This window comes from Pseudomonas sp. C2B4 (assembly GCF_013359695.1).
Lineage (GTDB): Bacteria > Pseudomonadota > Gammaproteobacteria > Pseudomonadales > Pseudomonadaceae > Aquipseudomonas.
Genome location: NZ_JABFMU010000024.1, coordinates 1 through 56,657 on the forward strand (window position 1 = coordinate 1; position 56,657 = coordinate 56,657).

A 56,657-nucleotide genomic window follows, 5' to 3' on the forward strand; every position below is an offset into this window, starting at 1 on the left:
GAGAGACTGGCGGCGTGAACCTTGACGGGTGTCCAAGATTACTTGACCAGTTCAGCCTGCTCGCGAAGACGGCTTATCAGTCGACATCTATGATGCCTGACACACTGCATTCGCGAGCAGTCTCGCTCCCACATTGGGACTCGTGTCGTCGAAGCCATTCCTCCCGGGTGATTTCCCAGACCTCCTTGGCAAATCGCCCACCAACAAAATCGCCCTCATCGGTACAAATCAAGCGCATGCCGGTACGTACGGAGAGCTTGCGAGAGCCAATGTTCGGCACCGCTTTCGGCACCCGCAGCACTTCTCGTCCAAGGGTTTCGAACCAGTAGGCGGTGACGACCTCACTGGCTTCTGTCATCAAGCCCTGACCTTGCCATGGCGGGCCGAGCCAGAAGCCGCGGTTGTTGTCCTGCTCGTTCATCAGGCTGATGTTGCCAATCAACTGTTCTGGCGCCGACTTCCGGCGAATCGACCAATGCCATTCCTCGCCAAGGGTCATTGCCGGCAGAGCAATGTTGCGCAAATAGGTGAGCGCACCGTCGGCCGGATAAGGCCATGGGACGAGGGCGTTCAAATAACGCACTACTTCCCAGTGTGGGAATTGTTGCTGGATGGCTTCGGCATCGGCCAGTTCCAGCGGACGCAGGATCAAGCGTTCGGTATACAGCGTGGGTATGGCGTCCATGTTCTTCGCAGCTCCTTGAGGCGGACTTAGCGGCTGCCGGTCGTGGGCCCCGGCAGGCTGAGCTTGCCACTATCGACGAAGCGCATCGTACCGAACAACCCCCCGGCCAGTTTGCCGCGCAGGACGTAGGGCATGTTGTTCAGGGTCTGCACCTGGCTGAGGCCAAGGGTCTGTCGCAACATCGAGAACGTCGAGACGCTGACCGGTACGCTCAGCACCGTTTCGGAAAAACGCTCGATCGAGCCCGTCTGATCGCTGACACCGGAAGCGAAGGGCTGGCCGTTGATGTCAAGGTCCAGGGCCACGCCGTTGTAGGTGAGGGTGGTGTCGTTGGGGTTCTGCACGCGAATCTTCACGGCAAAGCGCATTTCCATGTCCTGGCTCTGCAACGGCTGGATGCCCACCACGTTGATGTTCAGCGGATCGCGATGGGGCAACAGGGCGCAGGCGCTCAGGCAGAGCAACAGCAGAGACAGGATGAACGTATGAACGTTGCGCATGGACGTGCTCTCTCAAAGGCTCTCTATCGGCAGAGAAGCGGCTGAACCGTCAGCGGCTCAGCCCTTGAGCGTTTCTAGCGGTTCAACTGTGCGGCACCGGGCGACATTGCCGGTTCACCCTTGGCCGGCACATCGGGATTCTCCATGACCTGCAGAATCGAGGCTTCCGGATCGAAATCGTCCTCTTCAAGCTCAATGAATTCCTCGGGCAGAAAGATATTCAAAACGATCGCGCACAACGCGCCAACGGTAATCGGCGATTCGAAGATGTTGTGCAGTGCCTTGGGCAACTCACGCAAGACTTCCGGTACCGCCGCCACACCCAGGCCCATGCCGATAGAAATCGCCACGATCAGCATGTTGCGTCGATGCAGGCCTGCTTCGGCGAGGATCTTGATCCCGGCCACGGCCACGGTGCCGAACATCACCAGCTCGGCGCCGCCGAGCACCGGTTTGGGCATCAGTTGCAGCACGGCGCCAATCATCGGGAACAGCCCCAATACCACCAGCAGCCCGGCAATGAAAAACGCCACGTAGCGGCTGGCCACGCCGGTCAGCTGTATCACGCCGTTGTTCTGCGCGAAGGTCACCATCGGCATGCTGTTGAACACGGCGGCCATGGCCGAATTGAGACCGTCGGCCAGCAACCCCGACTTGATCCGGCGGATGTAGACCGGGCCCTTGACCGGCTGCCGGGAAATCATCGAGTTGGCGGTCAGGTCACCGGCTGCTTCCAGCGGCGACACCAGGAAAATCACTGCCACCGGCACGAACGCGACCCAATCGAAAGAGAACCCGTACTTGAACGGCACCGGCACGCTCATCAGCGGTACGGCGGGCAGGCTGGCGAAGTCGACGTGCCCCAGGAGCCAGGCGACCCCATAACCCAGGGTCAGGCCGATGACAATCGCGCCCAGGCGCAGGAAGGGGACATCCACCCGGTTCAATACGACGATGGTCCCCAGTACCAGCGCCGCGAGGCCCAGATGGCTGGCCGCGCCGAGGTCGGTGGCACCGAAACCGCCGGCAATGTCGGTCATGGCGACCTTGATCAACGACAGGCCCATGAGCGTGATGATGGTGCCGGTCACCACCGGGGTGATCAGCATGCGCAATTTGCCGATGAACTGGCTCAACACCACTTCGATGAACGCGGCGAAGAAGCACACGCCGAAGATGGTCGAGAGGATTTCATCGGTACCGCCACCCCGGGCCTTGACCATGAACCCGGCGCTGAGGATCACGCTGATAAACGAAAAACTGGTGCCTTGCAGGCACAACAGGCCGGAACCGATGGGGCCGAAGCGCCGCGCCTGCACAAAGGTGCCCAGGCCCGAGACGAACAGCGCCATGCTGATCAGGTAGGGAATCTCGCTTTGCAGGCCCAGGGCGCTGCCCATGATCAGCGTCGGGGTGATGATCCCGACAAAACTGGCGAGCACGTGTTGCAGCGCGGCGAAGACGGTGGCGGTCAGGTGCGGGCGGTCGTCGAGGCCGTATATCAGGTCGTTGTGGCGGGGGGCAGGGGGTTTTTCAGAGGCGGTCATGGTTATGTGCGGGCCAGAAGGCGGGGCCGGGTCAGAAAATGGAGGCGCAGGATGCCAGAAAGACTATTTTGTGGCGAGCGATGGGGCCTGCATCCACCACATCTCCCCCTGTGGGAGCGAGCCTGCTCGCGAAGAGGCCGGTACATCCAACATCTATGTTGCCTGTTACGCCCCCTTCGCGAGCAGGCTCGCTCCCACAGGATTAGTGTTGGCCTTCAGGGCAGGCAAACGCCGCCAGCAAATCTTCTTCAAATGCCTTCTGCGCATCCCCCGGCACCTGCGCCCGATGACGGGCCAGGTGAAACGCCACCTCGAAACTCATGCCTTGGCGGCGCACGGCCCGCAGCAAGCCCTTGTCCTCCCAGTGACGGGCAAAGTGCTCAGGCAGATAGCCGATGTGCTTGCCGGACAGAATGAAGGCGAGGGTGCCTTCGACCTGCTCGGAGCGTGCCGAACACTGTTTTCCTTGAAAGGGCTCGTCGCTGCGAAGGAAGCGGTACGGATGATCGACCCGGTCGCAGGCCTGCAGCGCCTGGTCATCCGGCGCGTCATTGTCGAATAACGGATGGCCGGCCGCGCAGTACAGGTGTTGGGTTTCCGTGAACAGTTCGCGATAGTCGAAAGCGCCTTGTATCTGCGAGAAATAGCCGATGGCCAAATCCAGCCGCTGTTGCAACAGCAAGCGCTCCATGTCGCCGGGCATGGCACTCATCAATTCGATGCGCACCGATTCGTCGCGCTCGCGAAAGCGCCGGATCGCCTCGGCCACCCGTTGCAACACCGATTGATCCAGTGCTTCGGACAGGCCCAGGCGCACCTCACCGATCAGCCGCCCGGCGACGCCGTTGGATTGATGACGGAACGCTTCGATGGATTCGAACAGCCCGCGAGTGGCACTGAGCAGTTGTTCGCCCTTGGGCGTGATCCTGAATCCGCCCTTGCCACGGCTGCACAAGCGATAGCCGAGGCGGGTTTCCAGTTTGGCCATTTGCTGGCTGATGCTGGACTGGCTCAGGCCCAGTTCACCCTGGGCCGCGCTGAAGCCGCCACACTCCACCACGCTGACAAACAGGCGCAGCAGTTGCAGGTCCAGATCGTGGAGTTGACCGAGCATCAAACATTACTCCTTGGTAATGTCAGGTTAATACACTTGATATTTTATCAATGTATCCGACGTCGCATCCTGCAACCACTTCCTCCGGTCAGGTGTTCGTCATGGCTCCCGTGTTCAAGATGTGTGTCCCCGCGCTTTTCCTTGCCATGGCCGCAGCGGCCCAGGCCGAAGAAAAAGTCGTCAATCTTTACAGTTGGGCCGATTACGTCGCCCCTGAAACCCTGCAGCGTTTCGAACAGGAAACCGGCATTCACGTGCGCTACGACACTTTCGATGCGCCGGAAGTGCTGGAAACCAAGCTGCTCACGGGCGGCAGTGGCTATGACGTGGTGGTGCCGTCCTCCAGCGTCCTGGCGCGGGGCCTGGCGGCCGGCGCGTTGAAAGCCATTCCCCATGAAGGCCTGAAGGGGTATGCCAACCTTGACCCGGACATGTTGGAGAAACTCGCCGCTGTCGATCCCGGCAATCAATATGGCGTGCCCTATACCTGGGGCACCCTGGGGCTGGGGATGAATGTCGAGGCGGTGCAGAAACGCCTGCCGAACGTGCCGCTCAACAGCCTGGATCTGCTGTTCAAGCCCGAATACGCCAGCCAGCTCAAGGACTGCGGCATTGCGATCATTGACTCGCCCCAGGAAGTGATCGGCCTCGCGTTGCACTATCTGGGCAAGGATCCCTACAGCACGGACAAGCAGGATCTCGACGCGGCACAGGGCCTGTTGCACAAGCTGCAACCTTCGGTGCTGTACGTCGCCAGCGGGCGGCAGATCAACGATCTGGCCAATGGCAGTGTCTGCCTGGCATTGGCGTATAACGGCGATGCCAGCATGGCCGCCGATCAGGCGCGCAAGGCCAACAAGCCCTACGAAATCGCCTATCGGATTCCGAAGGAAGGCACCCTGGTCTGGCAGGACAACCTGGCGATCCCCAAGGACGCGCCGCACCCCGAAGCCGCACGCCAGTTCATCGAATTCATGTTGCGTCCCGAATCCGTCGCCGCGCTGACCAACACCCTGTTCTTCGCCACCGCCAACCAGGCCGCGACTCCGCTGGTGGACGAGGCGGTGCGCACCGATCCGGACATTTACCCGCCCGCCGACGTGCGTGGCCGGTTGTACGCCGACCGCAGCATGAGCCTCAAGGACATGCGTCAGCGCACCCGTCTGTGGACCGCTTTCCGTAGCCGCCAACAATAAACAAGGAGCCCGAGATGGACGTCCCGATGCAAAACGATCAGGCCATGACCCGCGACAGTCTGTATGGCACTGCCGCCGAAAGTACCTACGCCGGCATCACCAGTTTCATGCGCCGTCGCTACAGCCGTGACTTGCGCGGTGTCGACGTCGCGGTCAGCGGCGTGCCGTTCGACACGGCCACAAGCAACCGTCCCGGCGCGCGTTTCGGACCGAGAGGGATTCGTGCTGCGTCCACCGGGATCGCCTGGGAACGCCACTGGCCCTGGACGTTCGATCCGTTCGATCACCTGGCGGTCGTCGACTTCGGTGATTGCGACTTCGATTACGGTTCCCCGCAATCGACCCCGGAAACCATCGAGGCCCACGCCGAACACATCCTTAGCGCGGGCAGCGCGATGCTGACCTTTGGTGGCGATCACTTCATCACCTATCCGCTGCTCAAGGCCCACGCACGCAAACATGGTCCGTTGTCGCTGATCCACTTCGACGCCCACAGCGACACCTGGCCGGACGAAGAGGGCAAGCGCATCGACCACGGCACCATGTTCTGGCATGCGGCCAAAGAAGGGCTGGTTGATCCGTCGCGTTCGGTGCAGATCGGCTTGCGCACCACCAATGATGATCATCAGGGCTTTGAGGTCCTGGATGCGCGGCAGGTGCATCGGCGCGGGGTGGATGCGATTGTCGAGGCCATTCGGGCACGGGTCGGTGACCACCCGGTGTACCTGACCTTCGACATCGATTGCCTCGACCCGGCCTTTGCCCCGGGTACCGGAACGCCGGTGTGTGGTGGCTTGAGTACGGTGCAGGCCCTGGAAATCCTCGGCGGGTTGCGCGGGATCAACCTGGTGGGCATGGATGTGGTGGAGGTGGCGCCGGCGTATGACAATGCGGACATCACTTCGCTGGCGGCGGCGACGTTGGCGATGGAGATGCTGTGTTTGTATGCGGCCAGGCATAAGGTTGATCGGTAAACACAAACCATTGTGGGAGCGAGCCTGCTCGCGAAGGCGGTGTGTCAGTTAGCATTAATATTGACTGACACAGCGCATTCGCGAGCAGGCTCGCTCCCACAGGGGGAAATGAGTCAGGCCACCGGGATTTTCGGCAGATCCAGGGTGACGCCCCCGCTGAACCGTGCAAACGAACCGCTGATGGATTCATGGGGCACACCTTTGGCCACCTCGCTGACGCCATCGAGCCGCGTCAATTGCTCGGCATTCAGCTGCACGTTCAAGGCTCCCAGGGTTGCGTCCAGTTGTTCACGGGTGCGCGAGCCGAGAATCGGAATCAGCGTGGTGGTCGAGCGCTTCGCTTGTTCGCGTAGCCAGGCGATGGCTACATGGGTCGGGCTGGCGGCCAGTTCCTCGGCAACGGCCAGCAAGGCGTCGAGGAGGGCGGTTTCACGGGCGCTTTTCTCGGTATGTACCAACACGCCGAGTTTAGTGGCGCGGTTGTCGCCTTGGGTGTTGCGGTACTTGCCGGTGAGGAAGCCGCCACCCAGCGGTGACCACAAGGTCGCCGCCAGTCCCAGCGCTTCGGCCATGGGTAGTTGCTCGCGCTCGGCGGTGCGCTCGGCCAGGCTGTATTCGACCTGAATCGCCGCAATCGGCGCAAAACCGCGCACCTCGGCCAGCAGGTCGGCCCGGGCGATGCGCCACGCCGGGAAGTTCGACAGCCCGGCGTAATGGATCTTGCCGGCGCGTACCAGATCGTCGAAACCACGCAGGATTTCTTCCATTGGCGTCACGCCGTCGCTCATGTGCGCCCAGAACAGGTCGAGGTGATCGGTCTTCAGCCGTTTCAAACTCTCTTCCACGGCGCGAACCATGTTCTTGCGGTTGTTGCCAGTGTGGGAAATGCCCGCTGCTGGTGTAGTCCCCAAGGTGTATTTACTGGCGATGACCAGGTGATCCCGCTCCGCGGCGATGAACTCGCTGAGCATGGCTTCCGACTGACCGCCCTGATAGCCGTTGGCGGTGTCGATGAAGTTGCCGCCGGCTTTCAGGTAACCGTCGAAAATGGCCTTGGCTTCATCACGCTCGGCGCCATGCCCCCAACCGGTGCCGAAGTTGCCGGCACCCAACGCCAGTTCGGAAACCCGCAGGCCGGTTTTACGGCCAAATACTTTGTAATGCATGGGATGACTCCTGAAGGTACGTCGAGGTCGATATAAATTATGTGCGAAATCTATTAAATATGATCCTAGTCATATTCAGCGTCAAGCTCCTTTTTCCTCGGTTCAGTTGTAGGCGCAATGCTTGCGGTTGTACCCGTTTTTTTTGTGGGAGCGAGCCTGCTCGCGAAGGCGGCCTGACAGCCGACCTGGCTTTTGCGGATGCACCCCATTCCCTGTGGGAGCGGGCTTGCCCGCGATGGCGGCCTGATGGCCGACCTGTCTTTCGTTGACTAAGTACATATCCATTCCTGCGGTAACGGCCACTTAGGGTTTCGCCCTTACGGCGAGTCACTTGGAAGAGCCCCAAGTAACCAAGGGCTCTTGCCCCTGTCGTTCGGTGCCTCGCTGTGGCTCGGCATGCCCTCGTTCCGGTCCTGCTCCGTGGGCCCGCCGCGATCGGCCATCCTTGGCCGTGCGCGGCTAACCCGGCATCCATGCCGGGTTGCCCACTGCGCAGAACCTCCACTCGGCCTCTCGAGGGGGCGTGTACCGCGAAAAACCAAAGCGAGGCGGCCTGACAGCCGACCTGGCTTTGGCCGGGGAACTCGGTCCCCTTTGTGGGAGCTGGCTCGCCAGCGATGGCGGATTACAAGCCGACCTGAATTTCGCGCATTTCCCCGATCCCCTGTGGGAGCGAGCCTGCTCGCGAAGGCGGCAGTGCAGTCGACGATGCAGTGCCTGAGCCACCGACATCGCGAGCAAGCTTTGCTCCTACAGGTATGCGGTGTTTCCACTTTGCTGCTGACAGTTTCTGACAGGGGGCTCTGCTAAGCTCCCTCGACTCTCCGGACAGGACCTGCCCATCGTGTCGCGAACCACCCGTTTACTGACGTTGTTGCAAGTGCTGCGCGGCAAGAGCCGTCCGGTGACGGCTGCAACGCTTGCCGGCGAACTGGAAATCTCCGAACGCACGTTGTACCGCGACATCGCCGAACTGACCGCGCTCGGCGCGCCAATCTATGGCGAAGCGGGGATTGGCTACGTCCTGCGCAGCGGTTTGTTCCTGCCGCCGTTGATGCTCAATGCCGACGAAACCGAAGCCATCGTTTTGGGGCTGCGTTATGTGGACCAGCGCGGGGATGAGGTGTTGAGCAAAGCGGCCGCCGATGCGCTGGCCAAGATTGCCGCGGTACTCGCACCCGAAGCGCTGGACGCGTTACGCAATCCGACCGTGATGCCGGGGCCGCCGGGCTATGGTTTTGCACCCAATGCAGTGCCGTTGAATGTGTTTCGCCAGGCCATTCGCAATCAGTCCAAGTTGCACATCGATTACGCCGACGCCCAACAAGTGCCCAGCCAGCGGCTGATCTGGCCGTTGGCCTTGGGGTTTCTCAACGAGGTTCGGATCATCGTGGCCTGGTGTGAGTTGCGCAGCGCTTTTCGGACGTTTCGTACCGATCGCATATCGCAGGCGAGTGAGCAGGGCGAGCGATATCCGGGGCGGCGCAGCGACCTGTTGCGGACCTGGCGCAAGCAGATGCAACTGGATGAATCCGGGCGTTTCACTCCTGACAAGAATTGACACTGCCCTGTTTTAGCATGGCTCCAGAATCAACAGACAAGGAGCCTTAACATGTCCAATCCCGCCTCGGCACTGGCGCCTGCCATCGCCGCCTACATTGCCGCCGCCAATGCCCGCGACACTTCGCGGGTCGGCAGTTTCTTCGCAGAAGATGCCAATGTGTTCGATGAGGGGCAGCACCGGATCGGCACGCAAGACATCGCCCAATGGATGCAAGACACTGGCCGTCGCTACCAGCCTCGGGTCGAAGTGCTGGAGGTGCAACAGCGTACCGGCAAGGTGCTGGTCAATGGTCTGATCTCCGGCACGTTTCCCGGCAGTCCCTTGGCACTGCGCTACATGTTTCGCCTGAATGAGCAGGGCAAGATCGCCCGGCTCGACATTTCACTGTAGTCATCGCCAACGGATGGCATACTGCCGCGCATGAACGTCGACTCCCCCCTCAGTGCCTGGCAGCACGCCATCGAACAAAAGGGCTTTGTCCAGGATGAAGCCCAGGAACATGCCGTCTGGGCCTTGCAAAAGTGCCATGAAGCGCTGCATGAGGGGCGCGCGCCGATCATGGGCGTGTACCTCTGGGGCCCGGTCGGGCGGGGGAAGACTTGGTTGATGGACCAGTTCTACCAACACCTGCGGGTTCCGGCCCGGCGTCAGCACTTTCACCATTTCATGGGCTGGGTGCATCAGCGCTCGTTTCAACTCACCGGCACTGCCGACCCGTTGAAGGCCCTAGCTCGCGAATTGAGCGAGGAAGTGCGGGTGCTGTGCTTCGACGAGTTGTTCGTCAATGACATCGGCGACGCGATCATCCTCGGGCGGTTGTTTCAGGTGATGTTCGAACAGGGCGTGGTCGTGGTCTGCACCTCCAATCTGCCCCCGGAGCAGCTGTACGTCGACGGCTTCAACCGCGACCGCTTTCTACCCGCCATTGCGGCGATCAAGCAGCACATGCAGGTGATTGCGGTGGACGGCGGTGAGGATCATCGCCTGCACCCAGGGCAGGGCCTGCAACGTTACTGGGTGGCCGCGCCTGGGCAGCCCAGCGCGCTGGCGGATGTGTTCAAGGTGCTGACCCTTGGCCAGGCGCTCTCCAGCGATCCGATCAAGGTCGGCTACCGTTCGCTCGATGTGGTGCAAGCGAGCAAAACCGTGCTCTGGTGCCGTTACGCCGACCTCTGTGAACAGCCGTTCGCCGCGATGGATTTCATGGCCTTGTGCGACACCTTCAGCGCTATCCTGTTGAGTGACGTCCCCAACCTGAGCGCGCAAAAACGTGCCGGGCGCATCGCCCGGGGCACTGAAGACGGCGCCGTGCGAGTGGAGGCAGGGGATCGCGAACTGCCGCAGCTATCGGTGCATGACGACGGCGTGCGGCGTTTCATTGCCTTGGTGGACGAGTGTTACGACCGCAAAGTACCGCTGTACCTCGAAGCGCAGGTGCCGATGGATTCGCTGTACACCGAGGGCTACCTGGAATTCCCGTTCCGTCGCACCCTCAGCCGCTTGCAGGAGATGCAGCTGCAACGCTTTGCCCAGGCATGAGATCGAGGAGGGCATCCATTATGAATCAACCTCTGTCCCACCATTTGCTGACCATGGCCTACCAGAACGCCTGGGCCAATCACCGGTTGGCCAAGGCCTGGTGCCAATTGAGTCCGCAGGACTTGAGCGCGCCTCGGGTCAGCTTCTTTCCCAGCATTCGCGCGACCCTCAACCACATCCTGACCTGCGACTGGTTCTACGTGGATGCCCTTGAACGCGAGTTGCGTGGCGATGATCCGCACCCCGATTGCTACGTGTTCTTCAAAGACGACGAGCCGTTCAGCCAGGGTCCGGATCTGCGACGTGAACAGACTCAGGTAGACCGGCGACTGATCGCCTATTGCGAACAAATGCGCGATGCCGATCTGGGCAAGGTCGTGACCATCTCCCGGGACACGCCGCAACATGAGAGTCGATTGCGCATGCTGTCGCACCTGTTCGAGCACCAGATCCATCACCGTGGCCAGGTGCACGCGATGCTCAGTGGCACGTCGGTAAAGCCGCCGCAGCTGGACGAGTTTTTCTGTGTCGGCGAGTCGCACTTGCGGGCCGAGGACTTTGCCGAACTCGGCTGGACCGAGGCCTTGATCTGGGGGCATTGAAGGCGCATGTCCCTGTGGGAGCGAGCCTGCTCGAGAAAAACGGCTGGGCAACGCGGTCATTCGGACAGCGCAGATAATCGTTGACCGCCTTCGCGAGCAGGCTCGCTCCCACAGGAGTACGCGAACTCGGCAATGCCTGCGATCTTTTGATTTTCAAACAGACACGCTCGCGATATCGTCGCCGGGCCATCCAGGGCGAACTGCGCGCTGGGGCTATTTAACGTGATTGGGGATGGAAATGGATTCCGCGGAAATACTTGTGTTGCAAGCCAGCTACACCAACCCGGTGCATGCCGAGGCGATTGGCGTGGTGTTGAACGGTTACGCCCAGGACCCGATGGGTGGCGGTCATTCCTTGCCCACCACCGTACTGGAGCAATTGCCAGGCGAGTTGGCCAAGCGCCCCCACGCATTCAGCGTGCTGGCCTTTGTCGGGGGGGAGCCGGCTGGACTGGTCAATTGCTTTGAAGGCTTTTCGACCTTTGCCTGCCGACCATTGGTCAATGTGCACGATGTGGCTGTGATGCCAAAATTTCGCGGCCTGGGCTTGAGCCAGCGGATGCTGCAAAAGGTCGAGGACATCGCCCGCCAGCGCGGCTGCTGCAAAATCACGTTGGAAGTACTGGAAGGCAATGCGGTGGCGCAGGCGTCCTATGGCAAGTTCGGTTTTGCCCCGGGCGAGTTCGACCCGGCGCACGGGCGCATGATGTTCTGGATCAAGCCGCTTTGATCCGCGCATAAAAAAAGGGCGTCCATCCGGACGCCCAACGGTCTTCTCTGACTGAAGAGCAAACAGTCAGAGGTGTAACAATCATTTCGGCCTGTAGGACTCGGTCATTTGCGCCGTTTGATCGTCCGGAACCCGCAGTTCCTTGGCCTGGCTTTGCGTGATGTTGCCCAGCGCCACTTGCTGGTTGTAACGCAGGGTTTCGTAGTAGTACCTCATGCGTTCAGCCCCGCCCTCGGCAAAGGCGGCGGCGGAGCCGAACGTCATGAGGACGGCGAGGATCAGCGTAGTACGTTTCATGGTGTGCCTCCCACTTACAGATGTCGGATGCCTTTTCGTCCATGAGCCAGTGAGTCAATGGATCTAAGTCGAAGGCTCATTATCCGCCGATTCCGTTAAATGGGAATTAATAACCCCTAGAGTTTCCAGTCCAGGCTCAAGGTCACCGTGCGCGGGTCGCCCCAGTACACGCCGTTGTAGAAACCGACGTTGTCGTAGTACTTCTTGTCGAACAGGTTGTTGACGTTCAACGAGGCCGACAGGTGCCGGTCGAATGCGTAGCGCGACATCAGGTTGACCACGGTGTAGGCCGCTTGCCGGATATCCGCGCGCTCGGTGATCAGGCTGCCATCGGCACGGCGCCCGACCGGTCGATTGGCGCCGCGATAGACGTCGCTCTGCCAATTCACCGCAGCGCCCACCGTCAGCGCCTGCCACTCGCCGGGCAAGTGATAGGCCGTGGAGAAGCGCAACATGTTCAAGGGCTGGTTGGTGTTGATGCGCTGCTTTTGACCATCGACCGAGTGGGTGTAGGTGTAGCCAGCGGTCATGTTCCAGCCTGTCATGACCTCACCTGACAGCTCGGCTTCGAAGCCTTGCACCTTGTTGCCTTTACCGCTCGATTTGAAGAATTCCTCGCCGGTGACCGGGTCCGGCGGGACCGAGTCGTCGAGTTCGGCGACGTTGTCCTGCTTGCTCCAGAACAGCGCGGTGGCCAGGTTCAGGCGTTCTTCCAGCAAGCTGCCCTTGAGGCCCAGTTCATAGTTGCTGCCGACCACCGGTTCGAGGTACTGGCGACTGCTGTCGCGATTGGTCTGCGGTTTGAAAATGTCGGTGTAGGAGACGTACACGGTGTATTCCGGCGTCAGGTCGTAAAGCAGCCCGGCGTAGGGCGTCCACATGTCGTTCTGCTGCTGGCTGCTGTGATCGACGCCGCTCAACTGCAGGTTGTCGTCGTAGCTGTTGGTGGTGGTCGAGGTTTTCCAGCTGCCGTAGCGGCTGCCGAGCACGGCGTGCAAGTCTTCGGTGAGCGTCAGGCGGGTCGCCAGGTAACCGGCCTTCTGCCGCGTATAGTCTTTCGACCCGGTCAGGCTGGTAACGGTGTCGGGAAACTTGCCGATGTTGCCCATGTATTTCCAATCGGGGATGTTTTCATAATCCGCCGCTCGCGGGCCGTCCACTGTGTAAGGCGAATCCTCGCGGCGCTCGGCCTCGCCATAGCCCACCATCAATTCATGATCCCGGCCGAACAGCGTGTAGGGGCCGGAGACGTTGAAGTCATAGGCCTTCATCTTTTGCGTGCCGATCATGTGGCTGACGTTGGCGACCATGCCGCTGCGATCCGCATTCGGGAAGCCGCCACCGCCGTAGTAGATCTTGCCGTCGGTATCACTTTCACGATGGGTGTACGCCGCCTTGAACTGCCATCCGCCGCCCAGTTGATGGTCCAGATTGGCGAACGCGGTCTTGTCCTTGAGCGGCCAGGAACTCCAGGAGGTGGCCATGTTGGTCGAGCGCCCGAGGTTGGCCTTGCCACCATCGGAGTTCCAGTAAGGCACCGTGCCCCAGGAGGTGCCCTGGACGTGCTTGTTCTGATAGTCGTAACCCACCGCCAGCAGGGTGTCGTCGGTTAGGTCGGCTTCGAGAACACCGTAACCGACTTCCCGTTGCTGCTGGTATTTGTCGCGGTACGAATCGCTGTCGCGATAGGCCACCACGCCGCGCCCGCGCAGGCGCCCGTCGAAGGCCAGCGGCCCGCCGACGTCGAGGTAGCTGTAGTAATCGTCATAACTGCCACCGCTGACGCCGGTCCTGGCTTCCCATTGCGACGTGGGTCGTTTGCGCACCATGTTGATGGTGGCCGAAGGGTCACCGGCGCCTGTGGTCAGCCCCGTCGCGCCGCGCACCACTTCGATGCGGTCGTAGATGATGGTGTCGGAATCGGACTTCATGTAGCTGAACGTATTCAACATCCCATCGACCTGGAAATTGTTGATCGTGTAACCGCGTGAGGAATAGCTGACCCGGTCCGAGTCGTTGTGCTGGACCACAATGCCGGTGGTCTGGCTCATGGCCTCGGACAGCGTGCTCAGTTTGAAGTCGTCCATTTGCTGGCGGGTAACCACCGAGACCGACTGGGGGGTGTCCTTGATCGACAGGTTCAGGCGGGTGGCCGTGCTCATGGAACCGGTGGTGTAGGCGTCGGTGTTTTCGGTGGTGCTGCCCAGACTCTGGGCGGTCACGTTGGTGGCGCCGAGCATAAGCGTGGGCGTCAATGGCGCTGTTTCAGGCTCGGTTTCAGCCAGCAGATCCGGGCTCAGTGCGGCACCGCAAAGGCCAAGGGTAAAAGTCATGGAACGGGTGATAGGCGCGAACATCGCAGCCGACTCCTTGTCGTCGTTGAAAAATTTCCGTTTGTTCAAAGACGAAGGAGGGGGGAGGGATTTAGGATTAAACGAGAATAATTATTATCTTCCGGGTCTTGCTGACACCCGGAAAACACTGTGGGAGCGAGCCTGCTCGCGAAAGCGGTGGGTCAGTCGACAATGATGTCGATTGAAATTCCGCCTTCGCGAGCAGGCTCGCACCCACAGATTTTGATTGTATTGAAACAGTTACTTCAGCACGACTTCCGCCGTATCCGGCTTCGTTTTGGGCTTGATCAGACTGAAGTCAATCAGTGGCCGCTGCTGACGCTCGTACGGGTTGCCGATCATCAATGGCCGTGGCTTGAAGCTGTCGCTGACCAGGCTCTTGCTGTGATCGAGTTCATCGAAACTCAGGCCTGCCAGATCCGCCCAGGTGTGGATCAGGTGCGAACTGCTGTAAGGCCGGCTCAGGTCACCGGCAAAACTCCAGTCGTGGGTTTCGCGCCATTTCGGCGAAGCCCAGGCCATGAACGGAATGGTGTACATCGGCGCCGTCGGTTTGCTCTCGTTACGGCCAAGGGTGGCATGACCGGCGGAGTCAAACACGTCTTCGCCATGGTCGGAGAGGTACAACAGGAAGCCGTTCGGGTCCGACTTGGCGTAGTCCTTGATCAGGCTCGACACCACAAAATCGTTGTACAGCACCGCGTTGTCGTAGCTGTTGTACGTCGGCAGTTGATCATCGCGCACACCGGCCGGGACGCCATTGCGGTCCTTGAACTTATCGAAGGTCGAAGGGTAGCGGTACTGGTAGCTCATGTGCGTGCCGAGCAGATGCACCACGATCAACTTGCGGGGCGCCGCGTCGGCCAGGGCCTTGTTGAACGGCTCGATCACATCGCCATCGTACTGCGCGGCGTTCTGGTTGCGGTTGTTGTTCAGGTACACCTGTTCGTCGGCCTGCTGGGAGAAGGTCGTGAGCATGGTGTTGCGCTTGGTCATGGTCTGCTGGTTGGTGATCCAGAAGGTTTTGTAGCCCGCCTGTTTCATCATGCTGACCAGCGACGGCGTCGACAGGTACAGATCCGGGTTGTCCTCGTCGGCGAAGGTCAACACCTGCTGCAAGGCCTCGATGGTGTAGGGGCGCGGCGTGATGACGTTGTCGAAGACCGCCAGCTGATCCCTGAGCTTGTCCAGCTCCGGGGTCGTTTCCCGCGGGTAACCGTAGAGGCTCATGCGCTGGCGGTTGGTGGACTCGCCGATCACCAGCACAAGGGTCGCCGGCTGGTTGGCCATCGAGTCCTTGAGGTTGTGCAGCGGTGGGATCTTGCTGGCACTGGTCAGCATTTCCTGCATCCCTGCCAGGGTGTCCAGGTAGCGGTGATAGGCCACGGCCATCTGCCATGGCACGGCCGGTTCAATGCGGGTTTCGAACTTCTCGAAACCGCTGGCGAAGCTGCCGGTGCGTGCCGTTTGCTTGATCAACGGATAACCGATCACGGCCACCAGAATGGCGGTCGCAGCGACCAGGGCCCGACCGCGCGGCATGTACACGGGACGCAGGCGCGTCCAGAGGAACCAGGCAAAAGCGCTGTGAGCGAGGAACGCGACCACCATCCACCAGGCAAAGTACTGAGTCATGTACTCGCCGGCTTCAGATACGTTCGACTCGAACATGATGAAGATGACGCTTTGGGAAAACTCTTGCTGATAGATGAAGAAGTAACCCAGGCTGGCCATGGAGCACGCCCAAAGCACAACACCAATCAGCGCCGCCATCAGGCGCGTCTGCCTCGGGAACAGCAGCATCGGCGCCAGCCAGATGGCGCTCATCACGAACGCCTGGCGGAAACCGGCAAAGCCGGAGGTGCCCGTCAGTTGGATCAACAGTTGGGTGATGCCGGAAAAATACCAGAAGAACAGGAACAGCCAGATCAACCCTGCCCAATCGAAACCTTTCGCAGACGTATCGCTGCGTTTAAACCACGACATTCAATGCTCCAGCCAATCAACACTTCCACCGCCAGACCACTACAGTCGCCGATGAACGGGTGGCGCACGAAGACCGAGCGGCCACAATGAGCCGGAGTATCAACAAGCGGATGTGAAAAGTTCGTGAGTTGATGGAATGGGGCGAAGGGTGACGGCGTATCGGAAGCAGGGCGGTGCTGCTTCCGATTCAAGCGAGGGGATCAGGCGTTGGGAGCGCGTTGGGTCACGGCCAAAGGCTGCTGGCCCTGGATCAGCAAGCGCAGTTGCGCCAGCTCTTGTTTCAGTTGGTCGCGCTCATCTTTCAACTGGCGCAATTCGTCACGACGGATCGTGGCATAAAGGGTTTGTGCTGGCAGTGCGGTGTGTACTGTGCCCATTGCTCACCTCGCAAATGGCGTGTCTCAACTGTAGAACTGCCCCCCAATCAGCGGCTGAACTACTATCGGCGCCAATTTTGATTTCTTTTCCCCGTGAAGGGAACTTTTTTATTTTTCATTGTCGTTGTGTCTTCAGCTTGATTCCCGACGTTATCTGTCTGGATCGGGCACAATGCCCGGAAACTATGTGCCAACGCTCTGGACTAACCTCAATAGTCGCGTTGGGCTATAACCTTTGACACACATTTATTTGTAGTAGGGAGCATCAGCACATGCAACTCGGGATTATTGGACTGGGCCGCATGGGCGGCAATATTGCGCGGCGCCTGATGCTCAACGGCCATACCACCGTTGTGTACGACCGCAATACCGCCTTCGTCGACGCCTTGACCGAAGAGGGCGCTACCGGCGCTGCCGATTTGCCAGCCCTGGTCGCTGGCCTGGCCAAACCACGAGCGGTGTGGGTCATGCTGCCGGCAGGCGCACCGACCGAAGACACCATCGAAACCCTGAGCACCTTGCTCGAGGCCGGCGATACCATCATCGACGGCGGCAACACCCACTATAAGGATGACATTCGCCGGGCCAAGACGCTCTCGGAAAAGGGCCTGCACTACATCGACGTCGGTACCTCCGGTGGCGTCTGGGGCCTGGAGCGCGGTTACTGCATGATGATCGGCGGCGATGCCGAGACCGTTAAGCGCCTGGATCCGCTGTTCGACAGCCTGGCCCCGGGCATGGGCGACATCCCGCGCACCAAGGATCGCAAGTCCGAGGACGACCGTGCCGAGCGCGGTTACATCCACGCAGGTCCCGCCGGCGCGGGGCATTTTGTGAAGATGATCCACAACGGTATCGAGTACGGCATGATGCAGGCCTTCGCCGAGGGCTTCGATATCCTCAAGACCAAGTCCAGCACCCGCCTGCCGGAAGACCAGCGCTTCGACCTGAACGTCGCGGACATCGCCGAAGTCTGGCGCCGTGGCAGCGTGGTCTCGTCGTGGTTGCTCGACCTGACGGCCGACGCACTGGCCAGTGATTCGAATCTTGATGGTTTTTCCGGTTCGGTGGCAGACAGCGGTGAAGGTCAATGGACCGTCGAAGCGGCCATGGAGCAAGCAGTACCGGCAACGGTGCTGACGACCGCACTGTTTTCCCGCTATCGCTCCCGTGGACAGGGCACCTTTGGCGACAAGATCCTTTCGGCCCAGCGCTTCGGCTTCGGCGGCCATGTGGAGACGCCTAAAAAATGACCCATGCGATCCGCAGGAAATCCAAGGCTGAACCCGCACCACCCACCACGCTGTTTCTGTTCGGCGCCCACGGTGATCTGGTCAAGCGCCTGCTGATGCCGGCGCTGTATAACCTCAAGCGTGACGGTTTACTCGGAGATGGATTGCGGATCGTCGGCGTTGACCACAACGCCATCAGCGATGAAGGCTTCGCCAAAAAACTCGAAGACTTCATTCGCAGCGAGGTGGCCAGCAAAGTCGGCAAGGGCGACAAGTCCCTTGACCCGGAGTTGTGGGCCCAACTCGCCAAAGGCATCAGCTACGTCCAGGGCGATTTCCTGGACGACAGCACCTATCAAGCGCTGGCGGCGAAAATCGCCGACAGCGGCACCGGCAATGCGGTGTTCTACCTGGCTACCGCGCCACGTTTTTTCAGTGAAGTGGTGCGCCGTCTCGGCGCCTCGGGGCTGCTCGAAGAAAGCCCCGAGGCGTTCAGAAGGGTGGTGATCGAAAAGCCTTTCGGCTCCGATCTGCAAACGGCCGAAGCCTTGAACGCCTGCTTGCTCAAGGTCATGTCGGAAAAGCAGATCTACCGCATCGATCATTACCTGGGCAAGGAGACCGTGCAGAACATTCTGATCAGCCGCTTTTCCAACAGCCTGTTCGAAGCGTTCTGGAACAATCACTACATCGATCACGTGCAGATCACCGCCGCCGAAACCGTCGGCGTGGAAACACGCGGCAGTTTTTACGAAAACACCGGTGCCCTGCGGGACATGGTGCCCAATCACCTGTTCCAGTTGCTGGCGATGGTGGCCATGGAGCCACCGGCTGCTTTTGGTGCCGACGCGGTCCGGGGTGAGAAGGCCAAGGTGGTCGGCGCGATCCGCCCCTGGTCGGTGGAAGAGGCCCGGGCCAACTCGGTGCGCGGTCAATACACGGCGGGTGAAGTCGATGGCAAAGCCCTGCTGGGCTATCGCCAGGAAGACCGGGTCGCCCCCGACAGCAACACCGAAACCTATGTGGCGCTCAAGGTGATGATCGACAACTGGCGCTGGGTCGGGGTGCCGTTCTACCTGCGCACTGGCAAGCGCATGAGCGTGCGCGACACCGAGATTGTCATCTGCTTCAAACCGGCGCCCTATGCGCAGTTCCGCGATACCGAAGTCGATGAGCTGGCGCCCACTTATCTGCGCATCCAGATTCAACCCAATGAAGGCATGTGGTTCGATCTGCTGGCCAAGCGGCCGGGCCAGGCCCTGAAAATGGACAACATTGAACTGGGCTTTGCCTACAAGGATTTCTTCGAGATGCAGCCGTCCACCGGCTATGAAACCTTGATCTACGATTGCCTGACCGGTGATCAGACGCTGTTCCAGCGTGCCGACAACATCGAGAACGGTTGGCGCGCGGTTCAGCCATTCCTCGATGCCTGGCAGCAGGATGCAACGGTGCAGGGCTACGCCGCCGGTGAAAACGGGCCCCAGGCTGCCGAAGAACTGCTGACTCGCGACGGTCGCGTCTGGCATGGCCTGGGATGAGGGAAACCCCGTCGCATCCCATCCGGTTTTTGCTCAGCGACATGGACGGCACGTTGCTGCTGCCCGATCACAGCCTCAGCCAGTGCACTGTCGAAGCAGTTCGCGCGTTGCGCGAGGCGGGCGTGTTGTTCAGCCTGGCCACGGGGCGTCCACCCCGGGCCATGTTGCAGACAATCGAGGCCCTGGGCGTCGACCTGCCGACGGCTGCCTTCAATGGCGGCACCATCGTCCACCCGGACGGCAGTTTGCTGGTCGCCCATTACTTGCCAGTCACGGCGGCGCTGACTTCGCTGGCGTTGTTCGCCGATCAGCCGGACGTTGAGGTCTGGGTGTTCAGTGGGGGCGACTGGCTGGTCAAAGACCCGAGTGGCCCCATGGTGCCCCGCGAGCAGCACGGGCTGGGGTATCCACCGGTGGTGGTCGACAGCTTCGAGCCGTTTCTGGCATGCATCGACAAGATCGTCGCCACCAGCAATAACACGGCGCTGCTGGTTGAGCTGGAGGCACAGTTGCTGGCGAAGGTGGAAGGCCAGGCTCAGGTCTCGCGTTCACAGCCGGTGTATCTGGACGTGACCGCCATGCAGGCCAACAAGGGGGATGCGTTGGCTACGCTTGCCGCGTTTCTGGGGGTGCCGCTGGAACAGACGGCTGCAATGGGCGATGGAGGTAATGACCCGGCGATGTTTCAGCGCGCCGGGTTGTCGATTGCCATGGGGCAGGCGGAAGAGGCGGTCAAGCGGCAGGCGGATGCTGTGACTGCCAGTAACGTCGAAGACGGCGCGGCGCGGGCTATCGAGCAATACATCCTCCCGCGATAACGACACAAAACTAATTGTGGGAGCGGGCTTGCTCGCGAAGGGGCTGTGTCAGTCACGAACAATGTGAATGACACACCGCTTTCGCGAGCAAGCCCGCTCCCACATTTTTTTGTCGGTGTTTACAGCCAGTAGCTCACCGCATACCAACCAAGAATCCCCATCACCACCGTATACGGCAACGCCATCCACACCATGCGCCCATAAGACAACCGAATCAGCGGTGCAATCGCCGAGGTCAGCAGGAACAGGAATGCAGCCTGGCCGTTGGGCGTGGCCACGCTCGGCAGATTGGTACCAGTATTGATCGCGATGGCCAGCGTCTCGAAATGCTCGCGGCTCATGTGGCCGGCGATGAATGCCCGTTTCACTTCAGTGATGTAAATCGTTGCCACGAACACATTGTCGCTGATGGCCGAAAGCAAGCCATTGGCAATGAACAGCATGCCCGGTTGTTGATCGGCGGGGAGGGCCAGTACCCACTGGATCAAGGGCGTGAACAGTTGCTGATCGTGAATCACCGCCACCACGGCGAAAAACACCACCAGCAGGGCGGTGAACGGCATCGCGTCCTTGAACGCCGTGCCCAGGCGGTGCTCGTCGGTGATTCCGGTGAACGCGGTGATCAGCACAATGACCATCAAGCCGATCAGGCCCACTTCCGCCACATGAAACGCCAACCCGGCAATCAGGATCAATGCCGCCAGCCCTTGCACGATGAGCGCTGCACGCTGGCGCGAGGTACGTTCGGCATTATCCTGGGCGGCGTAATCGGCCAGCACGGCCCGAACATTGTCCGGTAGCAATGTGCCGTAACCGAACCAGCGAAGTTTCTCCAGCAGCACACAGGTCACCAGGCCTGCCACCAGTACCGGTAGCGACACCGGCGCGATCTTCAGAAAGAATTCGGCGAAATGCCAACCCATCTCATGCCCGATCAACAGGTTCTGTGGCTCGCCCACCAGGGTACAGACACCCCCCAGCGCCGTGCCAACGGCACCGTGCATCAGCAGGCTGCGCAGGAAGGCGCGAAACTGATCGAGATCTTCATGATGGAGCTTGGGCAGGTGCTGGTCATCGCTGAATTCGCTGTCTTGGCGCGGATCGGTGCCGGAGGCCACGCGGTGATACACCGAGTAAAAGCCGACGGCCGCACTGATGATCACGGCGGTCACGGTCAATGCATCGAGAAACGCGGAGAGAAACGCCGATAAAAAACAGAACATCAACGCCAGGCATGCCTTGGAGCGCACTCCGAGCAGCAATCGCGAGAATAGAAACAACAGCAGGTCTTTCATGAAGTAGATGCCTGCCACCATGAACATCAGTAGCAGGATCACGGGAAAGTTGTGCAGCAGTTCATCATAGAGGGCTTGAGGCGTGGTCATCTTCAGCAACAACGCTTCAACCAGCAATAAACCGCCGGGCATCAATGGATAGCATTTGAGTGCCATGGCCAGGGTAAAGATGAACTCCAGCACCAGCAGCCAGCCCGCCGCGACCGGACCTGCGGTCCACAGCACCAGAGCATTGAGTATCAGAAAACCGACGATACAAAGTTTGTACCAGCGGGGTGAGTTGCCGAGAAAGTTATGCGCGAACGCCTGGGCCATCGAACCGGACATCGGCCACTCCTTTTAATAAGAAGCGCGCAAGTTGCCGTAAGCGATAGAGAAGATCAAGTGCGGGAAAACCAGGTTGGATCAACCCAAATAGCGAGCCACCACCGCACGATAGTTGCCGTCCAGCGAATAACCGCCGACAACGATGTTTCCATCGGTTTGAACTGCCACTGAAGTGGCCGTATCGAGACTTCGGCCAAGTCGGGTGCGGACCCAGCCTGCGCCGTCGCCAAAGCCAGGATCGAGCTGCCCGGTCGCCAAGTAGCGACCCACGATAAAGTCGGCCTCGACACCACCAATGGTTGCGCCGACGGTGACCACGCGGCCGTCCGGTTGTGCCTGGGCAGCGGTCCACTGGCAGCCGCTGCGGCCGATCTCCAGCAATTGCGCCTGGCCGTCGTGACAATGCCTGTCCGGGCGGCCATTGATGTGGAGTTTCAGGGCGAGGCAACGCATGGGGTCACGGCTGCTGCCAAAACATTGCATATCGCCGGCTTCCAGTTGGACGACCTGGCTGACTTGCGCGTTTTGTCCCTGAGCCTTGAAGCTCATGAAGCCATCCACGGCAAAGCGTTCGTCGAGACTGCCATCGGGGTGATAACGGGCCAGCAAGCCTTCCTCGGGGAAATTGATCGAGCCGCCCACCAGAATTCGGCCGTCGCGTTGCACATTCACGCTGTTGAGCCAGGTGTTCATCAACAAGTGCCTGACGATCACAAACCCTCGGCCGTTGAATGTGTTGTCCAGCTCGCCGTTAGTGTCGATCCGTATGAGCATGCCGGCGTGGTCGGCCAGTTCGAAGTGATGGTTGGCCACCAGCACGATTCGGCCGTCCGCCTGGACGTCGGCATCACAGGCTTCGGCCCCGGGGACACCAGGCGGCAGCCAGGCATCGCGAATCCCGTGGGACAGATTGCCCGGCAGGCGCACGATGCTGCAACCGTTGTCGCCGAACCGCTGGACCAGGCAGCCTTGCGGGTCGAACAGCGCCAGGGCAGGGAGGGTACGGTGGGCATTTTCGTAGTGCAGGCCGGTGACCAGAATGTTCCCGTCGGACAATGCGTGAACCTTGCCGGCCATGGCTTCGAAGCCCGGCGCGAATTGCCCGATCACGCTGCCTTGATTGCCGAATGTCAAATCCGCCGAACCGTCCTCCAGCAATCGGGCCAGTCCAAAACGGCTGCCCGCCGGCGTACCGACCTTTGCCGCCACCAGCAAACGACCGTGGGAATCGATGGCGACACTGTTGGCCATGCTCGAAACGCTGCCGGCGAAGTACACCTGGGTTTTACCGTGACTGGCGAAAGCCGTATCAAGGCTGCCGGCATGACCGAATGAGGTCGGGGGGGCTAAAACAGACTGGATTGACATGCACGCATCTCCTTGCGAGTCGTCGTGGTCCAGGAGTTGGGAGTGGCGACTTGATAAGGAGAATATTCAATCCCTGAATGCGTTGATGCACAACTGGCAGAAATAACAGGCGGAGCGGCGTTGTGTGCCACAACAGTGTCTTTTCGAACCACTGCCAAGCCTGCAAAGGATTAAACGTGCGCTAGTTCAAATAACGGAGTGTCGCAAGTTCAGTTGACCCTGAAAAAAAACAGGCAACTAACGACAAAGGGATGGCGCGGATTACTCCTTGGAGTAATCCGCAAAACACTTAGTGCGGCATCGACCACGATTGCAGTGTGTAACCTTCCTGGCTCAACTCTTCACGGGCCTGTTTCAACAGGCGCTCAAGCTGCTCCGGGTCGGTGTATGCGCTGCTCGGGATCTGCTTGCGGCCTATACTGTTGTTGGTGCGGTCGATGACGGTCAGGCAGAGTTCGCCGTTGCCGTCCTGTGGCGCCCAGGCCACGCACTGGAAAGGTTTAAATGCGCGGTCGGCAATCAAAAGAGCTTCGTTGATACGGAGCGGGGCGTTCATAGGATCTTCTCTCTGTATGCCCAATCAAGTGATGTGCCGACGGTTGGGCTTACCGTTCGGCAGGTTACTTGTACTGATGCCCGTTACCGGGGTTCGGGTCACACACAAAGAAAAGAAATTTCAAACTTTCTTTCAAATGCCCCTCACAAACACTTGTTTTGAAAGCTGAATGAAAGGAAAGACTCGTTAGGTAACTAACAATACAGTTTCTTATAACGATTTACGCAACAACCCTATAGTCAAACGATACAAGGCCCTGTCAAATTCTTGCTAATGTTACAGCCAGGTCCGCCAAATGACTGTTTTTAATAAAATTTCCTCGAATTTGGCGCCAAGGAACCGTCATGAGCGAAGCGCCAGCTTTACGACGTCTATTAGTGGTTGATCCCTGTGACGACTGCCATCGTGTATTGCCGGGATTACGCTCCGTGGGTTGGGACGTTGACAGCTGTTCGCTGGAAAACGCCTCCGACCGAGCCTGCGATGTGGGCCTGTTGCGCCTGCAGCCGTTCCACCTCGAGCATCCGGACGCCGTCAAGGAATTGATCAGTCGTAGTGGTACCGAATGGATTGCCGTCCTCAATCAGGAAGTCCTGCGCCTGCAAAATGTCGGGGACTTTGTCTGTGAATGGTTTTTTGACTTCCATACCTTGCCGTTCGACGTATCCCGGGTCCAGGTCACGCTGGGGCGAGCCTTTGGCATGGCACGCCTGCGCGGGCAGGGCACGGTTCATATCGATCAGCCCGAGCATGAGCTGCTGGGCGACAGCAAGCCGATACGTGAATTGCGCAAACTATTGAGCAAGCTGGCGCCCACCGAGTCGCCCGTGTTGATTCGCGGCGAAAGCGGGACAGGTAAAGAACTGGTCGCCCGCACGCTGCACCGGCAATCCCTTCGCCACAGCAAACCCTTTGTCGCGATCAATTGCGGCGCGATTCCCGAGCACCTGATCCAGTCCGAACTGTTCGGGCACGAGAAGGGGGCCTTCACGGGCGCCCATCAGCGCAAGATCGGGCGCCTGGAAGCGGCTAACGGCGGCACGCTGTTTCTCGATGAAATCGGTGATCTGCCCCTGGAGCTGCAGGCAAACCTGTTGCGTTTCCTTCAGGAAAAGCACATCGAGCGGGTGGGCGGCAGTCAGCCGATTCCGGTGGATGTGCGGGTCTTGGCCGCGACCCATGTCGATCTCGAGGCCGCGATCGAGAAGAAACGCTTTCGCGAAGATCTGTACTATCGCCTGAACGTTTTGCAGGTCGCGACTTCGCCCCTGCGTGAGCGCAATGGCGATTTGTCGATGCTGGCCAATCACTTTTCACATTTCTACAGCCATGAAACCGGTCGCCGTCCGCGCAGTTTCAGTGATGACGCCTTGATTGCCATGGGCAAGCATGACTGGCCGGGCAATGTTCGCGAGCTGGCCAACCGGGTTCGTCGCGGATTGGTATTGGCCGAAGGCCGGCAAATCGAAGCGCGAGACCTGGGGCTGATCAGCCATCATGGCGTTGCCCCTCCAATGGGCACGCTGGAAGAGTACAAGCACCGGGCCGAGCGCCAGGCCTTGTGCGATGTGCTTAACCGCCACAGTGATAATTTGAGCATCGCCGCCAGGGTACTGGGAATCTCCAGGCCCACTTTCTACCGTTTGTTGCACAAGCATCAGATTCGTTGAAGCCCTTTTAGTCGCAGCCTGCTCGCGAAGAGGTCATCGCATTCAACATCGATGCTGACTGAGCCACCGCTTTCGCGAGCAGGCTCGCTCCCACAATGGCCGGTGGTGGCACACATATTTCAAGAGGATCGCAAACCCCCTGTGGGAGCGAGCCTGCTCGCGAAGAGGTCATTGCATCCAACATCGATGCCGGCTGAGCCCCCGCCTTCGCGAGCAGGCTCGCTCCCACAATGGCCGGTGGTGGCACACATATTTCAAGAGCATCGCAAACCCCCTGTGGGAGCGAGCCTGCTCGCGAAGAGGCCATTGCATCCAACATCGATGCTGACTGAGCCACCGCCTTCGCGAGCAGGCTCGCTCCTACAGTAAAAACCCCGCTGCGAAATGAATCGCAGCGGGGTTTTTTGTGGGGCTGGATCAGAAGTAGTACGGGAATTTCAGGCTGAAGGAAAAGTCCGGCGAGTCCTCGGTCAGGCCGATGGCCAGTTGAGGGACGATTGTCAGGTTGTCGGTGGCTGCCAGTGTCATGCCGATGTTGAAGTTGGCCGAGTTGTAATCGCTGTTGGTGATCGATTGCCAATCGCCACCGTCCGGCTTGATCTTGCTCTTGCGGGCGAACTGATCGGTGAACGAGAACGACATACTCATCTTCTCGTTCAAGGCGAATGCAATACCGGCGCCGATCTGCCAGGAATCGCCCAGTTTTACGTCACCCTTCACTTTGGAGCCGACCTGAGGGCTGATGTCGCTGAAAGAATCCTCCATGTTGTAGGTGTAAGACAGGCTGCCGAACAGTACGGCCGGGTCGAACGTCTTGACCAGCGAGATCCCCGGGGTAATTGCCCAGACACCGTTGCCGGTAGGCAAGTCCTCGGGCACCGCAAGGTTATCGTTGCCAGGGTCCTCAACCAGCTTGATACCGTAAGGGTCCTTGCCGGTCGGTGCCTTGACGCGCAAGGTAGCGACCGCGTCGGGCAGGTTTTCCGATTCATCCAGGAACTTGTAGGCAACGCCAACGTTGACATCGCCGATGGTCGGGTCGCGGGTGACGCTGGCATCCGATGTCACCGGTCCTGCGCCACCAGCGCCTCCGGAGGAGTACGTCGATTCGCGATACACCACGGGGACGTTGATATCGAACTGCCATCGTTGCGCCACGTTGTAGCGCGCGGTCAGGTCCAGGGTCCAGTTGTCGGCCTTGATGCGGTCGAGGTTGATGTTGCCGAGAAAAATCGAGTCCAGTGCCAGGAAGCCGTTGAGCGTCAATGCACGGGTATCGTAGTGGGTATAGGTCAGGCCGGTTTCGACACTGAACTTGCCGCCGCCGAAGAACCCGCTGGCTTCGTCGTACAGGTTCGAAACGCTTTGAGCCGGTTCCGAGTCGTCCTTGAGTGACTGCCCGTAGGAACTGCCCGTGGTTCCGGGCGCACCCGCGGCCACCGCCTGGCCGCCCTTGGTCGTTTCGGCGGGGGATCGGGTCAGGCGCTTGGGAGGCGGTGTTGCAGGTGTTTCTTCGACTTGGCGAACGCGCTGTTCGAGGACCATCAGCGCGTTCTGTTGTGCTTCGTAACGTTGTTTCAACTCCATGAGTTCTTGTTTTAGTGCTTCAACCTGGGGGTCCGGTGCTGCCTGTAGCAATGCTCCCGGAGCCAGGCTACTCAAACAAACGATAGCTCTGAGCGTAAACGATCGGTGCATGGGTAAGCCGTCCCTTCTGAATGCATCTGATGAGACTGAGCGTAGATCAGAATCCGGAAGTGCGAAGACCTTTGAGCTGGTCCAGATTGCCGTTGTAGGACCCGGCCGCCTGCGCGCTGTCACGCAGTACGACATTGAAGGACGTGAGGTTGCGGACCTGATTGGTACTGCCGAGCAATGTCGTGTTCTGCATCAGTCCACCTTGGCCAAGGCGTTGCATGGCACTGCCCTGGTTGTTGTTGGCGACGATGTTGAGTTGTACGCCGGTGCCGGTGGAGGAAATACTCAGCGAGCCCGCGCCATTGGAGCCGGTCAACGTCGAGCCTGGGTCCAAAGCCTGGCCCGGTGGTTGCGTGGCTGGCGTCTGGTTCGCTTTTGCAACGTTGATATCAACATTGTTGTAGGCCGTATTGTTGTCGCCGGCAGCACGTACGACTTGAGTGACACCTTGGGTGCTGTTGAGGCCGTTGCCGCCCGTGACGGTACCGGTGCCAGGGCTGGTGTTAGTGCTTGTGTCTTGCGAGCGCGTTGAGGTTGAGCTCGTAGGTTTTTCGTCGATCATCGACACGTAGAACTGGGGTTTGATGGTCGATTGTTGAATTTGCATCGAGGACCTTGCCCCGATCACTTCACCTTTGGCATTTTCCCAGGTGCTGGTCATGACGACGCCGAAACTGATAATCCGGCCCGGCATGACATAGCGGCCTCGCAGGGTCGCCAATTCCTGATCCTTCAGTTCGATGGGTTTAAATATTTCTGCCTGGGTGGGCAGGCTGGCGGTCAGGCAAACCATGGCCAGCCAGATTGGAGTCTTCATTGGATACTCCCGGAGCTTCATGCTCCCTTGTTATTAGAAGAAGTCGCTTTGGATGAATCCAAAATCCATCAACTCTGCGTCTTGCACCGGGTTGAAGGCGTTGATGCGGTTCCTGGCGGTCAGGGGCAGGGGTGGGTCGAGCAGCGCATTGGTTTTGTCATAGCCTTGGCCGATGATGGCAAAGATGATGCCGTTCCAGCCTTTGACAAAGTCCTCGACTTTGTAGCGTTTATGACCGAGTACCGGATCGCCGATGTAAACCCAGCCGTCATGGACTCTTTGCATGACCACAAAGTGTTTGTAGCCACGGACATCCATGAGCACGACAACCGGAATCTTGATGTCGTTCAAGGTTTCCGTCGCTACGCGGTAGCCACGGGCCCGCATGCCAATACTTTCCACGTAGCGCTTCATATCAAGCATGGAGAAGCCCTGAACGCGGACAAGATCCTGATCGGAATGTGCCAGCATGCCTTCAATGATCTGTTCTTCATTGACGTCCAGCCAATAGGCCTGGCGCAATATGGTTGCCAGCGCCGCGGCGCCACAACTGAAGTCGGTTTTCTGTTGCACCAGGTCGGCGAATTTACGTTCGCGTATGCTCTGGATCGGCTTGTACACCACCGCGCCACCCGGAAGGATGGAAAGCGGCATCTGCGCCGCCTCGATCACACTGGCCACGCAAAGCAAAAATGCCAAGGCGATAATGCGCATGATGGGATGCCCCCTGGTTGTGTTGAAAAGGCCCCCGTGAGGGGGCCTCCAGAGACAGCATTAGAACGAAGTGTTGGAGATAGCCAGCGAGTTGCTTTGTTGGTTGCCCACACCAGCAGCTACGTTGACACCCAGGTTGCCACTGCCGCCATTCACCGAACCACTCAGGGTTGCAGTGTTGGTTACAGGGTTTGCCCAGCCGGTTGGAGTCAGCACTTGGAAGGAAACAGTGTTGCTCAGATCATATGCGCTGCTCTCACTGTAGCTCTTCGCTTTGTCGTACGCCGATTCGGACGATTGGCTGCCCGATTTTTCGAACGAGGACGCGTTCGCTTTCTCGAACGATGCATCGAACGATTTTTCGAACGAGGATTCGCGCGATTTATCGTACGAGGATTCGTGTGAACGGTCGTACGAAGAGTCGCGCGAACGGTCAAACGAGGACTCGTGCGATCTGTCGAACGATTTGTCGACCGAAGCATCGAGGGTTGCGTTAAGCGATGCGTTAAGCGAAGCGTCGGAACTGCGGCTGCGAGTGTGGTTGCCGAAAGTAACGGAACTGGAAGCCTCTGCCGCAGCGTCCAAAGTCGCGTTCAAGGAAGCACTCACAGTGGTATTCGAAGAACCGCTAGCTGCGCTGCTGTTGGAACCACTTGCAGTGCTGCTGTTGGAGCCGCTTGAAGCACTGCTGTTGGAACCGCTTGCCGCGCTGCTCTTCGAACCGCTTACATCAATGCTAAGCGAACCGCTGGACTCAGAGCTTTTCGATCCGGCCTTAGCCCAACTCGAAGAATTGCTTTGGCTGCCGCTCGCTTCGAAAGATTTATCGAAGGAAGAACTGCCGCTCTTCGTGGTGGTGAGGGTGATCGTATCCAGGCGGAAGGTCCGATCGGCGGCGTTGTTCACAACGAGGCCTGGACCGTTTTGATCGGCGGACGCAGTAGCGGTTGCGTTGCCGAGCGGAGCATTGGAGTTGGCAATTGCCATGGTGTTTTTCTGCTGGTTCAGGTCGCCGCCAGCGATGTTGATCCCCATGTTGCCGCTGCCGTTATTACCCGAAGCGCTCATCGTGGCAGTGTTTGTGGTGCCGTAGTTGTACACTTTGTTGTTGTTGCTGTACTGCGTGACGCGAGCGGTGGCAGAAGCACTGCCGAACACGAAGCTGTTGTCGAGGCTGGAGTCAGCGCCGGCATTGGCAATGGCAGCCGCGTTGTCTTGCTGGTTGCCTGCACCTGCCGCCACGTTGACGCCGACGTTGCCGCTGGTGCCTGTGGCGGAGCTGCTCATTTCAGCTTCGTTCTGGGTCCCCTCGTTGGTGATGCGATTGTTGGTACTGCTTTGCTTATCGTGAGCATTGGCAGTCGCATACACAGGGATCTTGGTTGGAGGAGGAGTGTGGTGGCCGTTATTATGGTGGCCGTGACCCCGATCGTTTCCAGCTTGTACAGCAACAGCCATGACCGCAGCAATTGCGAAAACCAGAGGCTTCAGTGCCATCGAAGGTTTCATGGTGATTCTCCGTACTTATTTTAGGTTAAGTGTTGTTATTACCTTTTGGGTCAATCCACGACCCGTACGCTGAGGGTGTTGGCCATTCGGTTTCCCACCCCGGCGCTCTGATTCAACTGAATTACCCCACGGCTACCGGTGAATGCCTGGTCACTGGTAGTGACCTGGCGATAGCCGGGTGTAGAGTCAGTTGGATCGGAGTTGTTGAGCAGCGCCACGTTCTGTTGCATGAGGACGCTGTCGTCGAGACTTTGCGGCTGGGCACTGATGCTGATGCGCAGTGCATTGGCCTGCTGGTTGCTGGCACCCGAGCTCTGGTTGACACCCAGTGCGCCGTTGCCGTTGCTGAAGGAGTTGCCTTGAATGCTGGAGCTGGCATCCATGTTGGGATCGACTATCGTGCGCAGACGTTGGCGAATCTGCGTGGAAGCACTGGCGTTGGTGCCAGTGGCGATGGCCCGGGCATTGGCCTGTTGTTGCAGGTCGCCCGCGGCCTGGTTGACTGTCAGGTTGCCGTTGTACTGCATGCCGGAATTGTCGATTTCGGCATTATTGATGACGGGAGGCTGGGCGAAGGTCGATGCACTGCAAAACATGGCGATCATCAGCAGCGTACGATTCATCTTAACGGTCTCCCGCGATGATATTCAGCGCGCCCATGCCTCGTTGAACGCTTGAATTGACCATGTTGGCAATGCCACTGCCCCCATTTCCCGACCGTCCGCCGGGGAGGTTGGTCAGTTGGGTCTGATTGGTGATGTTGCCGCCCAGGTTGTTCGTGGCGCCTTGATTGACCAGGCCTGAGATACCCGTACCACTGGTGACGCCAGCAAAGTCGCCGTCACTCAGTTCGTTCGTTTGTCTTAGGATTTGTTGGGAGGGGTTGGTATTGACGGTCGTGGGGTTGGGGTCGGGGATCATCGGCGGGCGCGTTGCCATGCGCGGTTGGACATCACGAGTGATGACAACGATGCCGTTTTCAGCCTGTACAGGCAGGCTGACACTTGAACCTAGCGCACATCCGATCAGCAGGAGGCTGTAAAAGCCTTTATCAAGTTTCCCCACGGCGGCAATTCCTTCTGTTAGTCGTACGCTGGCCCTTATCAGCGATACGAGGAACAGAGCAGAAGGTGTGCCGGTTTTTGATTTTCTATTGATAACAGGGGCTTGGCTTCGATTGACGAAATGGTCAAAAGGATTTGTAAAGCCACTGAGACAGAGCCGCCCAGAAGTACCGTCTTTGCCGGCGGCATTGCTCATTACGGGCGTTTGGGCCAGGTTGTATCAGCCGCTTTACATTATTGCGCCGAAACGCTCGGAGCGCTCTAACTCGCGGTTTTACGCGGGGCGGGTGTTTCAGAAATGGACATTTTCGGCCGGGAGGGGGCCAATCTGTCAGGCGTCGAGCAAGCGCGTTACCGCCTCGAATGCCGCCTCCTTTCGCTGCTTCCAATCACCTTGCAGCACCTGATAAGGCTGGCGGTGCTGGTCAAGCCATTCTCGGCTGGCCTGGAAAAACGCCTGGCGTTCTGCCAGTTGTGGTTGGCAACGCTGTCCGTCGTCATGCCACGCCACGTGTTCGGGGTTCAGCAGCAAATGCAAGTCGTAATGCCGAGCCAGCAATGCTTGCTCGATCCACTCCGGACACGCGCCAAACAACGTGCGACTCCAAAGGATGTTGCTCAAGAGGTGCGTATCAAGAATCAACAGTGAAGGCTGTTTGGCGCGTGCTTCATCCTCCCACGTCAGCTGGCCATGTGCTATGGATGAGATGTCATCATAGCGGGTTTCGCGCGCTTCGCTTTCGATAAAGTGCCGAACGTACTCGTTGACCAATATGCCGCCATAATTGGCGAAAATCTCACTCGAAAGCCAACTTTTACCGCTGGATTCGGGGCCTGTCAGCACAAGGACTTTCATGTGCGCAACGCCGGGGCCGCGCGCCATTCACGCCAGCCCTGCACGGCCAGCAGCAGGAACAATCCATACAAAACGGCAGTCAGGTACAGCTCTTTGTAGACGAACAACCCGACGAAGATAACATCCACGACGATCCACAGCGGCCAGCACTGCACACGCTTTTGGGCCATCCACCATTGCGCTACCAGGCTGAAGCCCGTGAGTGCCGCATCGAGCCAGGGTTGTGCGGCATCGGTCCAGTGCGCCATGGCGGCGCCCAGCAACAGGCTGCCAAACGCGCCGATGATCAGGCCGAACATCACGGATCGACCATCAAGCCAGCTGACCTCGCGCCCACGCCGCGCATCGCCAGCATGCGTCCACTGCCACCAGCCGTAAATCTGCAGGCCGGCATAGATCACTTGCAGCAGCATGTCCGAATACAGCTTCACTTCGAAAAAGATCCAGCTATAGATAAGCACCATGACCAGGCCGATCGGCCAGCACCAGGGGTTCTGCTTGACCGTCAGCCAGACGGCAATGACACCGAGGGTGGCGGCAAACAGTTCAAGCCCGGACATGCAGGTTCCTTGGGGGAAAGTCGAAGAGGGGGCGGATTGTAACCTCAGGCGGCCTTTACGCCATACCTTGCGGGAACGAGCCTGCTCGCGAAAAACCTCCGGGCGACGCGACCATTCAGACAGGGCGCGTTAACGTTGAAGTCCATCGCGAGCAGGCTCGCTCCCACAAGAAGTCATGCGGGCGATGTTTTGGCTTACACGCGGAACTGCCTGAGCAACCCGTTCAACTGCTCACTCAACCCCTTGAGCCGTACGCTTGCAGCGCTCGACTGTTCAGCCGCCAGCGCGGTGCTGTGGGAAAGCCCGGCAGCTTGCGTGACATTCTGGTTGATGTCCTCGACCACGTGCGCCTGTTGCAGTGTCGCGCTTGCAATCGAGGCGTTCAGTCCGTTGAGGCTGCGCAATGCCTGGCCGATGGCATTGAGGCTGGCACCCGCCAATCCGGCCTGTTCAATGGTCAGTTGCGAGGCCCGGCTGCTGTCGCTGATGACTTTGACCGCCGCCTCGGAGTGATTTTGCAGGCGTTCGATCATCGACTGGATTTCTGCCGTGGACTTCTGCGTACGCTGGGCCAGCAGGCGTACCTCATCGGCCACTACCGCAAACCCGCGCCCTTGCTCGCCGGCCCGGGCGGCCTCGATGGCGGCGTTGAGGGCGAGCAGGTTGGTTTGCTCGGCAATGGAACGAATCACTTCCAGAACGCTGCCGATCTGGGTGCTTTCGGCGGCGAGCGTGCGGATCACCTCCACCGCCTGATCGATGGTGTCAGACAGGGTATTGATCTGTTGCAGGCTGCTATCGATATTGACCTGGCCTTGTTGAGCCTGAGCTTGGGCGTCGCGCATTTCGCTGGCGGCATGCTCGGCGTTTTTCGCGACATCCTGCACGCCATAGGTCACTTCATTGATAGCGGTAGCCACCAGTTCCATCTGTTGCGACTGTTGCTGACTGCGCTGCTGGGCCTGAATGGCGTCGTTGCCCAGATCGCTGGACGACTGGCCCAGGGCGCCGGCGGACACCTGCAACTCACCGATCACCAAACGCAGCTTGGTGGTGAAGGCATTGAAGTGCCGCGCCAGTTGAGTGACTTCGTCCTGGCCGTGGGTGTCGAGGCTGCGGGTCAAGTCGCTTTCACCGCTGGCGATGTTGGCCATCGCGTTCACGGTTTCCTGAAGTGGACGGACAATGCTGCGGGCGATCACGATCACCAGCCCCGCCATGATCAGCGCGATGGCCAGGCCGATCGCCGATGCATCCCGGACCTGGCCATGGAACTCGGCCTGCATGTCATCAATGTATACGCCCGAGCCGATCACCCAGCCCCAGGGCTCGAACAGTTTGACGTAGGAGGTTTTTCCCACCGGGGCGTTGGCGCCCGGTTTGGGCCAGCGATAATTGACGATGCCGGCGCCCTTGGCCTTGGCGATGGCAACCATTTCGTTGAACACCGCGAAGCCGTCCGGGTCGCGGATGGCCGACAGGTTCTGGCCATCGAGTTTCGGGTTGGCCGGGTGCATGACCATCACCGGCGTCAGGTCATTGATCCAGAAATAATCGTTCTGGTCATAACGCAAGCCACGCACGGCTGTGAGGGCCTGTTTCTGTGCCGCCTCGCGGGTCAGGGTGCCGGCGGTTTCCAGGTCGTGGTAGTAGGTGAGAATGCCGCTGGCGGTTTGCACCACATGCTGGGTTTTCTGTGCCTTGGCCTCGTAGAGATCATCGTGAATCTGCTTGAGCATCATGACGCCCAGGGCCAAAAGCATCATCACGGCCACGATCAAGATGAGCCACAAACGCCGGCTGATCGACATATTGCGCAAGCTGTTCATAACGCGGTACTCCGGTTTTTATTCTTGTATTTAATGCTTGTCGGCAGATGTCCGACCCGATATCGCGGCGACGCAAATCAGGCTTGCCTGATAGCCTTTCGGCTTTGCGCGGAAAAACCTGAATACAAAATGATATTTCACGGAATTTTCCGCAGCCTGCAGGTATCTTGTGCGCGCGAGTTTTCAACTACGCTGAACGCTTTGAAAAAATACAGACGGGGCCTGCGTTGACGCATAGCCTTTGGGGGATTGATGGATCTTTGGACTGCCTTTCAGGCGTTGATTCTTGGGGTTGTTGAGGGACTGACAGAGTTTTTGCCGATTTCAAGCACCGGGCACCAGATCATTGTGGCCGACCTGCTCGATTTCGGTGGCGAGCGCGCCATGGCATTCAACATCATCATCCAGCTCGGGGCGATCCTGGCGGTGGTGTGGGAGTTTCGCCGCAAGATTTTCGACGTCGTCATCGGGTTGCCAACACAACCCAGTGCCCGACGCTTTACCGCCAATCTGCTGATCGCCTTCCTGCCGGCGGTGGTCCTGGGGGTTATTTTCGCCGACCTGATTCACCACTATCTGTTCAACCCGATCACCGTGGCCACCGCGTTGGTCGTGGGCGGTATCGTCATGTTGTGGGCTGAGCAGCGCCAGCATGAGGTGCATGCCGAAACCGTGGATGACATCACCTGGAAAGATGCCCTGAAAGTCGGCTTCGCCCAGTGCCTGGCGATGATTCCGGGGACCTCGCGCTCTGGCTCGACGATCATTGGCGGCTTGCTGTTCGGCCTGTCGCGCAAGACCGCTACCGAGTTCTCGTTCTTCCTCGCCATGCCGACCATGGTGGGCGCGGCGGTGTACTCGGGTTACAAGTACCACAAGCTGTTTGTGCCGGCCGATTTCCCGGTATTCGCCATCGGCTTCGTCACCGCGTTTATCTTCGCCATGATCGCCGTCAGGGGCTTGCTCAAGTTCATTGCCAGCCACAGCTATGCGGCCTTTGCCTGGTATCGCATCGCCTTTGGCCTGGTCATCCTGGCCACCTGGCAATTCGGCTGGGTTGACTGGACCGCCGCCAAGCCATGAGTGATTCCAGCACGCGCCACAACCCCGGGCGCCCATCCGGAGGCGAGATCCGCCATCTTCGGCTCAAACTGCTGATGTTCGCGGTACTCTGCGCGCTGCCGCTGTTCGGGTCGATGTCGATGTGGCTGCGAGGGGTTTCGCCGATCCCCCTGGCGGCCTATGGCGTCGTCAGCGTGCTGGCCTTTTTGCTGTACTGGAGCGACAAACGCAAGGCGCGGGCCGACCACTGGCGTACCCCGGAAAATGTGCTGCATGCACTGGAGTTCGCCGGCGGCTGGCCGGGCGCCTTGCTCGCGCAGCAGGTGTTTCGGCACAAGACGCGCAAGGTTTCGTTTCAACTGGTGTTCTGGCTCATCGTGCTGCTGCACCAGGTGTTCTGGATCGACATGTTGTTTCTTGGTGCGCATCTGTTCGCATTGTTCTGAAAGCGTGTGTTGCACCTCTGTGGCGAGGGGATTTATCCCCGCTGGACTGCGCAGCAGGCCCCTTTTTTAGGGAAATGAGGGGGCCGCTTCGCGGCCCAACGGGGATAAATCCCCTCGCCACAGAAATATTTGTCTTACTTAGTGAGCAGGTTTTAAAGCAGCAACCCGACCTGCGTGCGCTTGGGCAGCTTGCTGACCACCAGTTGATGGGAGCGTCGCAGCAAGCCTTGCAACTCTTCGGCGCCAAGCGGGTAGGGCGTTGTCATGATGATCCACTGGGCCCGCGCCAGATAGGGCGCCGGGTGAATCCCCGGGCGGTCGCAGTGACCCAGAAACAGATCCTTGTCGACCTTGAACGCCAGGGAGTCGCCGCGCAGGTTCTGCAAGGCAAACATCTTGTTTCCGGCCACTGAAAACACCCGCACGCCACCCCATTTGTAATCTTCCCGCGCGCCGGGCAACGCCAGGCAAAAGGCAGCGACGTCGGCCTCACTCATGCGTCCGCTCTTCATATCAATCGATCCCCGCAGGCGTTGAATGTTTCGATCAAATGGTCGAGCCACGCGCGTACCGCGGGCATCACGCCGCGTCGGTGCGGGTAGACCGCTTGCAGCCAGCCACCCGGCATCGACCATTCAGGGAGCAATTGCACCAGCGAGCCGTTGGCCAGCTCCTGTTCGCAATACATCATGGGCAGCGTGGTGAAACCCTGGCCGGCGAGGGCACAGGTCTTGCGCACGATAAAATCGTCAATGCCCAGCCGTGCTTCACGGGCCAGGTCGTAGGGTTTGCCCTGGCGATCCACCAGGCGAATGTGCACCATGCGATCCGGTTCAAGGGCGCCCAGTACCGGCAGGTTTTTCAAGTCGTCCGGATGATTGATGTCCTGTCCGCGGATAAACCCCGGGCTCGCCACCACGAGCATCTGCGCCTGTCGCAGGCGACGGGTCACCAGCAAAGGGTCTTCATCGCCCGGTTCGCGCACGCGCAAAGCGACGTCGACGCCTTCGGTCACCAGATCAACGCGGCGATTGACCAGCATCACCTCAAGCTGTACCTGCGGGTATTTCTCCAGAAAGCTGCTGATCACGCCGGGGAGCATCTCGTGCGCCAATCCGACGGGGGAGGACACCCGCAGTCGCCCCCGGGGCTCGCTCGACATGCTGGCCACGGCCTCGTCGGCCATTTCGGCTTCCAGCAGCATGGCCTGACAGTGGCGCAGGTAACGTTCGCCCACGGCCGTCAGCTTGAGCTGTCGAGTGGTGCGTTGCAGCAATCGCGCACCCAGCCGCTCCTCGAGTTCAGCAATGCGACGAGACAGCCGCGACTTGGGGATCCCCAGTAATCGCCCGGCAGCCGCGAAGCCTCCGGCCTCCACGACTTTGGCGAAGTAATAGAGGTCGTTAAGGTCTTGCATGAGCGTGCTCTCAATCGTTCTATCAGTGGGACAAACTATCGCATTGTTGCAGTCTAATCAGTCATTGGTTTCGTCGGTAGGATTGTTTCCATCAGATCGCCCTGGCGGCGATCCTCACCTGGAGATCCCACATGAAACTGCTGCATATCGATTCGAGCATTCTTGGTGACAACTCGGCTTCCCGTCAGCTGAGCAGTGAAGTCGTGAAAGCCTGGCAAATCGCCGAGCCAACGGCCGTGGTGACCTACCGCGACCTGGCTGCCGACGCCATCAGCCACTTCTCTTCGACCACGCTGGTTGCAGCGGGTACCACGGCTGAACTGCGCGACGCTGCGCAAAAACACGAAGCCGAGCTGAGCGCGTCGACCCTGGCCGAATTCCTCGCCGCCGATGCCGTGGTGATTGCAGCACCGATGTACAACTTCACCATCCCGACCCAACTGAAGGCCTGGATCGACCGCATTGCTGTAGCTGGTCAAACCTTCCGTTACACCGAAGCCGGTCCGGAAGGCCTGTGCGGCGGCAAGAAAGTGGTGATCGTTTCGACTTCCGGCGGTCTGCATGCCGGCCAGGCAACCGGCGTTGCCCATGAGGACTACTTGAAAGTGCTGTTCGGCTTCATCGGGATCACCGACATCGAATTCGTCCGTGCCCACGGCCTGGCCTACGGTGACGAAGTGCGTACCAAAGCCATGGGCGACGCCCAGGCGCAAATCAGCGAGCAACTGTTCGCCGCCGCGTAAGGCTTGAATAAAGACGTCGAACGACGCAGGCAATACTCAAAAAACTCTGTATTCTGATCACGCAAGGGTCAGGTACGGAGTTTTTTGTTTCTGGCTATTACATACTTTGCTCAATAGTGGCCCGGGTTATGCAGTCGAGGGGAAACGTCTCGGATCCGGTAACAAGGTGGGGCATCCCATGATGCGTCTTTGTGCAACCTTACTGATTTGCCTGTTCAGCAGCCTGAATTCAGTGCACGCCGCCCCTGCGCCGCACCCTCACTGGAGTGTCGGCTACCACGAGATGAGTTTTCTCGATCCCCTCGACCTGCAACCGATGCGCGCCATCGCGTTTTATCCCTCCAGCGAAAAAGAGCACGCCAGCAAGCTTGAGGGCTACACGGTCGAGGCTGGTGAAGACATTAAAGTCGCCATGGGTCGTTTTCCCATGCTGATGCTGTCCCACGGCAACACGGGAACCCCGCTGGCCCTGCATGACCTGGCCACGTCGCTGGCGCGCAAGGGGTTCGTGGTGGTGGCGGTGATTCACCCGGGCGACAACTCCAAAGACCATAGTCGTCTCGGCACCTTGAGCAATCTGTACGGCCGGCCGATCCAGATTTCCGAAGCCATTACCGCGACCCTGGGCGACCGTATGCTGGCGCCCTTCGTCAATGCCGATCAGGTCGGGGTCATTGGTTACTCGGCAGGCGGGGAGACGGCGTTGATACTGTCCGGCGCCACGCCGGACCTGGACCGCCTGCGCCGTTACTGTCAGGAACGCCCCGACGACCGCGATGCCTGCAATACACAGGGTGAGCTGATCGTCGATCGTGATGATTTGCAGCCGGTGGCCGACCCGCGAGTCCATGCGTTGATGCTGATGGCCCCGTTAAGCCTGAAGTTCGGCCGGCATACCCTGGCTGATGTGCATGTGCCGGTACTGCTCTACAGCGGCGACGGCGACAAACTGGTGCCCTTCGACAAGAACGCCGCCGCACTGGCGCGCAAGTTGCCGGTGGCGCCGGACTTCAAGCTGCTGGCCGGGGCAGGGCACTTCGTGTTCATGGCGCCGTGCAACGACGAACAGATCGTCATCATGCCGGCACTGTGCACCGATGCCGATGGCGTCGACCGTGAGGACATTCACCGCAACCTGATTTCCGAGGCCGGGCGTTTCTTTGCTCATACCTTGGGCAAGGCGAGCCGGGCGGGGATGCAGACCGCGGATCAATAGATACCCGGGAACCCCTGTGGGAGCGAGCCTGCTCGCGAAGGGGCCGGCAAATCCGACATCATGGTTACCTGACACACCGTCTTCGCGAGCAGGCTCGCTCCCACAGGGAATCATCAGTGGGCACGTGAGCTGCGCACGACACTGTTCAAATTTGGGAGCGAGCCTGCTCGCGAAGGCGGCATTCGAGGCGCAGAAAATTTGGCGGATGCACTGGCCTCTTCGCGAGCAGGCTCGCTCCCACAGGGAGCGTAATGGGTCTAATCCATCGCCCGACGCTTGAGCAGCAAGGTCAGCGCCAGTGCGCTCACCGACAATAACGCCGCCACAAAGAAAATCCACGAATACCCCAGGTTCAGCGCCACCGCGCCCATCAATGGCCCGGCAATCGCCAGCGCCAGATCGAAAAACACCGCATAAGCACTCAACCCCGCGCCACGGCTGGAGTTTGGTACCTGCTTGATCGCTTCGACGCCGAGGGCCGGATACACCAGCGACAGGCCGAAGCCGGTCAGGCCGGCACCGATCAAGGCGTAGCCCGTCGAAGGGGCGAACCACAGCATGGCCAGGCCGATGGTCTCGATGGTCATGCAGGCAATGGCCGAGGTAAAACCGCCGAAGCGGCTGATACTGGAGATGAACAGCAGTCGCGCCAGAATGAAACACACCCCGAACATCGTCAGGCAATACGCCGCGCCGCTCCAGCCACGGTTGACGTAGTACAGGGTGATAAAGGTGGTCAGGGTGCCGTAGCCGATGGACGCCAGGCTCAAGCTCGCACCGAATGGCGCAATCCGCCCGAACACGGCCCAAAACGGCAAGCGCTCACCGCGCACCACGGGTACCGAGGGTTTGTTGCGAATCAGCAGCAGTGCCAACGCGGCCAGCACCGACAGGGCGATCCCCAGGCTGGTGAACCCCAACTGATCGACCATCACCACCCCAAGTGGGGCACCGATGGCAATGGCGCCGTAGGACGCGATGCCGTTCCACGAAATCGAGCGCGCCGTGTGTTCCGCGCCAACCTGGCCCATGCACCAACTGATGGTCCCCACCCCGATCAACCCTTGGGCGATCCCGAGCAACAGGCGGCCGGCGATCAGGATCACCAGGCTCAGTAATGGCAGGCTCTGCAGCAGGGTCGACAACAACGTGAGCACGCCGCTCAACACAATGCCCGACAAGCCGTAAACGATCGCGCGCTTGGTGCCGACGCTGTCGGACATGCGCCCGGCCATGGGGCGGCTGAGCAGGGTGGCGAGGTATTGCGAACCAATGGTCAGTCCGGCGATGACTGCACTGAACCCGAGCTGTTCGTGAACGTAACCCGGCAGCACCGCAATCGGCAGGCCGATGCAGAGGAAGGCAATAAAGGTATAGAAGACGATGGAGACGATCTGCAGGGTGATCGCCATGGAGCTTTGCGGTGGCTGTTGCTGCGCAGACATGAGGGCTCGTTCGCGGGCGGCGGTGGGAGAACTGCATGATGGCGCGGCGGTGGGATAAAAGGAAGCAGGCTAACTACTTTGCCCCTAAATCATCGGTGTTAATAAGGGCCTCTTCGCGAGCAGGCTCGCTCCCACAGGTAAATGCGTTCCAACTGTGGGAGCGAGCCTGCTCGCGAATGGTTTCGGCACCCAGGACAATCCAGGCCATGAAATGCAAAAAGCCCCGTCACCAGGACAGGGCTTTTCACTTGAAGCTTTACGCTAACGGCGTGTAGTTGCCCTTAGAACACCACACCCTGGCTACGCAGGTAGTCATCGTAGGTGCCGCTGAAGTCGGTCACGCCGTTCGGGCTCAGCTCGATGATGCGGGTGGCCAGGGACGAAACGAACTCACGGTCGTGGCTGACGAAGATCAGCGTGCCCGGGTAGTTCTCGAGCGCCAGGTTCAATGCTTCGATGGATTCCATGTCCAAGTGGTTGGTCGGTTCGTCCATCACCAGTACGTTCGGCTTTTGCAGGATCAGCTTGCCGAACAGCATGCGGCCTTGCTCACCACCGGAGATGACCTTGACCGACTTGAGGATCTCGTCGTTGGAGAACAGCATGCGGCCCAGGGTGCCACGAATGATCTGCTCGCCCTGAGTCCACTGGCCCATCCAGTCGAACAGGCTGACGTCGTCTTCGAAGTCATGGGCGTGGTCCTGGGCGTAGTAGCCCAGTTCCGCGCTTTCGGTCCATTTCACGGAACCGGCGTCCGGGGTCAGTTCGCCCATCAGGGTGCGCAGCAAGGTGGTCTTGCCGATACCGTTCGGACCGATGATCGCCACGCGCTCGCCGGCTTCGACGGTGAAGCTGAAGTTCTTGAACAGGGTCTTGCCGTCAAAGCCCTTGGACATCTGCTCGATGGTCACGGCCTGGCGGTGCAGTTTCTTGGTTTGCTCGAAGCGGATGAACGGGCTCACGCGGCTCGATGGCTTGACTTCGGCCAGCTGGATCTTGTCGATCTGCTTGGCGCGGGAAGTGGCCTGCTTGGCTTTCGAGGCGTTGGCCGAGAAGCGGCTGACGAAGGTCTGCAGCTCGGCGATCTGGGCTTTTTTCTTGGCGTTGTCAGACAGCAGTTGCTCGCGGGACTGGGTCGCCGCCGTCATGTATTCGTCGTAGTTGCCCGGGAACAGGCGCAGCTCACCGTAGTCCAGGTCGGCCATGTGGGTGCAGACGCTGTTGAGGAAGTGACGGTCGTGGGAAATGATGATCATGGTGCTGTTACGCGCCGTCAAAATCGTTTCCAGCCAGCGGATGGTGTTGATGTCCAGGTGGTTGGTCGGTTCGTCGAGCAAAAGGACTTCCGGGTCGGAGAACAGTGCCTGAGCCAACAGGACACGGAGTTTCCAGCCTGGCGCGACTTCGGTCATCGGACCGAAATGCTGTTCCAGGGGAATGCCCAGGCCCAACAACAGCTCACCGGCACGGGATTCGGCGGTGTAGCCGTCCATTTCGGCGAACTCGGTTTCCAGCTCGGCCACGGCCATGCCGTCTGCTTCACTCATTTCCGGCAGCGAGTAGATACGGTCGCGTTCGGCCTTGACCTTCCACAGCTCTTCGTGACCCATGATCACGGTGTCGATCACGGTGAATTCTTCGTAGGCGAACTGGTCCTGGCGCAATTTACCCAGGCGCACGTTCGGCTCGAGCATGACCTGGCCGCCGGATGGCTCGAGGTCACCACCGAGAATCTTCATGAATGTCGACTTGCCGCAACCGTTGGCGCCAATCAAGCCATAACGGTTGCCACCGTTGAACTTGACCGAAACGTTTTCGAAAAGCGGCTTGGCGCCGAACTGCATCGTGATGTTAGCTGTAGAAATCAAAGGTTTTTCCTGCGAAGCATTCAGAGTAGCTAGGGTGCGGCAGTACCGAATCAGTACCCGTTTCCGCCATTCGGATCACGGGAAATGCATCCCGGTCAGAAGCGGAAGATCCATCTGGCAATAAGTGGACAGCAGCATGTGGAGCGCTTGGCCCGAGTCGAAGTGCGCTGAGGCCGGGGTCATTTCCCGTCATCAACCAAGGGGGCGCGTAAAGTTTGGCGGCGATTGTACTGGTCTGGCCCTTCAAGCGATAGGGCAATAAGGCCGCCGTGACGCTTTGGCTGTATGGGAGGACAGATTTTCACACTTGAAGGCTAACAATTGGTTACAGGTGGTGGCTAAAATGCCATCTTTCTACCAGATGCCGATATCAGGCATGGCTCAAGGACCGGGCACCGGGACCGCTGTTTCGTAATCAGACGCTGCACAAGACCCGTAAGCCGCTGGCTGGCAGGGGGCGCAGTTTGTTCACCTCTGACGTGTGACGATTTCCGTGAAACTCATCATTGCCACTATCTACGTTGTATCCATCGCGTACGTCCACCTGCGGGGGCGCGTGCGTCACAAACTGGGTCGCCAGCTGAGCGATCACTCGACGTTTCTTGCGCCGATCAATTGCTTCCTTTATCTGTTCTCGAAAATCCCCAACAAGCCTTACCTCGATCCGGCGGACTTTCCCGACTTGAGTCCATTGCAGACCCACTGGGAAGAAATTCGCGCCGAAGGCCAGAACCTGCTGCGGGCCGGCGAAATCAAGCGCTCGAATCAGTACGACGATGTCGGCTTCAATTCGTTCTTCAAGACCGGCTGGAAGCGTTTTTATCTCAAGTGGTACGGCGACAGCCACCCGTCGGCAATGAAGCTTTGCCCGCGTACCACCGAGCTGGTACAGAGCATCGGCTCGATCAAGGCGGCCATGTTCGCCGAGTTGCCACCGGGCTCCAAACTGGTGCGTCACCGCGACCCGTATGCCGGTTCCTACCGCTATCACCTGGGCCTGGAAACACCCAACGATGCAGGCTGCTACATCAACGTCGATGGCGAGAACTACCACTGGCGCGATGGTGAGGCGGTGATGTTTGACGAAACCTTCATTCATTACGCCGAAAACACCACCGAGCAAAACCGCATCATTCTGTTCTGCGATGTCGAGCGTCCGATGAAGTACCGCTGGGCTGCTGCTTTCAATGGCTGGTTCAGCCGGCATGTGATGTCGGCGGCGGGCGCGCCAAACGAGGCGGGCGACAAGACGGGGGGCATCAATCGCCTGTTCGGCAAGATCTACAAGATTCGCCTGCGCGGCAAGGAACTGAAAAAGCGCAATCGCAAGCTCTACTACCTGGAGAAGTGGGCGATTTTTGGTGGTTTGCTGGCGATTTTCGTACTGATTTGAATAGGTAGGAAGGCTGACATCGCCTTTCGCGAGCAAGCCCGCTCCCACAGGAACTGCGCAAACCCTGTGGGAGCGAGCCTGCTCGCGAAGGGGCCGGTATGTTCAGCACATCACTTGCTGGCTTTCTTCGCAGCCGTCGGTTTGCCGGTCGATTTAGGCTTGGCAGCCGCCTTGCTTGCCCCCTTGCCACCCAGACTGCGCTTGAGCAACTCGGTCAAATCAATGACATCCGCGGTCTTGCGCGTCTCTTCTCCCGTATCCGTTTCAACGTCCTCGATCTTGCCTTCATGGGCCTTCTTGTCCACCAGCGCCATGATCTTGTCTTCGAACTCATCCCGATAGTCGTCCGGCGACCAGTCAGCGCTCATGTCCTGCACCAGGCGCTTGGCCATGTCCAGTTCGCCCTTGGCCAGTTCGGCCTTGGTCACGTCGGGGCCCAGCGCCAGTTCATCCAGGCTGCGCACTTCCGCCGGCCAGCGCAGTTTCACCAGTACCAGGGCCTTCTCCATGGGCATCAAGGCGGCGAGGTACTGACGGGTGTGCAACACCACGCGGGCCAGTGCGACTTTGTTGGTTCGGGTGAGGGTTTCACGTAGCAAGGCATACACCTTGCCGCCGCGTTTATCGGGCGCCAGGTAGTAGGGCGTGTCGATGTTCTGCAAGGGAATCTGCTGGCTGTCGACAAAGGAGAAAATATCGATGGTCTGGGTCGACAACGGGTGCGCCGAGCGTATTTCCTCTTCGCTGAGTACGACGTAGCGTCCCTTTTGGTAAGCGACGCCTTTGACGATGTGCTCCTTGGTCACTTCCTTGCCAGTGACCTTGTTGACGCGCTTGTAACCCACCGGCTCCATGCTGCGGCTGTCGAGCCAGTCGAAGTCCACCCCATGTGAGGACGTCGCCGATACCAGCGCCACAGGAATATGCACCAGCCCGAAACTGATTGCGCCTTTCCAGATTGCCCGTGCCATGGTCGTCTACTCGCCATTGATGATCAGGTGACCCTGAGCCTCGAACAAAAGTTTCAGCGGCTTGCAGCCCGCGGCCGGCATTGGATCAACTTCGTGTTACATCTCGCCGTGGAGGTTTTGGTTAACAAATCCGAACCCTGGGCGTAGCGTGCTATCGAAGACTCTATTCACGCATTCGTCGAGAGGCTCCCCCATGAACCGATGCGTACCCGCCCTGATGCTGCTGGCGTTGAGCGGCGCTATGGGCCAACAGGTGCACGCGCAGGATCTTTCACGAACTGCACTGTTGCAGGTCGCCCAGAACTTGCCGAACAGTGGCAACAACAATCCCTACAACAGTCCGATCCGCCGGGCCAACCCCAATAGCATGCAGGGCACGCAACCCAGTGCCCCGGCCATTCGCGGTCCGAACACCGTGCCTGTGCCGCGACCGCCAACCCTCGATAACGGTGGCATCGGCAATCGCTATCCGCAGGAGCGATCCGTTCCCGCCAGCCCACCGAAGTTCATTCCCAATCCACCTGTACGAGACCCGGGCACCAGCAACCGTTGAACGGCAGGAAAGTGTTCCTGCCAGCCATTCTCATGACAAAAGGATTCGTGCATGTTGCGTCTACTCCTCCTGGCCACCGCTTGCGCCAGCGTATTGATGTCTGCCGCGTTGCCTGTATCTGCGGCACCCACCCGGGACATGGAAAGCGAACAAGGCACCCTTGAGGTCACGCCCATTGTCCAGGGCCTGGAACATCCCTGGGCACTGGCATTTCTGCCGGATCGCAAGGGCATGCTGGTGACCGAGCGCCCCGGCAATCTGCGGGTGGTGACCGTCGAGGGCAAGCTGTCCGCACCGATCAATGGCGTGCCAAAAGTCTGGGCCAAAGGGCAGGGCGGTTTGCTGGATGTGGCGTTGTCACCGGATTTCAGGCAAGACCGTACGATCTATCTGTCCTACGCCGAAGGTGGCGGCCAGGATGGCAAGGCCGGCACGGCCGTCGGGCGCGGGCAGTTGTCCGAAGATCTGACGAACCTGAAGAATTTCACGGTGATTTTCCGCCAGGAACCCAAACTTTCGGTTGGCAATCATTTCGGCTCGCGACTGGTGTTCGACCGCGATGGCTATCTGTTCATTACCCTGGGAGAGAACAACGATCGCCCGACCGCCCAGGACCTCGACAAGCTGCAGGGCAAGATCGTACGCATCTATCCTGATGGCAAGGTGCCGAACGACAACCCCTTTGTCGGCCAGTCCGGCGTACGCCCGGAAATCTGGGCCTACGGCGTTCGCAATCCGCAAGGCGCGGTGCTCAATCCGTGGACCGGTACCCTTTGGGAAAACGAGCACGGACCCCGGGGCGGTGACGAGGTCAACATCATCGAACGTGGCAAGAATTACGGTTGGCCGCTGGCCACGCACGGCATCAACTATTCAGGCCAACCGATCCCGGAAGCCAACGGCAAAACCGCCGAAGGCACTCGTGGGCCACATCATGTCTGGGAAAAGTCTCCGGGCTTGAGCGGCATGACCTTCTATGACGGTGATCGTTTCAAGGCCTGGCAGCACAACGCGTTCATTGGCGCACTGGTGACGCAGGAACTGATTCGTCTGCAACTGGACGGCGACAAAGTGGTTCACGAAGAGCGCTTGCTGGGTGAACTCGGCAAGCGCATTCGTGATGTGCGGCAGGGGCCGGATGGGTATTTGTATGTGTTGACGGACGAAGAGGATGGGGGGCTGTACAGGATTGGCCTGAAGTAACACACAACCCTGTGGCGAGGGGATTTATCCCCGTTGGGCTGCGGAGCGGCCCCCAGCATTCTTTCAGACAACCTGTGCAAACAGGTCTTGCGACGGCTTCGCCGCTGAACGGGGATAAATCCCCTCGCCACAGGTTTACATCGGCAATAGAGAATCACCATCGCCCTTAATTTGTCCCCTCCTAAGGCGCTTGAATTTCGCGTGCCTCGCAGTGCTGGAGAATGCGTTTCTCCAGGCGCAGCGCGTCGGCATGGTCCTGGTAATAGTCGTGAATCAGCGCAAAGCGTCTGTAGCCGTTGCGCTCGTACAGGGCAATCGCTGCCGGATTATCAGTACGCACTTCCAGCCGCACATAGGCGCAGTCCCGTTCCAGGGCAATGCCTTCTACGCGATCGAGCAACTGCTTGCCCAACCCATTGCCCCGCGCCCGGGCCGCGATGGCAATCGAATACAGACGCGCCATCGGTCTGCCCCGGTGGAAAAGCACAACCGCATAACCCAACAACTGCCCGTCGCACTGGGCCACGAGCAGTTGCCCGTGGGCGCGACTGATTATCCATTGAAAGCTGCGACTACTGAGTCGATCGGTGGTGAAGCATTGCTCCTCAAGTTTCAGCAGCGCGGGTAGGTCTTCCATTACCGCTAAACGAAAAAGCGTATTCATATGACCGCCGTAAAAGTTGCGTAACGAAACGGGACTTTCGAAAAAGTTCGTGCTTAATAGGAAAGGTCTTGTTCTCCAACGGATCAATCACTATGTCAGCGGTACAAGGTCATTGGCGCGAAGTATCCGAGCAAACTTTGCCGACGGCAACTTTTTTAAATGACGCGAACAGAACTTCCAGTCAGTTGATTATTATCGTCGAGCGCAAGGAAGACTGGGCGTCCTATTTCCCCAGCGAAGACATCGTCACAGCCCAGGAATACCTGGAGCAAACCCGTGATAACGAGCAGGGCAAGCGTGTTCAGGTGATCAACCTGTGCCGTAGTTACAAGTACCTAGGGCATGGTTACTACTGCTCGTTGTTGGCAGAAGCCCGTGGGCACAAAGTCATTCCGTCGGTGCGGACCATCAGTGAACTGACCCGTAAATCACTTTACGGGCTGGCACTGGATGATCTGGACAAAACCCTAGAAAAAGCCCTTAGCCATCATGTTTACCGCGATACCGAAGGTTTTACCCTGACACTTTATTTTGGCAAGACTCATATCGAACCCTTGCAGGATTTGGCGCGACAGTTATTCGAAGTGTTTGCTTGCCCGATTTTGTTAGTTGAGTTTCGCCGAACTAACGCTTGGCACATCGAGGGTATCAAGTCCGGCGCGCTGCATAAGTTGCGCGAAGACCAGGAAGATCAGTTTGCCCACTCACTCGACAGTTTCAGTCGCAAGATCTGGCGCCAGCCGCGTTCACGACGGCTGGCCCGTTACGACCTGGCCATCCTGCACGATCCACAGGAAGCGTTGCCGCCGTCCAATGCCAAGGCGCTGGACAACTTTGTCAGGGTCGGCAGGACGCTGGGCATTGATGTCGAACTGATTGAGCGCAAGGATTATGCGCGAATTGCCGAATACGACGGTCTGCTGATCCGCGAGACGACCAGCGTCGACAACCACACCTTCCGCTTCGCCAAGAAAGCCGAGAGTGAAGGACTGGTGGTGATGGACGACCCGACGTCGATTCTGCGCTGCACCAACAAGGTCTACCTGACCGACCTGCTCAAGAGCCATCGATTGGGCATGCCGGCCACCGAAATCCTCTACAAGGAGCGACCGGAAGACTTCGAGCGGGTTGGCGAACGCCTGGGGTTTCCACTGGTGCTGAAAATCCCCGACGGTTGCTTCTCTCGGGGCGTGATCAAGGTCGAAAGCCAACAGGCCCTGCTTGAAGCCACCGCCGAGCTGTTCGAGCATTCGGTGCTGTTGTTGGCACAGGAGTTCTTCTACACCGAGTACGACTGGCGCATCGGTGTCCTGAACCGCAAACCGATCTTTGCCTGCCAATACTTCATGTCCAAGGGCCACTGGCAAATCTACAACCACAAGGCCAAGGGCCAGGACATCAACGGCGAATGCCGCACGCTTGCGGTTCACGAGGCGCCGCGGGCGGTGGTGGAACTGGCGGTGAAAACGGCCAACCTGATCGGCGACGGCCTCTATGGGGTCGACCTCAAACAGTCGGGTGACAAAGTGGTGGTGATCGAGGTCAACGACAACCCGAACATGGACGCTGGCATCGAGGATGCCTACCTGCAAGACGATCTGTATTCACTGGTGCTGGAAGAGTTCGTCCGGCGCCTGGAGCTCAAACGTCGCGGTCAGGCCTGGTGAGCGGCCGATGATCAAGCGTTTTCAATTGTCTGACGGCGCGTTGAGTGCCGTCGATTGCCTGGACGCCGATGTCATGCTGTTCAGCAACCCCGATGCCGCCGAAAGGGATTTGTTGCACAGCCACTTCAAGCTCGATGAGCACGCCCTGGCGTCGGCGCTGGACCCCGACGAGGTTTCACGCATCGAGTTCCACCCCGACAACCTGTTTCTGATCTGGAAGCGCCCGGAAAACTACTCGGGGGCCGACAGCCTGGCCTTCGAAGTGTCCTCCTGCGGCCTGTTGCTTTGCCCGGACCGCTTGCTGGTGATTGCGACCGACGATGCACCGCTCAGCGGGCTCGGCAGGGGACAGGCACTGAACACGCCGCAGGATGTGTTGCTCGATCTGTTGTTCAACAACATCCATCACTATTTGGGCCACCTTAAAGTCATCAAGCTGGTCGCCCGGGAGTTGCAGCAGAAATTCAATGCATCGATGCAGAACCAGCACCTGATCCAGATGTTCAACCTCAGCGAAAGCCTGATCTATTACATCAACGCGATCCACAGCAACGGTGCGGTCCTGACCCGTCTGCGCAATCATGCGCAAAAGGAACACTTCGACGCCCATGCCATCAGCCTGATCGACGACCTGATCATCGAAAACAACCAATGCTACAAACAGGCTGAAATCTACTCGACGGTGTTCTCCGGGCTCATCGACGCGCGCGGCAACCTGATGAACAACAGCATGAACAACCTGCTTCGCAAACTGACGTTGATTAACGTTGTGTTCCTGCCGTTGAACCTGATTGCGAGTATTGGCGGCATGTCCGAGTTCAGCATGATGACGGCGGGTACGCCGTGGTGGGTGGCGTATCCGCTGTTTTTAACCGCAATGATGCTGGGGGCGGGAGGGATGGTGCTTGGGCTCAAGCGCTTGGCTAAATGAATGGGGTGACGGTTCTACCGCCTTCGCGAGCAGGCTCGCTCCCACAGTTGAAGTGCATTCCCCTGTGGGAGCGAGCCTGCTCGCGAAAAACAATATCAGTAGCGCTGCAAATGCTGGATCAAGTCATCTGCGTTACTCGTTTAAAGCTTTTTCGACCTTGTTCGATGCCGACCAGATCCGGTAGCGCACTTCGACGTCCTTGGGCACATAGAGCACGATCGGCAGTTTGCTGTTGTAGCGCAGCATGAAGCCGTCACCGACCACCGGTACGAAGTCCTGTTTGCTCTTGCCATCCGGGCAGGCCTTCATGGTGCTCATGGGGCCCATGACTTTTTCCAGGCGGTAGAACGGATAACCCCAGCCTTCGAGGTTTTTCTCTTCAAGCGTACCGCCCAGACGCTGCAGGTTGCAGTCGACGGTCAGGGTTTTGCCGGCGAGGATTTCGACCTTGAAGTCGTTTTCCAGGGTTTGTGGCGTGAGGTGAATGACCTGGCGGGAGAATCCGTTTTCAGGTTGAGGGTAAGGCGCGATTTTTTCGAGATTCGCTGCGTGTACGACGCTCGACAGTGCAGACACGATCAGCCCGATTGTTGCGTGAACGGTGATGGAACCCATGTTGCCTCCTTGCATATATACAAATGTGGAGGTCGAATTTTTACCGCCGCCGACGACTAATGCAAACAGGCGAGTGTGTGCAAATTGCAGGGCGCTTTCACGGACTTCTTGCAAACTGCAAGGCAGGTGTAAATGAGCTGTTACATAAATCCTTGATTTGCCGATGAACAACCGGGCGTATTTCAAGGCATGTTTTATGCTGTAGCTGTTCTAAAGCTGGCCGGGATTTCAAGAGAGTCGGCGTCGATGGTTGATTGGCAGTCTCACAAAAAGGAGAGGGTCGCCATGTTTCTTTCTGCCTTGGAACTTCGCAATATCATTGAAAGCAGCTTCCTGCCGAAGCGCTGCCAATGCACGCTGTCGCCGGAACTGACCATGACTGTAAAAGTGTACGCCGATGGGGAAACCGATCAGCTGGATCTCTTCAGGACCGGCATCGATGCCCGGCAACTCAATGGCTGCCGGGAAATCAATGACCTGATCGGGGTATTGCGTACCGATCTTGCGCATCACTACGTGGAACCCGTGAGCCCTCAAACGGTGCGTAAAGCACTTTAGCCCGGCGCTTCAAGCTCCACCGACACGCGCCGGGTCTGGAAGAAAGCCAGGCCCAGCGCCAGTTCCACCCCGACTGCCAGCAGAATACCCGGACCGGCATGGCCGTTGAGCCATTCACCGAAGCCCAGTATCGCCAATCCCCAGCAACCGACCATGAAGCCATTGCTCAGCGCACTGCGGGCAACGGAGGGCGCCTCGTTACGCACCAGAAAAAACATGACGCCCAACACCGCGAACAGCACCGCCGTGCGTCGCGCTATCAGGCCCGCCGTAAGTGAGTATTCGATATCCCAGGTGGCGAGCATCCAGTCGGGGGTGAGACCCCAGACCAAAGCCAATAACAAACACAACGAGGCGGTGAACGTCGACAACGTCCGAAACGATAACTGCATGGCGAGTCCTTGCGGCAGTGAGGGACTAGAGCATAGCGCCAGAACCCTCACACGAATACCGCAAGGTGTTATTTCAGACTTCTCCGTCAGTTCTGATAACTGCACGCGTCAGAAAGTTTTCGGTAAGCGAGCTCAGCAGGTTTGCCCGACTGCTCATCGATGTAGGTCATTTTCGCTGTGATCACTTCACAGTCCATTGTGGTGGGTTCTGTCAGGTCAATGACCTTGCCGACGTGCAGAGGCATGCCGTAGTGGTAGGAGGGCACGGCTTCAGAGGAGGCAGTATCGTTGGCCTGTGCCATAACGGTAAACGGGGCACAGACAAGGGCAGCGGAAACAAGCAGGGCGCGCGAGTTCATGGGGCGATCTCCAGTGCAGGCGGAAGTCAGCTCGACGTGTCGTCGAACGTGCCGCACTGGGCATCAGTGGACTCTGAAGTCGTGCGGTCCAGTGAGTATTTGACCGCACGATTAAGCATTGGTTAACCCGCCTGAACGCCACCTGTCGCTTTGCCACTACCGTTCGGCGGGTTGTGATGAGTAACCGCTGCAGGAGCGAGCTTGCCCGGGAAAAACCTGCAAGGCGACGCGTGATACCCGGAGGCACGCGTAATCGTTCACGTCCATCGCGAGCAAGCTCGCTCCTACACATTCAGACTAAAGTCGTCTGCAGCGATAAAAAGCATCCTGCCATCATTGCCGCTCACCCCCGCGTGTTCACTTTACCCGGCCAGTCACTGGTCCGGGCGAAGGCTATTTCTGGCTGCGTGCGCCCCGGCGCTCCCGCAGCACTGTTGGAGTTTTTGATGCGTTCCCCCTTTACCTTGATCACCGCGCGCCAGTCATTCGGCTTCGGCGCATTAGTCCTGTGCGCCGGATTTACCGGGCCGGCCCAGGCGAGCGGTTTTATCGATGACACCCACGCCAGCATCGAATCGCGCACGGTGTATTTCAACCGTGATTTTCGTGACGGGCACACGTCCAACGAGCAGGGTGCGTCCAAGCGCGAAGAATCGGCCCAGGGCTTCATTCTCAATCTGCAATCGGGCTACACCGAGGGTACCGTCGGTTTCGGTGTCGATGCGTTGGGCATGCTCGGAATCAAGCTCGATTCCAGCCCGGACAGCAGCAACAGTGGCCTGCTGCCGTCCAGCGGCAATAACCCCAGGGGTTCGGTGGACCAATACGCCAAGCTCGGCCTGACCGCCAAGGTGCGTGTTTCGCAAAGCGTGTTGAAGTACGGTGCGTTGTTGCCCGATGTGCCGCTGCTCAAATACAACGACGGACGCCTGCTGCCGACGATGTTCAACGGCGCGATGCTCACTTCCAGAGAGGTCAAGGATCTGTCTTTCATGGCCGCGCGCCTGGACAAATACACCGCCCGGGACTCCACCGACGCCCAGGACATCCGCGTGCATTGCAAGAACAAACGCTATGCCTGCAACATCACCGCCGATCATTTCGATATGTATGGCTTTGACTACAGGATCAACGAACGGCTGACCGCGCAGTATCACTACGCCGAACTGGAAGACATCTATCGCCAGCATTTTCTCGGCTTGCTGGCGAATCAGCCGCTGGGTGAGGGCGTGCTCAAGGCGGATATGCGCCTGCTCAAGAGTGCCGACAGCGGCAGCGCCCGCGCCGGCTCCATCGATAACCGCGCCCTGAGTGGAATGCTGGCCTATGCCATCAGCGGTCATACCTTCAGCGCCGGTTGGCAGCGCATGAACGGCGATAACTCAATGCCGTACCTGGATGGCACCAATCCCTATCTGGTCAACTACGTGCAGGTCAACGACTTTGCCGCCGCGCAGGAGCGCTCGTGGCAGTTGCGCTACGACTACGACTTCAAGGCCATCGGCCTCAACGGCCTGACCTTCCTGACACGCTACGTGAGCGGCGACCACATCAAAGTGCCGGGCAGCGATCAGGAGGGTAAAGAGTGGGAACGCGACAGCGAGCTCAAGTATGTGGTGCAGAGCGGGACGTTCAAGGATGTCAGCCTGCGGCTGCGCAATGCGACCTACCGCACCAACTACGAACAGTTTGCCCGGGATGTGGATGAAACCCGCTTGATCATCAGCTACAACTTTTCGGTGCTGTAGCGTCTGACAGAATGCCTTCGCGAGCAGGCTCGCCCCCCCACAGTGGTTCTTCAGTGAACACAAAACCTGTGGGAGCGAGCCTGCTCGCGAAGAAGCTACAGCTTCACTGATGTTCTAACTGCTGCCGATACGGCAAATCCGGCCCTGTCTTGCTGCAGGTCAGGGCGGCCGCCTGCACCGCAAAGCGCACCATCGCGTCGATCTGCTCACGACTCAGCAGCCCAACCCCCTCAACCGAATCCAGCTGCCGCTCGGTCAACCAGGTAATCAACGCCGCCTGAAACGTATCGCCAGCTCCCACGGTATCGGCAATCTTGACCGAACAGGCCGGCACCGACCACGCGCCGTGAGCCCGACTGAACACCGTCGCGCCTTCACCCCCTCGGGTCAGGAACACCAACTGGCAACGGTGCTGCAACCAGCCCTCGATGACCCGCTCAGGATCCTGTTCGGGATACAGCAGGCTCAAATCCTCGTCGCTGACCTTGATCAGGTCGGCATGCTCGACCAGGGTAGAGATCCGTGAGCGCCACAGTTCGATATTCGGTTCCGGGTTGAGCCGCACGTTCGGGTCGAGGCTGATCAGGCGTTTGCCGCTTTCTCGCCGTACCAACGCCAGCAAGGTATCGGCGATCGGTTGTACCACCAGCGAAAATGAACCGATGTGCAAGCCTCGTACCTCAGGTCCCAGCTCAGGCAGGTGCTCGGCTTTCAGTTGTCGGTCCGCACAACCTTCGCCCCGGAAACTGTAATGTGGCGAGCCATTGGCGCCGACCGCGACCATCGCCAGGGTGGTGGGCGCGGCGAAATCCAGCAGATAGTCCGTGCGCACGCCTTCATCCTGCAGCACTTGCAACAAGCGTCGACCCAGATAGTCAGTGGACAGCCCGGCAAACAACGCCGCGTCCACGCCCAGGCGACGCAGGCCCACCGCCACATTGAATGGCGAGCCGCCGGCAATGGCCTTGAAATTCACTTTTGAAGCCAGACCGCTGGCATCGTTTTCACTGAAGAAATCGAACAGCGCTTCGCCACACACCAGATACATAATTGTTCACTCTTTAAAGGGTTGCGACATGCTGTTGATAGCGTTCATAGGCCTGTTGCGCAGCCGCCACATTCTTTGCAATCGGCCGGGTTTCGCTGGCCGTGTCGAGTTTTACGCAACGCTCGCACAAATCCGCAAGACTGTCCTTGCGCCCGCGTGCCCGGGATGTGCACCACGCTGCCTGAATCGCCGCGCCAAGGGCCGCGGCTTCGCTTTGTTCGGTGCAGATGACCGGGGTGTCCATAGTGTCGGCGACGATCTGTCGCCACTCCTGACTTTTCGAACCGCCACCGATCAACCGGATGCTGCGGCTTTGTAAGCCATTGCGGCGCAGCAGGTCCAGCCCATATCGCAATCCGAAGGTCGTGCCTTCGACCACGGCTCGGCACAGGTTGGCCCGGGTCAGGTTGGTCATGGTCAATCCCAGCACGCTGCCGGTGGCCTGGGGCAGGGCGGGAACCCGTTCACCGTTGAGGAACGGCAGCATGCACACGCCTTCGGCACCGATGGGCGCCTGGGCCACCAGAGCGTTGAAGCACTCGATATCCAGGTCGAACAACTCGCGGATCGCACCGGTGGCATTGGTCAGGTTCATGGTGCAGATCAACGGCAGCCAGCCGCCGCTGGAGGAACAGAAAGTCGCGACCGCCGCGTCGGCGCTGATTGTCGGTGAATCGGCATAGGCGTACACCGTGCCTGAAGAACCCAGGCTCATGGTGATTGCACCGGGATGGATATTGCCGGTGCCGATGGCGCCCATCATGTTGTCGCCACCGCCGCTGGACACCAGCGCTTGCGGATTGATGCCCAGGTGCTCGGCAATGCCCGGCAGCACGGTGCCAACCGCCGCATGGGCGTCGATCAGTTCCGGCAGGGCCGCTTGCAGACGGCCGGTGGGGTCGATGTCGCGCAGCAACTGCAAATCCCACTGACGGCTGCGTACGTTGAAATAGCCGGTGCCCGACGCATCGCCATACTCGCTGCAACTGCGGCCGGTGAGCCAGAAATTGAGGTAGTCGTGGGGCAGCAGGATGCGGGCGATGCGGGAAAAGATCTCGGGGTGCTGCTCTTGGGTCCACAGCAGCTTGGACAGGGTGTAGCCCGGCGCGATGACCACGCCGAGGCGTTCCAGTGAACCTTGTTCGCCGCCCAGATGCGCCAGCAAGCGATCGTTTTCCGCGGTGGTTTCGGTGTCACACCAGAGTTTGGCCGGACGCAGGACCTGGCCCTGATCGTCGAGCAACACCAGGCCATGTTGCTGTCCGGAAACGCCGATGCCGAGAATGTGCTGGCCATCGACGTTGGCCGCCAGCAGGGCGCGGCGCGTGGCGAGGGTGAATGCCTCCAGCCACTGGGCCGTGTCTTGTTCGCGCCGGCCATTGGCGCCGCTGATCAACTTGTGCGCGGCGGCGCCCTGGCCCAGGACCTGGCCGCTGAGGGCATCGAGGATCAAGGCCTTGGTGCCCTGGGTGCCGCAGTCGATGCCCAGGAAGAGTTGTTGGGTTGCCATTAGTTAATCCTTGTCGGGTCAGATCGATCCCGGTGAAGCCATTCGCGAGCAGGCTCGCTCCCACAGGGGATTGCATTCGACTGTGGGAGCGAGCCTGCTCGCGAAGACGGCATTTCATTCACTGCCGTGTTTAAGCCAGCACCCGCTCCAACGTCCGCGTCACCCCCACCTCCCGCAAACTGTCGCAGCACCACTCAAACGCTGCGACAAACTCCGCCGAACGCGGTATCGCCGTACCAAAAATCTCCTCGATCCCCAGCAAGCGCTGGCTGATCAACGCATCATCGGCCACCAATGCCTGACAGAACGCCGCTCGCGGATCGGGAATCGAATAGGTGTCGCCATTCTCATCCACGCCTTTCA

The 56,657-nt window shown here is 59.3% G+C and carries 54 protein-coding genes and 1 pseudogene (1 of these 55 running past the window's edge); 22 read left to right on the forward strand and 33 right to left on the reverse strand.

Features of this window, described 5'->3' with window-relative positions:
• Positions 1-76: 76 nt before the first annotated feature.
• From HNQ83_RS16520 to HNQ83_RS16535, 4 genes are all read right to left on the reverse strand, one after another.
• Positions 77-685, reverse strand: coding sequence for a GNAT family N-acetyltransferase (locus HNQ83_RS16520; RefSeq protein ID WP_175389904.1), 609 nt, complete (start codon positions 683-685; stop codon positions 77-79).
• A gap of 26 nt (positions 686-711) precedes the next feature.
• Positions 712-1,185: an LEA type 2 family protein gene (locus HNQ83_RS16525; RefSeq protein WP_175389905.1), complete on the reverse strand. Its 474-nt coding sequence runs from the start codon at positions 1,183-1,185 to the stop codon at positions 712-714.
• Positions 1,186-1,259: 74 nt separating this feature from the next.
• On the reverse strand, positions 1,260-2,732 hold the full coding sequence (locus tag HNQ83_RS16530) for a nucleobase:cation symporter-2 family protein (RefSeq protein WP_175389906.1): 1,473 nt from the start codon (positions 2,730-2,732) through the stop codon (positions 1,260-1,262).
• Between the two features lie 202 nt (positions 2,733-2,934).
• Positions 2,935-3,846: a LysR family transcriptional regulator gene (locus HNQ83_RS16535; protein ID WP_175389907.1), complete on the reverse strand. Its 912-nt coding sequence runs from the start codon at positions 3,844-3,846 to the stop codon at positions 2,935-2,937.
• A gap of 101 nt (positions 3,847-3,947) precedes the next feature.
• Between HNQ83_RS16535 and HNQ83_RS16540 the strand changes: the two genes are divergently transcribed.
• Both HNQ83_RS16540 and speB read left to right on the forward strand, forming a co-directional pair.
• Positions 3,948-5,042 carry a polyamine ABC transporter substrate-binding protein gene (locus tag HNQ83_RS16540; protein ID WP_175389908.1) on the forward strand — a complete coding sequence of 365 codons (1,095 nt, stop codon included), beginning with the start codon at positions 3,948-3,950 and terminating at the stop codon, positions 5,040-5,042.
• A 14-nt stretch (positions 5,043-5,056) separates the two neighbouring features.
• Positions 5,057-6,016, forward strand: coding sequence for an agmatinase (gene speB, locus HNQ83_RS16545; protein WP_175389909.1), 960 nt, complete (start codon positions 5,057-5,059; stop codon positions 6,014-6,016).
• Positions 6,017-6,129: 113 nt separating this feature from the next.
• Here speB and HNQ83_RS16550 read toward each other — a convergent pair whose 3' ends face one another.
• Positions 6,130-7,182 (reverse strand): aldo/keto reductase, encoded by a 1,053-nt coding sequence (locus tag HNQ83_RS16550; protein WP_175389910.1) that lies wholly within the window; start codon positions 7,180-7,182, stop codon positions 6,130-6,132.
• A gap of 844 nt (positions 7,183-8,026) precedes the next feature.
• On the opposite strand from HNQ83_RS16550, the gene HNQ83_RS16555 reads away from it, so the two are divergent.
• The 5 genes from HNQ83_RS16555 to HNQ83_RS16575 all read left to right on the forward strand — a co-directional run bounded on the left by HNQ83_RS16555 (position 8,027) and on the right by HNQ83_RS16575 (position 11,617).
• A complete protein-coding gene (locus HNQ83_RS16555) occupies positions 8,027-8,743 on the forward strand; it encodes an HTH domain-containing protein (protein ID WP_175389911.1) in 717 nt (238 codons plus the stop codon).
• Positions 8,744-8,794: 51 nt separating this feature from the next.
• Positions 8,795-9,136 (forward strand): nuclear transport factor 2 family protein, encoded by a 342-nt coding sequence (locus HNQ83_RS16560; protein WP_175389912.1) that lies wholly within the window; start codon positions 8,795-8,797, stop codon positions 9,134-9,136.
• Positions 9,137-9,166: 30 nt separating this feature from the next.
• Positions 9,167-10,285, forward strand: coding sequence for a cell division protein ZapE (gene zapE / locus HNQ83_RS16565; RefSeq protein ID WP_175389913.1), 1,119 nt, complete (start codon positions 9,167-9,169; stop codon positions 10,283-10,285).
• 20 nt (positions 10,286-10,305) lie between these two features.
• Positions 10,306-10,887, forward strand: a complete 582-nt coding sequence (locus HNQ83_RS16570) for a DinB family protein (RefSeq protein ID WP_175389914.1) — start codon at positions 10,306-10,308, stop codon at positions 10,885-10,887.
• A gap of 238 nt (positions 10,888-11,125) precedes the next feature.
• Positions 11,126-11,617, forward strand: coding sequence for a GNAT family N-acetyltransferase (locus HNQ83_RS16575; RefSeq protein WP_175389971.1), 492 nt, complete (start codon positions 11,126-11,128; stop codon positions 11,615-11,617).
• An 81-nt stretch (positions 11,618-11,698) separates the two neighbouring features.
• Here HNQ83_RS16575 and HNQ83_RS16580 read toward each other — a convergent pair whose 3' ends face one another.
• The 4 genes from HNQ83_RS16580 to HNQ83_RS16595 all read right to left on the reverse strand — a co-directional run bounded on the left by HNQ83_RS16580 (position 11,699) and on the right by HNQ83_RS16595 (position 16,631).
• Positions 11,699-11,914 (reverse strand): hypothetical protein, encoded by a 216-nt coding sequence (locus tag HNQ83_RS16580; RefSeq protein ID WP_175389915.1) that lies wholly within the window; start codon positions 11,912-11,914, stop codon positions 11,699-11,701.
• Between the two features lie 116 nt (positions 11,915-12,030).
• A complete protein-coding gene (locus tag HNQ83_RS16585; protein WP_175389916.1) occupies positions 12,031-14,271 on the reverse strand; it encodes a TonB-dependent siderophore receptor in 2,241 nt (746 codons plus the stop codon).
• Between the two features lie 237 nt (positions 14,272-14,508).
• Positions 14,509-16,254, reverse strand: coding sequence for a phosphoethanolamine transferase CptA (locus HNQ83_RS16590; protein ID WP_175389917.1), 1,746 nt, complete (start codon positions 16,252-16,254; stop codon positions 14,509-14,511).
• A 200-nt stretch (positions 16,255-16,454) separates the two neighbouring features.
• Positions 16,455-16,631, reverse strand: coding sequence for a DUF6026 family protein (locus HNQ83_RS16595; protein WP_175389918.1), 177 nt, complete (start codon positions 16,629-16,631; stop codon positions 16,455-16,457).
• 272 nt (positions 16,632-16,903) lie between these two features.
• Here HNQ83_RS16595 and gnd point away from each other — a divergent pair, with 272 nt between their 5' ends.
• Genes gnd through HNQ83_RS16610 form a run of 3 tightly spaced genes read left to right on the forward strand, consistent with a single transcriptional unit; the run spans position 16,904 to position 20,222 of the window.
• Positions 16,904-17,884 (forward strand): phosphogluconate dehydrogenase (NAD(+)-dependent, decarboxylating), encoded by a 981-nt coding sequence (gene gnd / locus HNQ83_RS16600; RefSeq protein WP_175389919.1) that lies wholly within the window; start codon positions 16,904-16,906, stop codon positions 17,882-17,884.
• Positions 17,881-19,404: a glucose-6-phosphate dehydrogenase gene (gene zwf, locus HNQ83_RS16605; RefSeq protein WP_175389920.1), complete on the forward strand. Its 1,524-nt coding sequence runs from the start codon at positions 17,881-17,883 to the stop codon at positions 19,402-19,404. Before gnd ends, zwf begins: the two co-directional genes overlap by 4 nt.
• The gene (locus HNQ83_RS16610) at positions 19,401-20,222 is read left to right on the forward strand and encodes an HAD family hydrolase (protein ID WP_175389921.1); all 822 of its coding nucleotides are present in this window, start codon (positions 19,401-19,403) and stop codon (positions 20,220-20,222) included. The genes zwf and HNQ83_RS16610 overlap by 4 nt, the downstream gene beginning before the upstream one ends.
• Positions 20,223-20,341: 119 nt before the next feature.
• Here the strand turns inward: HNQ83_RS16610 and nhaB are convergent, their stop codons facing one another.
• The 3 genes from nhaB to HNQ83_RS16625 form a co-directional block, all read right to left on the reverse strand.
• Positions 20,342-21,844, reverse strand: a complete 1,503-nt coding sequence (gene nhaB, locus HNQ83_RS16615; protein WP_175389922.1) for a sodium/proton antiporter NhaB — start codon at positions 21,842-21,844, stop codon at positions 20,342-20,344.
• 78 nt (positions 21,845-21,922) lie between these two features.
• Positions 21,923-23,212, reverse strand: a complete 1,290-nt coding sequence (locus tag HNQ83_RS16620) for a hypothetical protein (protein WP_175389923.1) — start codon at positions 23,210-23,212, stop codon at positions 21,923-21,925.
• Positions 23,213-23,501: 289 nt separating this feature from the next.
• On the reverse strand, positions 23,502-23,768 hold the full coding sequence (locus HNQ83_RS16625; protein WP_175389924.1) for a hypothetical protein: 267 nt from the start codon (positions 23,766-23,768) through the stop codon (positions 23,502-23,504).
• Positions 23,769-24,112: 344 nt separating this feature from the next.
• Here HNQ83_RS16625 and HNQ83_RS16630 point away from each other — a divergent pair, with 344 nt between their 5' ends.
• Complete coding sequence (locus HNQ83_RS16630; protein ID WP_175389925.1) at positions 24,113-25,438, forward strand: sigma-54 dependent transcriptional regulator; 1,326 nt, start codon at positions 24,113-24,115, stop codon at positions 25,436-25,438.
• A gap of 417 nt (positions 25,439-25,855) precedes the next feature.
• Here HNQ83_RS16630 and HNQ83_RS16635 read toward each other — a convergent pair whose 3' ends face one another.
• The 9 genes from HNQ83_RS16635 to HNQ83_RS16675 all read right to left on the reverse strand — a co-directional run bounded on the left by HNQ83_RS16635 (position 25,856) and on the right by HNQ83_RS16675 (position 34,485).
• Complete coding sequence (locus HNQ83_RS16635) at positions 25,856-27,136, reverse strand: hypothetical protein (RefSeq protein WP_175389926.1); 1,281 nt, start codon at positions 27,134-27,136, stop codon at positions 25,856-25,858.
• Between the two features lie 46 nt (positions 27,137-27,182).
• A complete protein-coding gene (locus tag HNQ83_RS16640) occupies positions 27,183-27,953 on the reverse strand; it encodes a hypothetical protein (RefSeq protein WP_175389927.1) in 771 nt (256 codons plus the stop codon).
• A 33-nt stretch (positions 27,954-27,986) separates the two neighbouring features.
• Complete coding sequence (locus HNQ83_RS16645; protein ID WP_175389928.1) at positions 27,987-28,667, reverse strand: C39 family peptidase; 681 nt, start codon at positions 28,665-28,667, stop codon at positions 27,987-27,989.
• A gap of 60 nt (positions 28,668-28,727) precedes the next feature.
• Positions 28,728-30,176, reverse strand: a complete 1,449-nt coding sequence (locus HNQ83_RS16650) for a heme utilization protein (RefSeq protein WP_175389929.1) — start codon at positions 30,174-30,176, stop codon at positions 28,728-28,730.
• 50 nt (positions 30,177-30,226) lie between these two features.
• Complete coding sequence (locus HNQ83_RS16655) at positions 30,227-30,799, reverse strand: adhesin (RefSeq protein WP_175389930.1); 573 nt, start codon at positions 30,797-30,799, stop codon at positions 30,227-30,229.
• 1 nt (position 30,800) lies between these two features.
• Positions 30,801-31,241: a hypothetical protein gene (locus HNQ83_RS16660; protein WP_175389972.1), complete on the reverse strand. Its 441-nt coding sequence runs from the start codon at positions 31,239-31,241 to the stop codon at positions 30,801-30,803.
• Between the two features lie 330 nt (positions 31,242-31,571).
• Complete coding sequence (locus HNQ83_RS16665; RefSeq protein WP_175389931.1) at positions 31,572-32,096, reverse strand: AAA family ATPase; 525 nt, start codon at positions 32,094-32,096, stop codon at positions 31,572-31,574.
• A complete protein-coding gene (gene pnuC, locus HNQ83_RS16670) occupies positions 32,093-32,656 on the reverse strand; it encodes a nicotinamide riboside transporter PnuC (protein ID WP_175389932.1) in 564 nt (187 codons plus the stop codon). The genes HNQ83_RS16665 and pnuC overlap by 4 nt, the downstream gene beginning before the upstream one ends.
• A gap of 194 nt (positions 32,657-32,850) precedes the next feature.
• Positions 32,851-34,485, reverse strand: coding sequence for a methyl-accepting chemotaxis protein (locus HNQ83_RS16675; RefSeq protein WP_175389933.1), 1,635 nt, complete (start codon positions 34,483-34,485; stop codon positions 32,851-32,853).
• A 252-nt stretch (positions 34,486-34,737) separates the two neighbouring features.
• Here HNQ83_RS16675 and HNQ83_RS16680 point away from each other — a divergent pair, with 252 nt between their 5' ends.
• Positions 34,738-35,568, forward strand: a complete 831-nt coding sequence (locus tag HNQ83_RS16680) for an undecaprenyl-diphosphate phosphatase (protein WP_175389934.1) — start codon at positions 34,738-34,740, stop codon at positions 35,566-35,568.
• Positions 35,565-35,993: a DUF1294 domain-containing protein gene (locus HNQ83_RS16685; RefSeq protein ID WP_175389935.1), complete on the forward strand. Its 429-nt coding sequence runs from the start codon at positions 35,565-35,567 to the stop codon at positions 35,991-35,993. Before HNQ83_RS16680 ends, HNQ83_RS16685 begins: the two co-directional genes overlap by 4 nt.
• A 152-nt stretch (positions 35,994-36,145) precedes the next feature.
• Here HNQ83_RS16685 and HNQ83_RS16690 read toward each other — a convergent pair whose 3' ends face one another.
• Positions 36,146-36,505 carry an MmcQ/YjbR family DNA-binding protein gene (locus HNQ83_RS16690; protein ID WP_175389936.1) on the reverse strand — a complete coding sequence of 120 codons (360 nt, stop codon included), beginning with the start codon at positions 36,503-36,505 and terminating at the stop codon, positions 36,146-36,148.
• Positions 36,502-37,410 carry a LysR substrate-binding domain-containing protein gene (locus tag HNQ83_RS16695; protein ID WP_175389937.1) on the reverse strand — a complete coding sequence of 303 codons (909 nt, stop codon included), beginning with the start codon at positions 37,408-37,410 and terminating at the stop codon, positions 36,502-36,504. Before HNQ83_RS16695 ends, HNQ83_RS16690 begins: the two co-directional genes overlap by 4 nt.
• Positions 37,411-37,541: 131 nt before the next feature.
• Here HNQ83_RS16695 and HNQ83_RS16700 point away from each other — a divergent pair, with 131 nt between their 5' ends.
• Positions 37,542-38,153 carry an FMN-dependent NADH-azoreductase gene (locus HNQ83_RS16700; RefSeq protein WP_175389938.1) on the forward strand — a complete coding sequence of 204 codons (612 nt, stop codon included), beginning with the start codon at positions 37,542-37,544 and terminating at the stop codon, positions 38,151-38,153.
• A 178-nt stretch (positions 38,154-38,331) separates the two neighbouring features.
• Complete coding sequence (locus tag HNQ83_RS16705) at positions 38,332-39,369, forward strand: dienelactone hydrolase (protein WP_175389939.1); 1,038 nt, start codon at positions 38,332-38,334, stop codon at positions 39,367-39,369.
• A 257-nt stretch (positions 39,370-39,626) separates the two neighbouring features.
• Here HNQ83_RS16705 and HNQ83_RS16710 read toward each other — a convergent pair whose 3' ends face one another.
• Both HNQ83_RS16710 and HNQ83_RS16715 read right to left on the reverse strand, forming a co-directional pair.
• Positions 39,627-40,814, reverse strand: coding sequence for an MFS transporter (locus HNQ83_RS16710; protein ID WP_175389940.1), 1,188 nt, complete (start codon positions 40,812-40,814; stop codon positions 39,627-39,629).
• Positions 40,815-41,095: 281 nt separating this feature from the next.
• Complete coding sequence (locus HNQ83_RS16715) at positions 41,096-42,682, reverse strand: ABC-F family ATPase (protein ID WP_175389941.1); 1,587 nt, start codon at positions 42,680-42,682, stop codon at positions 41,096-41,098.
• A 493-nt stretch (positions 42,683-43,175) separates the two neighbouring features.
• Between HNQ83_RS16715 and lpxO the strand changes: the two genes are divergently transcribed.
• Complete coding sequence (gene lpxO, locus HNQ83_RS16720) at positions 43,176-44,075, forward strand: lipid A hydroxylase LpxO (protein WP_175389942.1); 900 nt, start codon at positions 43,176-43,178, stop codon at positions 44,073-44,075.
• A gap of 110 nt (positions 44,076-44,185) precedes the next feature.
• Here lpxO and HNQ83_RS16725 read toward each other — a convergent pair whose 3' ends face one another.
• Complete coding sequence (locus HNQ83_RS16725) at positions 44,186-45,046, reverse strand: Ku protein (protein ID WP_175389943.1); 861 nt, start codon at positions 45,044-45,046, stop codon at positions 44,186-44,188.
• A gap of 193 nt (positions 45,047-45,239) precedes the next feature.
• Here HNQ83_RS16725 and HNQ83_RS16730 point away from each other — a divergent pair, with 193 nt between their 5' ends.
• Together HNQ83_RS16730 and HNQ83_RS16735 are read left to right on the forward strand one after the other, a co-directional pair.
• A complete protein-coding gene (locus tag HNQ83_RS16730) occupies positions 45,240-45,599 on the forward strand; it encodes a hypothetical protein (protein WP_175389944.1) in 360 nt (119 codons plus the stop codon).
• 51 nt (positions 45,600-45,650) lie between these two features.
• Positions 45,651-46,802, forward strand: coding sequence for a PQQ-dependent sugar dehydrogenase (locus HNQ83_RS16735; protein WP_175389945.1), 1,152 nt, complete (start codon positions 45,651-45,653; stop codon positions 46,800-46,802).
• Between the two features lie 184 nt (positions 46,803-46,986).
• Here HNQ83_RS16735 and rimI read toward each other — a convergent pair.
• Positions 46,987-47,466, reverse strand: a pseudogene (gene rimI / locus HNQ83_RS16740) (ribosomal protein S18-alanine N-acetyltransferase); the annotation flags it as partial.
• Positions 47,467-47,558: 92 nt separating this feature from the next.
• Here rimI and HNQ83_RS16745 point away from each other — a divergent pair.
• Positions 47,559-49,133 (forward strand): RimK family protein, encoded by a 1,575-nt coding sequence (locus tag HNQ83_RS16745; RefSeq protein WP_256669026.1) that lies wholly within the window; start codon positions 47,559-47,561, stop codon positions 49,131-49,133.
• Positions 49,134-49,140: 7 nt separating this feature from the next.
• A complete protein-coding gene (locus HNQ83_RS16750; RefSeq protein WP_175389946.1) occupies positions 49,141-50,064 on the forward strand; it encodes a magnesium transporter CorA family protein in 924 nt (307 codons plus the stop codon).
• A 132-nt stretch (positions 50,065-50,196) separates the two neighbouring features.
• Here the strand turns inward: HNQ83_RS16750 and eco are convergent, their stop codons facing one another.
• A complete protein-coding gene (gene eco, locus HNQ83_RS16755; protein ID WP_175389947.1) occupies positions 50,197-50,679 on the reverse strand; it encodes a serine protease inhibitor ecotin in 483 nt (160 codons plus the stop codon).
• 285 nt (positions 50,680-50,964) lie between these two features.
• Between eco and HNQ83_RS16760 the strand changes: the two genes are divergently transcribed.
• On the forward strand, positions 50,965-51,237 hold the full coding sequence (locus tag HNQ83_RS16760; protein WP_175389948.1) for a DUF1652 domain-containing protein: 273 nt from the start codon (positions 50,965-50,967) through the stop codon (positions 51,235-51,237).
• Here HNQ83_RS16760 and HNQ83_RS16765 read toward each other — a convergent pair.
• Both HNQ83_RS16765 and HNQ83_RS16770 read right to left on the reverse strand, forming a co-directional pair.
• Positions 51,234-51,629 (reverse strand): hypothetical protein, encoded by a 396-nt coding sequence (locus HNQ83_RS16765; RefSeq protein ID WP_175389949.1) that lies wholly within the window; start codon positions 51,627-51,629, stop codon positions 51,234-51,236. The genes HNQ83_RS16760 and HNQ83_RS16765 overlap by 4 nt on opposite strands.
• Before the next feature lie 86 nt (positions 51,630-51,715).
• Positions 51,716-51,988, reverse strand: a complete 273-nt coding sequence (locus HNQ83_RS16770; RefSeq protein ID WP_175389950.1) for a DUF2790 domain-containing protein — start codon at positions 51,986-51,988, stop codon at positions 51,716-51,718.
• Positions 51,989-52,434: 446 nt separating this feature from the next.
• Between HNQ83_RS16770 and HNQ83_RS16775 the strand changes: the two genes are divergently transcribed.
• Positions 52,435-53,736, forward strand: coding sequence for an OprD family porin (locus HNQ83_RS16775; RefSeq protein ID WP_175389951.1), 1,302 nt, complete (start codon positions 52,435-52,437; stop codon positions 53,734-53,736).
• Positions 53,737-53,839: 103 nt separating this feature from the next.
• Here HNQ83_RS16775 and HNQ83_RS16780 read toward each other — a convergent pair whose 3' ends face one another.
• From HNQ83_RS16780 to HNQ83_RS16790, 3 genes are all read right to left on the reverse strand, one after another.
• Positions 53,840-54,784: a carbohydrate kinase gene (locus HNQ83_RS16780; RefSeq protein ID WP_175389952.1), complete on the reverse strand. Its 945-nt coding sequence runs from the start codon at positions 54,782-54,784 to the stop codon at positions 53,840-53,842.
• Between the two features lie 13 nt (positions 54,785-54,797).
• Positions 54,798-56,294 (reverse strand): xylulokinase, encoded by a 1,497-nt coding sequence (gene xylB / locus HNQ83_RS16785; RefSeq protein ID WP_175389953.1) that lies wholly within the window; start codon positions 56,292-56,294, stop codon positions 54,798-54,800.
• A 130-nt stretch (positions 56,295-56,424) separates the two neighbouring features.
• Positions 56,425-56,657 carry the 3' portion of a mannitol dehydrogenase family protein gene (locus HNQ83_RS16790; protein ID WP_175389954.1) on the reverse strand. 1,240 nt of this gene lie beyond the right edge of the window, so 233 of the gene's 1,473 nt are visible here — the last part of the coding sequence; its start codon lies off the right edge, out of view; its stop codon occupies positions 56,425-56,427.

Coding starts and splice junctions, on each gene's coding strand:
- HNQ83_RS16580 (WP_175389915.1), bottom strand. CDS start 11,914: ATGAAACGTACTACGCTGATCCTCGCCGTCCTCATGACGTTCGGCTCC.
- HNQ83_RS16775 (WP_175389951.1), top strand. CDS start 52,435: ATGCGTTCCCCCTTTACCTTGATCACCGCGCGCCAGTCATTCGGCTTC.
- HNQ83_RS16695 (WP_175389937.1), bottom strand. CDS start 37,410: ATGCAAGACCTTAACGACCTCTATTACTTCGCCAAAGTCGTGGAGGCC.
- HNQ83_RS16705 (WP_175389939.1), top strand. CDS start 38,332: ATGATGCGTCTTTGTGCAACCTTACTGATTTGCCTGTTCAGCAGCCTG.
- nhaB (WP_175389922.1), bottom strand. CDS start 21,844: ATGTCCGGTTCGATGGCCCAGGCGTTCGCGCATAACTTTCTCGGCAAC.
- HNQ83_RS16710 (WP_175389940.1), bottom strand. CDS start 40,814: ATGTCTGCGCAGCAACAGCCACCGCAAAGCTCCATGGCGATCACCCTG.
- HNQ83_RS16655 (WP_175389930.1), bottom strand. CDS start 30,799: ATGAATCGTACGCTGCTGATGATCGCCATGTTTTGCAGTGCATCGACC.
- HNQ83_RS16625 (WP_175389924.1), bottom strand. CDS start 23,768: ATGAACGCCCCGCTCCGTATCAACGAAGCTCTTTTGATTGCCGACCGC.
- HNQ83_RS16610 (WP_175389921.1), top strand. CDS start 19,401: ATGAGGGAAACCCCGTCGCATCCCATCCGGTTTTTGCTCAGCGACATG.
- HNQ83_RS16530 (WP_175389906.1), bottom strand. CDS start 2,732: ATGACCGCCTCTGAAAAACCCCCTGCCCCCCGCCACAACGACCTGATA.
- HNQ83_RS16635 (WP_175389926.1), bottom strand. CDS start 27,136: ATGCACCGATCGTTTACGCTCAGAGCTATCGTTTGTTTGAGTAGCCTG.
- HNQ83_RS16535 (WP_175389907.1), bottom strand. CDS start 3,846: ATGCTCGGTCAACTCCACGATCTGGACCTGCAACTGCTGCGCCTGTTT.
- HNQ83_RS16770 (WP_175389950.1), bottom strand. CDS start 51,988: ATGAACTCGCGCGCCCTGCTTGTTTCCGCTGCCCTTGTCTGTGCCCCG.
- HNQ83_RS16700 (WP_175389938.1), top strand. CDS start 37,542: ATGAAACTGCTGCATATCGATTCGAGCATTCTTGGTGACAACTCGGCT.
- HNQ83_RS16725 (WP_175389943.1), bottom strand. CDS start 45,046: ATGGCACGGGCAATCTGGAAAGGCGCAATCAGTTTCGGGCTGGTGCAT.
- HNQ83_RS16640 (WP_175389927.1), bottom strand. CDS start 27,953: ATGAAGACTCCAATCTGGCTGGCCATGGTTTGCCTGACCGCCAGCCTG.
- HNQ83_RS16590 (WP_175389917.1), bottom strand. CDS start 16,254: ATGTCGTGGTTTAAACGCAGCGATACGTCTGCGAAAGGTTTCGATTGG.
- HNQ83_RS16560 (WP_175389912.1), top strand. CDS start 8,795: ATGTCCAATCCCGCCTCGGCACTGGCGCCTGCCATCGCCGCCTACATT.
- HNQ83_RS16665 (WP_175389931.1), bottom strand. CDS start 32,096: ATGAAAGTCCTTGTGCTGACAGGCCCCGAATCCAGCGGTAAAAGTTGG.
- HNQ83_RS16780 (WP_175389952.1), bottom strand. CDS start 54,784: ATGTATCTGGTGTGTGGCGAAGCGCTGTTCGATTTCTTCAGTGAAAAC.
- HNQ83_RS16525 (WP_175389905.1), bottom strand. CDS start 1,185: ATGCGCAACGTTCATACGTTCATCCTGTCTCTGCTGTTGCTCTGCCTG.
- speB (WP_175389909.1), top strand. CDS start 5,057: ATGGACGTCCCGATGCAAAACGATCAGGCCATGACCCGCGACAGTCTG.
- HNQ83_RS16690 (WP_175389936.1), bottom strand. CDS start 36,505: ATGAAGAGCGGACGCATGAGTGAGGCCGACGTCGCTGCCTTTTGCCTG.
- HNQ83_RS16550 (WP_175389910.1), bottom strand. CDS start 7,182: ATGCATTACAAAGTATTTGGCCGTAAAACCGGCCTGCGGGTTTCCGAA.
- HNQ83_RS16645 (WP_175389928.1), bottom strand. CDS start 28,667: ATGCGCATTATCGCCTTGGCATTTTTGCTTTGCGTGGCCAGTGTGATC.
- HNQ83_RS16685 (WP_175389935.1), top strand. CDS start 35,565: ATGAGTGATTCCAGCACGCGCCACAACCCCGGGCGCCCATCCGGAGGC.
- HNQ83_RS16745 (WP_256669026.1), top strand. CDS start 47,559: ATGTCAGCGGTACAAGGTCATTGGCGCGAAGTATCCGAGCAAACTTTG.
- HNQ83_RS16520 (WP_175389904.1), bottom strand. CDS start 685: ATGGACGCCATACCCACGCTGTATACCGAACGCTTGATCCTGCGTCCG.
- HNQ83_RS16595 (WP_175389918.1), bottom strand. CDS start 16,631: ATGGGCACAGTACACACCGCACTGCCAGCACAAACCCTTTATGCCACG.
- gnd (WP_175389919.1), top strand. CDS start 16,904: ATGCAACTCGGGATTATTGGACTGGGCCGCATGGGCGGCAATATTGCG.
- zwf (WP_175389920.1), top strand. CDS start 17,881: ATGACCCATGCGATCCGCAGGAAATCCAAGGCTGAACCCGCACCACCC.
- eco (WP_175389947.1), bottom strand. CDS start 50,679: ATGGGTTCCATCACCGTTCACGCAACAATCGGGCTGATCGTGTCTGCA.
- HNQ83_RS16735 (WP_175389945.1), top strand. CDS start 45,651: ATGTTGCGTCTACTCCTCCTGGCCACCGCTTGCGCCAGCGTATTGATG.
- HNQ83_RS16575 (WP_175389971.1), top strand. CDS start 11,126: ATGGATTCCGCGGAAATACTTGTGTTGCAAGCCAGCTACACCAACCCG.
- pnuC (WP_175389932.1), bottom strand. CDS start 32,656: ATGTCCGGGCTTGAACTGTTTGCCGCCACCCTCGGTGTCATTGCCGTC.
- HNQ83_RS16760 (WP_175389948.1), top strand. CDS start 50,965: ATGTTTCTTTCTGCCTTGGAACTTCGCAATATCATTGAAAGCAGCTTC.
- HNQ83_RS16730 (WP_175389944.1), top strand. CDS start 45,240: ATGAACCGATGCGTACCCGCCCTGATGCTGCTGGCGTTGAGCGGCGCT.
- HNQ83_RS16620 (WP_175389923.1), bottom strand. CDS start 23,212: ATGTCAATCCAGTCTGTTTTAGCCCCCCCGACCTCATTCGGTCATGCC.
- HNQ83_RS16630 (WP_175389925.1), top strand. CDS start 24,113: ATGAGCGAAGCGCCAGCTTTACGACGTCTATTAGTGGTTGATCCCTGT.
- xylB (WP_175389953.1), bottom strand. CDS start 56,294: ATGGCAACCCAACAACTCTTCCTGGGCATCGACTGCGGCACCCAGGGC.
- HNQ83_RS16675 (WP_175389933.1), bottom strand. CDS start 34,485: ATGAACAGCTTGCGCAATATGTCGATCAGCCGGCGTTTGTGGCTCATC.
- HNQ83_RS16585 (WP_175389916.1), bottom strand. CDS start 14,271: ATGTTCGCGCCTATCACCCGTTCCATGACTTTTACCCTTGGCCTTTGC.
- HNQ83_RS16750 (WP_175389946.1), top strand. CDS start 49,141: ATGATCAAGCGTTTTCAATTGTCTGACGGCGCGTTGAGTGCCGTCGAT.
- HNQ83_RS16650 (WP_175389929.1), bottom strand. CDS start 30,176: ATGAAACCTTCGATGGCACTGAAGCCTCTGGTTTTCGCAATTGCTGCG.
- HNQ83_RS16680 (WP_175389934.1), top strand. CDS start 34,738: ATGGATCTTTGGACTGCCTTTCAGGCGTTGATTCTTGGGGTTGTTGAG.
- zapE (WP_175389913.1), top strand. CDS start 9,167: ATGAACGTCGACTCCCCCCTCAGTGCCTGGCAGCACGCCATCGAACAA.
- HNQ83_RS16765 (WP_175389949.1), bottom strand. CDS start 51,629: ATGCAGTTATCGTTTCGGACGTTGTCGACGTTCACCGCCTCGTTGTGT.
- HNQ83_RS16540 (WP_175389908.1), top strand. CDS start 3,948: ATGGCTCCCGTGTTCAAGATGTGTGTCCCCGCGCTTTTCCTTGCCATG.
- HNQ83_RS16570 (WP_175389914.1), top strand. CDS start 10,306: ATGAATCAACCTCTGTCCCACCATTTGCTGACCATGGCCTACCAGAAC.